The sequence below is a fragment of the Kribbella sp. NPDC043289 genome (assembly GCF_056436705.1).
The window spans coordinates 1935122-1989144 of the sequence record NZ_JBWKCB010000001.1 but is presented as its reverse complement, the minus strand read 5'-3'; the positions used below and the strand labels follow the sequence as shown (position 1 = coordinate 1989144).

Sequence of the window (54023 nt, the reverse complement as noted above, 5' to 3'; positions counted from 1 at the left end):
GCGGCTTCGCGATCAGGCCGTCCAGGCCGGCGCCCTCGAACTGCTCGAACCACTGCGCCGCGATGTCGGGGTCGGCGGTCGCGGGCGTGACGTGGATCGGCTCCTGGACGTCGGCGAGCGCGTCGAGCAACGCCGTACGGCGCTCACCGAACGGGCGCTCGGTGAAGTCGTCGTCCCCGAGCGCCAGCAGGTCGAACGCCACGAATCGCGCCGGCGTCTTCTCGGACAGCATGTTCACCCGGCTCGCCGCGGGGTGGATCCGCTGCTGCAGGACCTCGAAGTCGAGCCGGTCCCCGGACTCGCCGATCACGATGATCTCGCCGTCGACCGCGCAGCGCTCCGGCAGGTTCGCCTTCACCGCCTCGACCAGCTCGGGGAAGTACCGCGTCATCGGCTTCTCGTTCCGGCTGCCGATCTCCACCTCGTCGCCGTCGCGGAAGATGATCGACCGGAACCCGTCCCACTTCGGCTCGTAGCTCATCGCACCGCGCGGGATCTCCTTCACCGGCTTGGCGAGCATCGGCTTGACCGGCGGCATGACAGGCAGTTGCATCCCGTCATTCTGTCCCACGCCGGGGACACTCACCAGGATCGTCACCTGGCGTGCCCGCCCCGTGCTAGCACTGTCATAGACCGGTGGTGGACAGTGAACCGACCTCCCACGGACAATGTCGGGATGAGCACGGTGCCGGTGGGGACGCGTCCGTCGGACGCCGAGCGGGACCGCGCGCTCGCCGTGCTGCGGGATGGTGCCGGCTCGGGCCGGTTGTCGCACGACACGTTCATCCGGCGGATGAACTTCGTCCTCCGCGCCCAGAGCCGCGGCGAACTCGCCGACGCCATCCGCGACCTCCCACGCGCCGAATCCGGCGTCGTCAGGTGGGCGCGCTCGCGGCTGCGGAAAGTGCTGGACCGGGTGAGCGGAGCGCCGCGGACGCCCGCGCCGCCGACGCCGAGCCTCGGGTTGCCGGCGCCGGGTTCACCCACCGTGCGGGTCGGTCGCGGTCCTGGGGCGACGCTCCGGCTGCCCGACATCTCGGTCTCACGCTTCCACGCCGAACTCCGGCACGTCGGCGACGGCTGGATGCTCCGCGACCTGGGCTCGATGAACGGCACCTACGTCAACGAGCTCCGGATCACCACCACGGTCCGTGTCCGCCCGGGTGACCGCGTCAGCTTCGGCGCCGTCGACTTCAATCTCACCTGGCTGGACCAACCGGAGTAGTTGCATCCTGTACCTGGGTACAGGTTTACGGTCGACGTATGGACGAGATCTGGGCCTCGGAAGCCTGCACCCTACCGACTGCGGACCGCCCGTTCCGGGTGGCTGAATTCGACCAGTTGTTCGCTGACCACCTCCGCCACGCGAACCGGGTCGACGCGCAAACTCTCGACCTCACCCTCAGCCTTGAGTCGCGCGCCGCGGCCGCCGACCTGACGGCGCGTGAGAGCGAGTGCTGCTCCTTCTTCACGTTCACGTTCGCCCCGACGGCCGACGAGCTCCACCTGCGCATCGCGGTGCCTCCGACCCGCACCGCCGTACTCGATGGCTTGGCCGAACGGCTCCCGCGATGAGACCGAGCGAGCTGGCATCCGCCGCCGGGGTCAACCTGCAGACCCTGCGGTACTACGAACGTCGCGGACTGCTCGACGAGCCGGACCGCAGCCTCGGCGGTCACCGGATGTACCCGCCGGAGGCCGTCACCACCTTGCGGGTGATCAAGGCGGCGCAGCGGCTCGGGTTCACCCTCGCCGAGGTCTCCGAGCTGCTCGACACCGCCAGGCATCGGCACGGGCGCGGCGAGGGGGCTGGGTTGCAGGCGCGGGCCCGGGAGAAACTGGTGGATGTGGAAGCCAAGATCGCCGACCTGACGGTCATCGCCGAGACCCTGCGCGCCGGGATCGCCGCCGGCTGCGACGACCTGGAGACCTGCGCTGGCGACCCCGCCTGCCCGCTCCCGTTCCCCGAGATCGGCCGCCGCCGGTGACGGTGCTGCGGTCGGTGGGGTTGTTCGTGGTCGCTGCGCTGGCCGAGATCGGGGGTGCATGGCTGATCTGGCAGGGGTGGCGGGAACATCGGGGAGTGCTCTGGATCGCCGGCGGGATCGTTGCCCTCGGCGCCTACGGGTTCGTCGCCACCTTCCAGCCGGATCCCAACTTCGGGCGCATCCTGGCCGCGTACGGCGGGATCTTCGTGGCCGGCTCGCTCGCCTGGGGCATGCTCGTCGACCATTTCAGACCCGACCGCTACGACCTGCTCGGCGCCGCCATCTGCCTGATCGGCGTCGTCGTGATCATGTACGCACCCCGCAGTTCCTGACTCCCGTCAGCGCTCGGCGACGATCCGGCCGCCGGACAGGAACGGGTCGAACGAGCCGTGTGGCGACGTACCGTCCTTCGACGGGATGATCTCCCGCGAGTACTGCGCGAGGTACACGCGCCGGTTCCGGTCGGTGAGGTTCGGTCCACTGCGATGAATCACGACGCTGGAGAACACCACGATCGATCCCGCCGGGGCCGTCATCGGGACGCCGGGGTCGGAGCCGAAGTAGCAGACCCGGTCGTTCAGCTCGGGGTCGTGGATGTGCTTGATGTACGACCTGATCCCGGACCGCGAATACGGCAGCAGGTACACCGAACCGTTCTCCTCGGTGACGTCGTCCAGCGCGATCCAGCACGTCAGGTACGGCGCGTGGTCCTCGTGCACGTAGCCGGAGTCCTGGTGCCAGGCGAACGCCGTGTTCGGGTCCCCGGCCTTGATCACGTACTGCTCCCAGAACAGGTACGCGTCGTCGCCCAGCGTCGCGCGGCAGATCTCGGCCATCGTGTCGCTGAACAGGAACTGCCGCAGCTCGGGCCGGTCGTGGTAGATCATGCTGCTGAAGTACCGCTTGCCCCGGTGGTTGATGCCGATCGAGTCGGTCCCCGCCGCGTCCATCTGCGCGTCGAGTTTGTCGATCGAGTACTGCGCTCCGCCGCGGAGCAGCTCGAGTTGCTCGTCGGTGAGGGCCCGTTCCAGGACGAAGTACCCCTCCTCGTGGAACTGTTTCAGGTGTTCGTGGGTGACCAAGCCGCTCATCCTGCAGTCCTTCCGTCGGTTGCCCTCGACGGTAGGACGCGGCCCGGGGCGAGAGAATGTCTCGGTGCGACCTGGACATGAACGTTTTGGCGCCCTGCTGGGTACTGTGACCGACATGGGCGAGCGGACTGTCGTCACCGTCACCGACGGCCCGGTGACCCGGCTCGGCCAGATCGTGCTGGCCGGTGAGGTCCGCGACGACGAGCCGATCATGCCGTCCACCCTGCGGGTGCTGGACGCGTACGTGCTGTCCGTGCTGATCGATGGCGAGGGCAACTACCGTGACGCCGACGGGCGGGCCGAGCGGATCCGGCCGGGCGCGCACACGATCCTCCCGCCACCGGGAGATCGCACGCACTCTCGGCTTCGCCGACGAGTTCCACCTGTCGCGCCGGTTCCGGGCGCACTTCGGCGTCCCACCCCGCGATTACCGCCGCGGTTGAGGTCAGGTCAGGAGGACTACCTTGCCGGTGGTTGATCTGGTTTCCAGGGCTCGGTGTGCTGCGGCGGCGTCCTTGAGGGGGAAGGTTGTGGTTACGGCGTTCCAGCGGCCTTCGATCGTCTCTTCGAGGGCTGTTCTTTCGAGGGTGCGGAGTTGGCGGGTCAGTTTCGCGCCGAGGGCCCAGCCGGCGGTCAGGCCTCGGGTCATCAGGTCCTCGTGGGTGAACTGGATCGGGCCGCCGCCGGACCAGCCGAACATGAAGACCCGGCCGCCGGCGCCGAGCAGGTCGAAGGCCTGCTGGCCGTTGGTGCCGCCGACACCGTCGAGGAGGACGGTGATCTCACGGTCGTCCAGCTCTGCCTTCAGCTTGGCGGCCCACTCGGGGTCGCGGTAGTCGACGGCGTACTGCGCGCCCAGTGAGCGGACGAGCTCGACCTTCTCCGGACCGCCCGCCAGGCCGATGGCGATCGCGCCGACATTCCGGGCGGACTGGATCAGGTAACTGCCGATCCCGCCCGCGGCGGCTGTGACGAGTACGACGTCGTCCAGCGTGAGCCTGGCCTGCTGGAGGATCCCGGCGGTGGTGCGGCCGGTGCCGATCGCGGCGACCGCCTGAGCGGCGTCGACGTGGTCGGGGAGTTCGTAGAGCGAGTCGACCTTCGCCACCGCGCGTTCGGCGTACCCTCCTGGGACCATGCCGAGATGGACGACGACCCGCTTGCCGATCCACGACGGGTCTACGTCCGGGCCGGCCGCGGATACCCGGCCGGCGACCTCGCGGCCCGGGATGGTCGGCAGGTCGGGGACCGGGATCGGGCTGCCGCCGGTCGCGCCGGCCCGGATCATCGTGTCGACGAGGTGTACGCCGGCCGCCTCGACCTCGATCAGCACCGTTCCGGCGGTGGGGGAGGGCTCGGGGACGTCCTCGAGGACGAGGTTCTCCGCCGGGCCGAAGGCATGCAGTCTGATGGCTTTCACAGTCAGCAACGCTAGAACCTCAACAATGATTGAGGTCAACCACTGCCACTTCCTTACGTTGTGTACTAAAGTGCGCTCCGAGGGAGGGTGACGTGGTGAAGATTCTGAGAGGTGCGACCGCGCAGGAGACGCACAGCGCGATCCTGGACCTGATCCGCTCCAGCGGCACGGTCACCCGCGTCGACCTCGCCGACCGCTCCGGCCTGACCGGCGCGTCGATCTCCCGCGTGGTCAAGCGGCTGCTCGCCGACGGCCTGATCGTCGAGACCGGCTACGGCGACCCGACCGGCGGGAAACGCGCCACGTTGCTCCAGTTCAACCCACGCGCCCGGCACGCGGTCGGCATCGCGGTCGACACCCCGAGTACGACGTACGTCGTCACGGACATGAGCGGCCGGGTGATCGAGCAGTTGTCCTCGCGCGGGATCGGCAAGGACGCGCCGGCCACCGCCGTGCAGCGGATCACCGCCGAGCTCGAGGACCTGGTCGTGCGGGCCGAGATCGAGCCGTCCACGCTGGTCGGCGTCGGGGTCGCGCTGGCGGGCCGGCAGGGACGCGGTGGGACACGGCTGCTGCGGACGGATTCGCAGAAGTATGCGTGGGAGCCGTTCGCGGTGCGGGACACGCTGAAGGACGCGATCGACCACCCGGTCGTCGTGGAGAACGACTCGACCTGCGCTGCGATCGGGGAGTTCTGGGCCGGCCGGATCCCGTCGGCCAACGACTTCGCGACCGTCTACATGGCGGCCGGCTTCGGCCTCGGCCTGATGACGAACGGCGACGTGTACCGCGGATCGTCGTCGAACGTCGGCGAGATCGGCCACATGGTGCTCGACGTGAACGGGCCGATGTGCTGGTGCGGTGGTCAGGGCTGCCTTGAGAGCCTGGCGGCGCCCGCGGCGGTCGTCGCGCGCGCCGAGCAGGACGATTCGCTGGCCGACAAGCTCGGGCTCCGCGGCCGCCGTACGTCGGTCCGCTCGGACTTCGCGAAGATCGCCCGCCTCGCCGCCGCGGGTGACGCACGCTGCGTGGAGCTGATCGAGGAGTCGGCCACCTACCTGGCCAAGGCGCTGCTCTCGATCACCAACCTGCTCGACCTCGACCAGATCATCCTCGCCGGCCCGGGCTTCAGCGAGGCCGGCGACATCTACGTCCGCGTCGCGTCCCAGGAACTCAACCGGCTCTCGTTCGTCCGCGCCATGCACCCCACCCGCGTCGAACTCTCCAAGCTGGGCCCGAGCGCAGCAGCCCTGGGCGCCGCCTCGCTGGTCCTCCACACCCAACTAACCCCCCACCAAAACGCCCGAGCCTAACCCCGCCCCCGAACGCCTGCGCCTTCGCCAACTCCAGCGGCGGGCTGAGACCTCATGCGATGAGTGCGGACAGGGTGTGATGGGTGGAGACATGAAATACCAGATCCCCACCCATCACACCCTGTCCGAGCTCCGCTCACCCGCCCGCGCAGTCCGCCGCTCGGCGCGGGACCGCGCGCTTGGTGCGGCAGGAGTGCTGGGTGGGGCCACGTGTGGTGGGTGTGGACGCGTTGTGGTGGGTGTGGACCCGTTGTGGTGGGTGGGGACCTGAAATACCAGGTGCCCACCCACCACATCTTGTCTCAGGTCCCGACGGCGGCGCGAAGCGTTAGGCCAGGAAGTCCCTCAGCCAGTGGGCGCTCTTCTTCGGGATGCGCTGCTGCGTGGCGTAGTCGACGTACACGAGGCCGAAGCGGCGGCTGTAGCCCCAGGCCCATTCGTAGTTGTCGAGCAGGGACCAGGCGAAGTACCCCTTGAGCGGGAAGCCCTCGGCGACGAGGTCCTCGCAGACGGCGAGGTGCTGACGGAGGTAGTCGAGGCGCTCGTCGTCCTCGACCGTCCCGTCGGCGGTCAGCTCGTCGGGGTACGCCGATCCGTTCTCGGTCACGTACAGCGGCAGCTCGGGCGCCATCTTGTTGATGGTGACCAGGATGTCGCGCAGACCGCTCGCCTGGATCGGCCAGCCCATCTGGGTCCGGGGGAGTCCCGTGTCGACCGCAACGACGTTCTCGCTGCCCGGCTGGGTGGACGCGACCGGCGACGAGATCGGCCCGTCCGGCGCAGCGACCGTGGTCGGGCAGTAGTAGTTGACGCCGATGAAGTCCAGCGGCGCCGCGATCAGCGGGAGGTCGCGCTCCTGCGCCGCGAACCACTCGGTCGTCCCGGTGTCCTCCAGCACGTCCGCCGGGTAGCGCCCGGACAGCAGCGGGTCGAGGAACATCCGGTTCCGCAGCCCGTCGATCCGGCGCGCGGCGTCACGGTCGGCGGGGGAGTCGGATGCGGCGTGGATCGGCGCGGGGTTGAGCGCGATCCCGTACGTCCCGCCCTCGGAGCGGATCGCGTCGAGCGCGAGCCCGTGGCCGAGCAGGAGGTGGTGCACGGCCTTCAACGCGTCCGCGCCTTCGGTCCGCCCCGGCGCGTGCTCGCCGTTGCCGTACCCGAGGAACGCCGAGCACCACGGCTCGTTCAGCGTCATCCAGTGCTTGATCACGTCCGACAGACCGTCGTGCGTGACCGCCGCGTAGTCGCGGAACCGCTCGGCGGTGTCGCGCACGAGCCACCCGCCGGCGTCCTCGAGCGGCTGCGGCAGGTCCCAGTGATAGAGCGTCGCGTACGGCGTGACGCCGTTCGCCAGACAGGCCTCGGCCAACCGCCGGTAGAAGTCCAGGCCGGTCGGGTTGACCGCGCCCGAGCCGGCCGGAACAATCCGCGGCCACGCGATCGAGAACCGGTACGCCGTCAGACCGAGGTCGGCCAGCAGCCGGATGTCCTCGGCGAACCGGTAATAGTGGTCGTCGGCCACGTCACCGTTGGTGCCGTCCGCGATCCGGCCCGGCGTGTGCGCGAAGGTGTCCCAGATGCTCGGGCCGCGCCCGTCCGTGGAGACCGCGCCCTCGACCTGGTACGACGCGGTCGCCGCACCGAAGGTGAAACCGCGGGGGAAGCCGTTCGTCACGTCGTCTCCTTCTCGACCCAGTACTGCCGCTCGGGCACCAGGTTACCTAACCGGTTAAGCAGTGCCTCCGGGAGGTCGGCGTCCAGCGCCTTGGCCAACGCGTCGATCCGGGCGGGCTTGGTGAAACCGACGACCGTTCCGGCGATCCCGGGGTCGTCCACCGAGTGCCGCAGCGCGGCGGTCGCGAGATCGACGCCGTACTCCTGGCAGGCCTTGTCCATCTCCGCGACGGCCTCGAGCAGCGCCGCGGGTGCCTCGCGGTAGGCGTACTTCGTGGCGCCCGAAGGGTTCGCCAGGATCCCGCCGCCGTAGATCGCGGCGTTCACCACCGCGATGCCCTCGGCCCGGGCCCGCTGGAAGATGCGGCCGGCCGAGCGATCGACCAGGCTCCAGCGGTTGTGCACGAGCAGGACCTCGAAGCCACCGAGATCGAGGTACCGGGAAAGCTCCCGGGTGTCGCCGCCCGCGAGTCCGACGTGCCCGATCTCGCCGTCGGCGCGCAGCTGCATGAGCGTGTCGACCGCGTCCCGCATCGACTCGAACTCCCACGCCTCCGGGTCGTGCAGGTAGACCAGCGGCAGGTCGTCGAGCCCGAGCCGCTCCCTGCTCTCGGCGATGCTCGCGCGGACCCGGGCGCCGGAGTACTCCCCGTCCTTCGCGTCGACCTTCGTCGCGACCAGGAACCCTTCGGGCAGGCCGCCGTACTCGCGGATCGCCTGGCCGATCCGGCGCTCGCTCTCGCCGTCGCTGTACCCGTTGGACGTGTCGATCCACGACACCGGGCTGTCGAACAGGCGCAGTACCAAATCGACGGCCTGCTCGCGCGTCACGTCGTACCCGAAGACCGCGGGCATGCTGCCGAGGCCGCTGCCGCCGGCGCAGACGGGGGTGACGGACAGGCCGGTGTTTCCGAGAGTGCGCTTGATCATGCGCCGGAGCCTACGGCGTACGCGAAGCCGTCGGGGTCGACGTAGACCTTCGTCCCATCAGGTGAGGCGACGGCCGGGAGGTCCGGTGCGTCACCTGCAATCTCGGCGTACGCGAACCCGGCGACGTCGAGCTGTGGCTCGCGCGGCGCGGTGCCCACGTCGTAGGTGAACACCTCGAGGACGGTGTCGCCGCTCTTGAGGTAGCCGATGTGGAATCCGCGCTGGTCGTGCGGCTGCTCGATGGTGCCGATGAAGTCGAACCCGTGCCGGTCGTGGTAGTGCGCGCTGGTGGCGGCGCGGTCCGCGATCGTGATCGCGACGTGGTCGAACCGCGGCCGCTCCGGTACGCCGAGGGCCCGCTCGCGCGCGACCCCGTCCGGGTCCAGGATCTCGGCGTACTGCAGGTCGCCCTCGATCATCTCCAGCAGCGTGCCGTCGGGATCGTAGAAGAAACAGATCCGGACCTCGCCCTCGGCGTCGAGCGGGTCCAGTTTGAACTCAACCCCGGCCGCCTTCAGGACGCCGGCCCGCTCGTCGATCCGGTCCACCTTGAAGCCGACGTGCCGGAAACCGCGCTGCAGGTCGTCCGGCGACCAGGTGCTCTGCTCGCGGCCGTTGCCCACGGCCCGTAATTCGACTGTCGCGGTGACCGCGTCGAGGACGGCCCGCTCCGCGGTCGGCGTACCGATCACCTGGAGCTCGAGGAACTGCGTGTAGAACTCGACCGAGCGCTGCACATCGGTGCAGTTGACGACGACGTTCTTGATCGGCATAGACCCTCTTTCGCTTAGTTCTTGACGGCGCCTAGTTCTTGACGGCGCCTAGTTCTTGACGGCGCCGAGCATCATCCCGGCGACGAACTGCCGCTGCATCCGGACGTAGACGATCACGACCGGTACGACGGACAGCGTGAGGCCGGCGGTCAGCGCCGGCCAGTTCGTGGAGTACTGCCCCATCAGCGTGAACAACACCGGCTGCAGGGGAAGTGCGTCGGTACTGCGCAACACGGTGTTGGCGATCAGGAACTCGTTCCAGGTGGAGAGGAACTGGAAGATCACCACGGTCGCGATCCCCGGCCGGGTGAGCGGCAGGATCACGCGGCGGAAGATCGTCAGCTCGCTGCCGCCGTCCACCCGGGCCGCCTCGATCAGCTCGTCCGGCAGCGTCTGGAAGAACGCCCGCATCAGGAACATCGCGAACGGCGCCGACCCGGAGATGTACAGCACCAGCAGTCCGGCCTGACTGTCGAGCAGGCCGAGCGACTTGAGCTCGAGGTACAACGGGATGATCAGCGCCGTCGACGGCATCATCAGCGTCGTCAGGAGCAACACGAAAAGCGTGTTCCGGAACGGAAACTCCAGTTTCGCGAACGCGTAGCCGCTGAGCGTGGCGAACACCAGTACGCCGATCACCGTCACCGACGTGATCCACACGCTGTTCCAGAAATGCAGCGGAAAGTCGATCGACGTCCAGGCATCCTGGTACGCCGCTCCGGTGAACTTCCGCGGGATGATCGGCCCGTTGAAGATCGTGTTCTGTTCCCGTAACGAGGTGAACAGCATCCACACGAACGGAAACGCCATCAGGACACAGAACGGCAGCAGTACGAACGTCGCGAACGACTTTCCGAACAGCGTTTTCCTCATCGGTCCGCCCTCCGGGTCAGCCAGAGTTGCGCGATCACCGCGAGGGTGCAGAGCACCATCGTCACGACACTGAACGCGCTGGCGTACCCGAGCTGCGGGAGCGACCCGGACGTCGTACCGAAGGCCAATGAGTACAGATAGGTGCCGAGTACTTCGCTGGCGTGGTTGGGGCCGCCGCCGGTCATCACGAAGATCACGTCGAAAGCCTTGAACCCGTTGAGCAGCCCGAGGCTGACGATCAGTCCGGTGACGACGCGCAGACTCGGGATCGTGATGTGCCGGAACTGCTGGACGGTGTTCGCGCCGTCCATCGCGGCCGCCTCGTACAGGTTCGGGTCGATGCTCTGCAGGCCGGCGAAGTAGATCAGCATGGTGAACCCGAGGCCGCCCCAGACAGTCACCACGATGATCGCCGGCAGGACCGTCTTGTGGTCGGCCAGCCAGGGGTGCTGCAGGGTGTCCAGACCGATTGCCCCGAGCAACCGGTTGAGCGTTCCGATGTTCGGGTCGTAGATCAGCTTCCAGAGCACCGCCGACACGACGAACGAGACGATCCCGGGAATGAACAGGATCGTCCGGACGACGACACCGACCTTCGACCAGATCACGTTCACCAGGCCCGCCGTGACCAGACCGAGGAACGTCAGGATCGCGGTCGTCACGCCGGTCAGCACCAGCGTGACGATCAGCGCCCGGCGGGCGACCGGGTCGTGCAGCATCCGGCTGTAGTTGTCGAACTGCACGAACCGCGGCGCCCCGAACCCGCCCCACGACGTCAGGCTCAGGTACGCCGTGTAGAGGATCGGCCACAGCACGAAGGCCAGGAACAGTACGAAGGTCGGCGTGATGAACAGGTAGCCGGCCATCCGCTGCGACCGCCGCAGCGGAGACCCGAACCGGTACGCCGGGCGCGCGCCGGACCGCCGTACGACGTCCTCCCTCGACAGAGCTGTCGCCATCCGATCAGCCGCCCTTGGCGTTCTGGACCGCCTGCTGCATCGCCTTCGCGACCGCCGCCGGCTCGCCGCTGCCGTCGAAGATCTTCGCGAGCGGATCGCCGGCCGCCACCGACCCGGGACCGAACGGGATGTGCGGGCAGCCCTCGCCCTCGATCAGCCAGGACGTCATCTGCTTCATCATCGGCAGCTCGATCCGGTCCGCCGCGCTCTTGGTGGCCGGCATCGAGTTCGAGCCGTTCATCGTGGGGGAGTACTGCTCCGCGGAGTACATGAACTTCAGGAACTCCAGCGCCGCGTCCTTGTTCTTGCTGTTCTGCGAGATCGCCCAGCCGGCGCCGGCCTGGTTCGCGGTCCAGTGCTTCTTGCCGGGCGCGATCGCCGGCGTCTTCATCACCTTGTAGAGCTTGTTGAAGGCCGGTGACGCGTCCTTGGTCAGGCCCTGTGGCGTCCAGCTGCCGTTGAACAGCATCGTGGACTTCCCGGTGTAGAAGATCTGCGGCGCCTGGTCGCCGCTGGTGCCCGTCGTACCGGGTTGGAAGACGCCGGCCTTGACGATCTTCTGCTGCAGCTCGATCGCCTGGACCACCTTCGGGTCCTCGTACGTCGCGCCGTCCTTGAGCTGGTCGAGCTTCAGGTAGTACGTCGGGTCGTCGGCGACCTGCGTGATCAGCGGCAGGAAGAAGTCCAGCGAGCTGGTCGTCGGGTTGCAGCTCAGTGCCACCGGGTGCTTGCCGGTCTTGCGGATCTTCGCCGCCGCCGCGATCAGGTCGTCCCAGGTCTCGAGCTCGTCCTCGCCGACACCGGCCGCCTTCAGCAGGTCGGGGTTGTAGAACAGCCCGAACGTCTGCGCCATCCAGCCGACGGCGTACTGCTTGCCGTCCAGCGTGTACTCCTGGTTGGCCGAGTCGAAGAAGTCCTTCAGGAAGTCGTCGCCGAGCTCCTGCTTCAGGTCGGCGGAGATCCCGCCGGTGCCGTACGTCAGCGCCCGCGTGTGCGGCGCGAAGATCTCCGGTACGTCGCCACCCGCGACCGCGGCCTGCAGCGCGGGCAGGTACTGGTCCGGCGTACCGAAGATCCGGTTCTCGATTGTGATGTTGCTGTGCGCGGCCTCGAACGCGCTGATCAGCTTCGGGAACTGGTCCTCCTGGTCGTTGTACCAGGACCACATCCGGACCACGGCCTTCCCGCCGCTGGTGGTGCCGCCCCCGCTGTCACTGCCACCGCAGGCGGCGAGCGCGGACCCGAGGCCGAGCGCGCCCACTGCGCCTTTCAGAACTGTCCGCCGCCGCACGTGCTCTTCGCCCATCGGAGACTCCTCGTCGTTCGCCTCACGAACTCCTACTCAACTTCCCAACTGAAAGTAAGAAAGCGGTCAAGGTCACAGCAGGCTTGACTTTGGTGGGCCCTAGGGTTGGGCGCATGGTGGTGCGGTTGAGTGAGCGGCGGCCGGAGGTGAGTCCGGACCGGCTGTTGTCGGAGTGCGTTCCGCCGCCGCGGTTCGCCGAGGTCCGGTTCAGCACGTACCGCCCGGATCCGGACGAGCCGTCGCAGGCGGCGGCGCTGACGGCGTTGACGGCGCGCGCGGAGCTGCTCGCCAAGCCGCGGCCGACGACGTCGCTGTGGTCGCGGTTCCGGGGCCGCACCGAGCGGCCGGACAAGCCCGGCATCTATCTCGACGGTGGCTTCGGTGTCGGTAAGACGCACCTGCTCGCCTCGCTCTGGCACGAGGCGTCCGGACCGCGGATGTACTGCACGTTCGTCGAGCTCACGAACCTCGTCGGCGCGCTCGGGCTGCGCACTGCGGTCGACGCGCTGTCGTCGTACCGGGTGATCTGTATCGACGAGTTCGAGCTGGACGATCCGGCGACACGATGCTGATCTCGCGGTTGCTCGGGCAACTGGTCGCGGCCGGGGTCGAGCTAGCGGCGACGTCGAACACGCTCCCGGACAAACTCGGTGAGGGCCGGTTCCAGGCGTCCGACTTCCTCCGCGAGATCCAGGCCCTCGGCGCGAACTTCGACGTACGGCGGATCGACGGGCCCGACTACCGCCATCGCGGGCTGCCGGTGGCGCCGGAGCCGTGGACCGACGCGCGGGTCGAGGAGGAGTCCGCGACGCGGGCGAACGCGTCCTGCGACCACTTCGTCGACCTGCACCGCCACCTGGCCGAGCTGCACCCGAGCAAGTACGGCGCGCTGCTCGACGGTGTGGAAGCCGTTGGCATCACCGACATCCGGCCGCTCACCGACGAGAACGTCGCGCTGCGGGTGGTGGTGCTCGCCGACCGGATGTACGACCGCAGCCTGCCGCTGCTCGCGAGCGGCGTACCGCTGGACCAGCTGTTCTCGGCCGAGATGCTGAAGGGTGGCTACCGCAAGAAGTACCTGCGCGCCCTGTCCCGGTTGATCTCGCTCGCACGCGCTGCCTGACCCGCGCCCCCTCGCCGCGTGCTTCATTGGCGCCATGATCGCGACCGGGCTGCAGCCGCGCGAACGCGACCGGTCCGGCGGACGCTGGATGGTGCGCGTCGCGGCATACTACGACGCCACCGATTGCCCGAGCGGTACGGCGACTGCCTCTCGCTGCTCGGCCGCCTGCTGGGGAGCCTCGTGTCGCTCGTGGTGCGTGCCGCCGTGATCGCCGTGATCGAGATCGTCTTGTGGCGGCGTCGCCGTCGGAAAGACGGTGAAGTCGCGGACTGATGCGGCAGGATGTGGAGATGGCGAAGCAGAAGAAGGGCTCGAAGGCGGACGGCAAGGAAGCCGGTGGGGGACTGCGCGAGCAGTTGCGGGTGCCGGTCGGCGAAGTGGACCTGACGACGTACGACACGCGCGCCACGCCCGGGTTCGACGGATCCAAGGACGACGGCAAGCTCGCCCTGGACGGCCTCGGGGCCGAGATCTCGGACTGGCAGGAGCGGCTGTTCGCCGAGGGCCGCAGCGGCGGGGAACGCAGCGTCTTGCTGGTGCTGCAGGGCATGGACACCTCCGGCAAGGGCGGCGTGATCCGGCACGGCGCGGGGCTGATGGACCCGCAGGGCCTGAAGATCACCTCGTTCAAGGCGCCGACGCCGGCCGAGAAGCGCCGCGGGTTCCTCTGGCGGATCAAGCAGGCCCTGCCCGGCCAGGGCATGATCGGGATCTTCGACCGGTCGCACTACGAGGACGTCCTGATCGCCCGGGTCCGCGAACTCGTCACGCCGAACGTGTGGGACCGGCGGTACGGGCAGATCAACGACTTCGAGGCCGAGCTGACCGGCGCCGGCGTGACGATCGTGAAGTGCTACCTGCACATCTCGCCGGACGAGCAGCGCACCCGCCTCGAGGCGCGGCTCGACGACCCGACCAAGCACTGGAAGTACAACCCCGGCGACGTCGACGAGCGCAAGCTCTGGCCGGACTACATGGACGCGTACCACGCCGCGCTCCAGCGCTGTAACACGCCGGAGGCGCCCTGGTACGTGATCCCGAGCGACCGCAAGTGGTACCGGAACTGGGCGGTCACGACGATCCTGCTGGAGACGCTCAAGGAGCTGAACCCGGAGTGGCCGGTCGCCGACTACGACGTCGACAAGGAGAAGAAGCGCCTGGCCGCGACCTGAGGCTCAGCTGTCGGGGTCGATCCCGTGCCGGCGCAGCAGGTCGCGCAGCCGCGCCACCTGCTCGTGCAGGCGTTCGTTCTCGTCGAGGACCGCGTTCAGCTCGTGGATCAGGTGGTGCCGGCGCCCGTACGTCGTCCACGTCGGCCCGTCGGTCACCTCCTCGGCCACCACAGCTTCCGACCGCTGACGGCGGCTGAGACGCTCTTCGAGTTTGCGGCGGACCTGCTCGGTGTCGGTGGCGAGCTTGGTGATGATCTGGCCGCCGACGCCGTCCCCGTCGTGCAGTACGCCGAGCAGCAAATGCTCCGGCCCGACCTGCTCCGCTCCACGCGCCCGCGCCTCGCGCCAGGCGAACTCGAACGTGCTCTTCGCCCGCGGCGTGAACGGGATCGATCCGACCGCACCGCCCGCGCCGCGACCGATGATCTCCACGACGAGATCGCGGACCGCCGGAGCCGTGATCCCCAAGTCGGCCAGCACCCGGGCCGCGAGACCGCTGCCCTGCTTGATCAGACCGAGCAGCAGGTGCTCGGTCCCGATGTACACGTGGTCGAGGCTGCGCGCCTCCTCCTGCGCCAGCACGATCACCTGCCGGGCCGGATCGCTGAACTGTTCGTACATCTCGAGTCCCCTCCACCACTCCTGCTCGACGTCGAAGGTCAGTACGTCCTGCTCGAGGAGCAGGTCGATGCGCAGGTGCTCCTCCAGGTCCTCGGCGGACACCGGTCGGTGCTCGAGCCGGCTCCGGATGAAGGCGGCCGCCTCTTCGTGGCTCGCGTCCCCGGCCGCGATCCGGTCGAGCAGCTCGTCGACATCCGCCACCGGCTCCAGTTGCAGCTCGGCCCGGTTCATCGAGACGAACTGCAGAACGACGGCGACCGCGACGACCCGGTTCGCGCCGTCGAACGGTCGGGCCCGCACCAGACCGGCCAGCAACACCCCAGCCGCCTGGGCCAACCCATTGGTCATCCGTACGCCGTCCAGCACGCGATCGATCGCGTCGAGATTCGACCGGCGAACGACATCGTCGGACCCGCAGCGCAGGATGCGGGCGGCGACCGCGAGGACGTCGTACCGACCGAGGTAGCGCATCAGTCGTCTCCACGGAGCTGGCGCAGCGACTCCTCGTGCCGGACCAGGTTCTCCTCGAGCAGGCGGCTGAACTGGCTGTCCTGGCGACGCTGGTCGACGAGCGCCGCGATCGCCTCGCGCGCCACGTCGGACACCGAGCGGCCCTCCACCGAGGCCACGGTCTGCAGTCGCTCGGCCAGCTCGGGGTCGAGTCGCAGCAGGATGTTCTTGGTCGCGTCCTTCGCCATAGATAGCAAGATATCACGCTAGCTGTTGGTGGCGACCTTGGCGTCTGCGAGGGTTGGTGGATGCGGACGGATGTCGTGGTCGTCGGGTTGGGTGCGTTCGGGTCGGCGGCGCTGTGGCGCCTCGCGGCGCGCGGCGTGGACGTGGTGGGGATCGAGCGGCAGGCGATCGGGCATCCGCTGGGGTCGTCGCACGGGACGACCCGGTTGTTCCGGGTGGCGTGCATGGAGCATCCAGGGCTGACCGCGATCGCTCGGAAGTCGCTGGCGTTGTGGACCGAGCTGGGGGAGCGCACCGGGCAGACCTACGTTCGCCAGACCGGATCACTCAACGTCGGCGGGCCGGCCAGCCGTCCCGTGGCGGGTGCGCGGCAGGCGGCGACCGCGGCCGGAGCCGCCATCGCCGAACTGACCCATGAGGAGCTGTCTGCGCGCTTCCCGCAGTACGCGCTGGAGGACGGCGACGTCGCGATCTTGGACCCCGCGGCCGGGATCTGCCTCGCCGAGCCGACAGTACGGGCGCAGGTCGCGGAGGCGGAGCGGTTGGGCGCGACCGTCTACCCGCACACGATGGTGACCGGGATCGACCTGCGGGCCGATCGAGTGACGGTGCGGACGCCGACGATCGAGATCGAGGCGGAGCAGGTCGTGGTGTGCGCCGGCGCGTGGCTCGGGAACCTGGTTCCGGGGCTGCCGCTGTCGCCGCGGCGTACGCCGATGTTCTGGTTCCAGCCGGCGGATCCGGAGTCGGAGGCGTTCCGGCTGGAGAACTTCCCGGCGTTCATCTGGGAGTTCTCGGACGGGCGCGGGCTGTGGGGCCACGGGTCGGGCGAGGGGTTCGGCGTGAAGGTCGGGCTCGACGGTGGGCGGCACGTGAGCGGGTTCGACGCCGACGATCTCGATCGCTCGATCCGTCCGCTCGACGACATCGCCGAGTTGGCCGCGGCGGTCAGCCGGGCGTTCCCGGGGCTGGATCCGGCGCCGGTGCAGGCGATTCCGTGCATGGTGACCGAATCGCCAGACGGTCAGTTCCTGGTCGGGCGGCACGACGAGCGGCTGCTGATCGCCGGTGGCGACAGCGGACACGGGTTCAAGCACTGCGCCGGCATCGGCGAGCTACTGGCTCAAATGACGACGAAGGAGACGCCGTACACCGACGTCTCCTTCATCGCTCCGAACAGGTGGACCGCCAGCACTCACCAACACCGCTGACCGGCCAGGTCGCACGCTCACGATGCGCTCCGCGAGCCGCTCCGAGCGGGGTTGGTGAGTGGGGCAGATCCGGTCTTACGCGGTGCGGACCAGCTCCGGGCGGGCGATGACCGGGCGCGGCGCGGGCTCGAGCGTCAGCAGGTCGAGGCCGGCGACGCCGTAGCGGAGGAGGACCAGGCGGGCCACCTCGGCGCTGACGCCCAGCGGACGCGACACCGCGACTGCACCCGCACGGCGAGCGGTGGACTCGGCCCGGTCCGGGAGCACACCCGGGGCCAGGAACAGCGAGCCCACAGCCACGTGCCGACGGCCCTCGAGGCGCCACTGCAGGACGGCCTCGGCGGGTGACGGCGACGCGGCCGAGACGAACGCGGCGGTCACGGGGAGCTTGTGCCGCTGACCCCAGAGCCGCGCGAGCCGGGTGACGCTGGCGTTCGCGTGCGAGTCGCTGGAGCCGGCGCAAGCGAGCACGAGCGCGTCGAGTTCGCGCACCCGCCCGTCCTTCAGTTCGGCTCGCATCCGGCGATCGATCACGTCCAGCAGCGTGTCGTCGTACCCGAGGACCTCGGAGGCGATGATCCGCAGACCGGGGAACCGCGAGCGCGCCTCGTCCACCACCGCGGGCACGTCGACCCGCGCGTGGAACGCCTCGGACAGCAGCAGCGGCAGGACGACGACCTCTTCGACCCCTTCGGCGGCGAGCTTGCCGATCACCTGGTACGGCGTGGGCGGGCAGTGGTCGAGGAAGGAGGCTTCGATCCGCAGGTCGTCACGCATCTCGCGCAGGCACTTCACGAGCGAGTGGACGGTGGCGGCCGAGCGCGGGTCGCGGCTGCCGTGGGCGAGGATCACGAGCGCTGGAGCAGTCACAGCAGTTCCCCTTCTTCGTCGTCGATCATGCCGGCTGCGAGCGTCCACCCGTCGTGGGCGTCGATCAGCAGGAACGATCCGGTGATGGTGTTGCTGGAGTACGGGTCGGCGGCCAGCGGTGCGGCGACCTTGAGCTGCACCTTGCCGATGTCGTTCAGCCCGAGCTCGGTGGCGTCGATGACTCCGAGCGTGTCGAGGTCCAGCGCGCCGGTGATCTTGGTGACGATCGCCTGCGCGGTGGTGGTGGTGTGCTTGATCAGCACCCGGGCCCCGACGGTCAGTGGCCGGTCGGACAGCCAGCTGACGGTGCCGGCCAGTTCCCGGCGGGTGCCGGGGGAGGCCCCGGCCGCGACGATCACCGAGCCGCGGGCGACGTCGATGTCGTCGGCGAGCCGGACGGTGACCGCTTCGCCGGCGATCGCGGACGGCCGCTCGGCCACCGCGGTGGAGGTGGCGGTGACGACCGGCCGGTCGATGCCGGCGATCGAGGTACGGCGGCCCGCCGGGAGCACGATCACCGGGTCGCCGACCGTGACGGTGCCGGAGGCAACGGTTCCGGTGTAGCCGCGGTAGTCGCGGTACTCGTCGTCGGTCTGCGGCCGGATCACGTACTGCACCGGGAACCGCATCGGCTGCTGCGAGGTGTCGGTGCGGCCGTTCGCGTTCTCCAGCAGCTCGAGCAGCGTGGGCCCGTCGTACCACTCGGTCCGGGGGGAGCGCTCGACGACGTTGTCGCCGACGAGGGCGGAGACCGGGATGGCCTGGACGTCGGCGATGTCCAGGTGGTCCGCGACCTCGTTGACCTCTTTGGCGATCTTGGTGAACACGGCCTCGTCGTAGCCGACCAGGTCGATCTTGTTCACCGCGAGTACGACGTGCGGCACCCGCAGCAGGCCGGCCACGGCCAGGTGCCGCCGGGTCTGCTCCAGTACGCCGTGGCGCGCGTCGACCAGGATGATCACCACGTCCGCGGTCGAGGCGCCGGTCACCGTGTTGCGGGTGTACTGCACGTGTCCGGGGCAGTCGGCCAGGATGAACGAGCGCTTGTCGGTGGCGAAGTACCGGTAGGCGACGTCGATCGTGATGCCCTGCTCGCGTTCGGCGCGCAGGCCGTCGGTGAGCAGTGCGAAGTCGAAGTCACCGCCACGGGCCTCGGAGACCGTCTTCACGTGCGCGATCTGGTCGGCGAGGATCGCCTTGCAGTCGTGCAGCAGCCGGCCGACCAGGGTCGACTTGCCGTCGTCCACCGAGCCGGCGGTGGCCAGGCGCAGGAGGGTGTGTGTCGTGCTGCTCATCAGAAGTACCCCTCTCGCTTGCGGTCTTCCATCGCGGCCTCGCTGGCCCGGTCGTCGGCGCGGGTCGCGCCGCGTTCGGTGATCGTGCTGGCCGCGACCTCGACGACGACCTCGGCGGGCGTCGTCGCGACGGAGGCGACGGCGCCGGTGCAGGACATGTCGCCCACGGTCCGGTACCGGACCACCCGCGGCGCGACGGTCTCGCCGTCGCGCGGCTGCGAGTAGGGGCCGACGGCAAGCAACATGCCGTCGCGCTCGAACACGTCCCGCTCGTGGGCGTAGTAGATGCTCGGCAGCGGGATCTGCTCGCGTTCGATGTAGTTCCAGACGTCGAGCTCGGTCCAGTTGGACAGCGGGAACACCCGTACGTGCTCGCCGGGCCGGTGCTTGCCGTTGTACAGCGACCACAGCTCCGGACGCTGGTTGCGCGGGTCCCACTGCCCGAACTCGTCACGCAGGCTGAAGATCCGCTCCTTGGCCCGGGCCCGCTCCTCGTCGCGTCGCCCGCCGCCGAACACGGCGTCGAACCGGTGCGCGTTGATGGCGTCGAGCAACGGAATCGTCTGCAGCTGGTTCCGCGTTCCGTCGGAGCGCTCGCGCAGCCGGCCGTCGGCGATGTAGTCCTCGACGCCGGCGACCTCGAGCCGCAACCCGAGCTCCTGCACGACCCGGTCGCGATAGGCGAGTACCTCGGGGAAGTTGTGCCCGGTGTCGACGTGCAGCAAGGTGAACGGCACCCCGGCCGGCGCGAACGCCTTCCGCGCCAGGTGCAGCATCACGATCGAGTCCTTACCACCGGAGAACAGGATCACCGGCCGCTCGAACTCCGCCGCCACCTCACGAAACACGAAGACGGATTCGCTTTCCAGAGCATCGAGCTCTGTCACCGTCGCGCTCATGTGTGCAACCCGCATTCCACCTTGCCGGTGCCCGACCAGCGGCCGCTGCGCGGGTCCTGGCCGGGCTCGACGCGTTGCGTGCACGGCTCGCAGCCGATCGACGGGTAGCCGTCGTACTGCAGCAGGTTCACGAGTACGCCGTTGTCCTGGATGTAGGTGTCCAGGTCGTCCTGCGTCCACGGCGCGATCGGGTTCAGCTTCACCATGTCGCGCTTCTCGTCGTACTCGACGACCGGAGTGTTGGCGCGGGTCGGCGCCTCCTCGCGGCGGATGCCGGTGACCCAGGCCTTGTAGCCGGACAGGTACCGGTTCAGCGGCTCGACCTTGCGCAGCGCGCAGCACTTGTTCGGGTCGCGGTCGTGCAGCTTCTCGCCGTACTCCGCGTCCTGCTCCGCGACCGTCTGCTTCGGAAGCGCGTTGATCAGGTGGATCGGCAGCGTCGCCGCCACCGCGTCCCGGGTCCCGATGGTCTCGGCGAAGTGGTAGCCGGTGTCGAGGAACAGTACGTCGACCCCGGGCGCCGCCTGCGCCGCGAGATGGGGGAGGGCGCCGTCGGCCATCGAGGCGGTCACCACCAGCTCGTCACCGAACGTCTCCCGCGCCCACGCCAGTACCTCCACCGCCGACGCGTCCGCGAGCCGCTCGTTCGCCTCCTCGGCGATCGTCTTCAGATCAGTACTCATTCCACCGTCACCCGCAGTCCGATCATCTTCAGCTGGAACACCCGTGCACACGGCCGGCACTCCCACGCGCCATGGCCCTCCTCGGAAGGACGAAGGTCCTCGTCCCCGCAGTAGGGGCAGTAAAGAGGTGCTGCGCGCTCGCTCATTGGAGTGCCTCCTGATCCGCACGGGTGACCCACTGGGCGAAGCGCTCGCCCTCGTTGCGCTCCTTCAGGTAGTTCTGGGTGACGCGCTCGACGTAGTCGGTGAGGCCGTCGGCGGTGACCTTGTGGCCGCGGAGCTTCCGGCCGAAGCCGGCGTCCAGGCCGAGGCCGCCACCGAGGTGCACCTGGTAGCCCGGCACCTGCTTGCCGTCGGCATCCAGTACCAACTGGCCCTTCAGGCCGATGTCGGCGGTCTGGATCCGGGCGCAGGAGTTCGGGCAGCCGTTCAGGTTCACCGTGATCGGTACGTCGAGCTCGGGGATCCGCTCCTCGAGCTCCTCGATCAGCTGTGCGGCCTTCCCCTTGGTCTCGACGATCGCCAGCTTGCAGAACTCGATGCCGGTGCAGGCCATCGTGTTGCGTCGCCACGCCGACGGCTTCGCCCGGAACCCGAGCGCGTCCAGTTCGGCGATCAGCGAGTCGAGCTGGGCCTCTTCGACGTCCAGGACCAGCAGCTTCTGCTGCGCGGTCGTGCGGATCCGGTCCGACCCGTGCCGCGCCACCACGTCCGCGACCTTCGTGAGCGTCGTACCGGAGACCCGGCCGACGACCGGCGCGACGCCGACGTAGTACTTGCCGTCCTTCTGCTTGTGCACGCCGACGTGGTCACCCTGGATCGCGGGCACCTCGGGCGCCGGGCCGTCGATCAGCTTCCGCTTCAGGTACTTGTCCTCGAGCACCTCACGGAACTTCTCCACGCCCCAGTCGGCGACCAGGAACTTCAGCCGGGCCCGGGTCCGCAGCCGGCGGTAGCCGTAGTCGCGGAAGATGCTGGTGACTCCCCACCAGGCTTCGTGCACCTCGTCGAGCGGGATCCAGGTCCCCAGTCGCTGCGCGAGCATCGGGTTGGTCGACAGTCCGCCGCCGACCCACAGGTCGAAGCCCGGCCCGTGCTCGGGGTGCACGACCCCGACGAACGCGATGTCGTTGACCTCCGGTACGACGTCGTGCGACGGGTGACCGGTCAGCGCGGTCTTGAACTTCCGCGGCAGGTTGGAGAACTCGTCGCTGCCGATGTAGCGCTCGACGATCTCGTCGATGGCCGGTGACGGGTCGATGATCTCGTCCGCGGCGATCCCCGCGACCGGGCTGGCGATCACGACGCGCGGTACGTCACCGCAGGCCTCGGTGGTGTAGAGCCCGACGGCCTCCAGCTTCTGCCAGATCGCCGGCACGTCCTCGATCCGGATCCAGTGCAGCTGGATGTTCTGCCGGTCGGTGATGTCCGCGGTGTCGCGCGCGTACTCGATGGAGATCTCGGCGATCACCTTCAGCTGCTCGGTGCTGAGCTGCCCGCCCTCGACCCGGACCCGCATCATGAAGTAGCGGTCGTCCAGCTCCTCCGGCTCGAGCGTCGCGGTCTTGCCGCCGTCGATCCCGGGCTTGCGCTGGGTGTACAGCCCCCACCACCGGAACCGGCCGCGCAGGTCGGCGGGGTCGATCGAGTCGAAGCCGCGGTGCGCGTAGACGTTCTCGATCCGGGCCCGGACGTTCAGGCCGTCGTCGTTCTTCTTGTTCTCCTCGTTCTTGTTCAGCGGCTCGCGGTAGCCGAGCGCCCACTGACCTTCGCCCTTGCCCTTGCGGGGGCGGGCGGGCTTACGGGCAGCGGAGGTGACGCCAGCAGTCATCGGGGGCGTGTCCTTGTCCTTGTGACAGGTGCTCACCGAGGCCGGAAGGCTCGAAGCGTCGTCGGTTCGATGCGTTCCGCGCGGTGCGCACCCAGCGGTGATCGGGGGTGATCAGGGGGCCGTCGTTGGCCCGGGCAGGGTGGCTGTCAGAACATCGAAGGACAACAGATGGCGCTGCGCATCCGCCCGAGGTCGACATGAATGCGACCTACGAGGTGGGTGGATCGGGCAGCGAGCATGTCCACAAGCGTCAGCGTCAGCGCCTGACAAATCAACTCCCATTCCTACATTCTGAGACCAGATCTCACGATGTGGCTATCTCTAGCAGCCTGGTGGAGATTGATTCGAGCGCCGGGTTCGTCGTACAAGAGCTCTTGTGCAAGCTTTCTTGTGAAAGCTAGGGTGCCGTTCATGACACCTCCGAACAGACGGTCCGCAACGCCGTCCGTGCTCGCCGCGATGCACCACCCACTACGCCGCCGGCTGCTCGACCTGCTGCACGTCGACGGTCCCGCGACCGCGTCCCGGCTGGCCGAGGCGACCGGAGAACTTGTCGGTAATGTCAGCCATCACCTGAAGGTTCTCGCGTCCGCGGGCGTGATCGTCGAAGCGCCTGAACTGGCCAGGACCCGTCGCGAGCGCTGGTGGAAGCTCGGCGACACCTCGGAGTACTCGTGGTCGGTCGCCGACGCCCAAGGTGATCCGGCGGCCGAACTGGTCGCCACCAGTGCCGAGGGCGAGAATCTGGCCCATCACGTCGGCAAAGTGCGTCAGTGGTTCGACATCCGGTACGAGTTCGACGAGCCCTGGGTGCGGGCGGCGTACGCGACCGAGAGATGGCTCACATTGACGCCGGAACAGCTCGTCGAGCTGAGCGAGCGGGTCGAGGACCTCGTCCGCGAGTACTACGACAACCCCGCCGACGGCCCGGATGCGCACCGGGTCTTCTTCTTCGCACACGCGGTCCCGGCCCGGCCATGACGACGACGGCCTTCCCGCCGCTCCGGAGAGACCGTCGGGTGCACGGATGGATTATGTCGGCCGCGGTGTCGCAGGCCGGCGACATGGCCTGGTACGTCGGCCTCGCCTGGAGCGCCGCCCAGGTGACGACCCCGGCCGGCGCCGGTCTCGTGATGGGGATCGGAGCGCTCCCCAAGGCACTCGTCCTCCTGTACGGCGGCGCGCTCGCGGACCGCTTCGACGGCCGCCGGACGATGATCCTCGCCAACCTCGCCCGGATCGTCGTACTCGCGGTGGCGGCGGCGGTGGTGTCGATCTGGGGTCTGTCCCTCGCTGCGCTGCTCACGGTGGCGGTCGTGTTCGGTGCGGTCGACGCCTTGTACACGCCGGCCTCCGGGACGCTGCCGCGGCGGATGGTCCGATCGGAGGACCTGGTGAAGCTGTCGGCCGGGACACAGCTTGCCCAGCGGCTGGCGATCTTCGCGGGTGCGCCGCTCGGCGGTCTGCTGGTCGCGCACGGCGGCCTGGCCACGGTGATGATCGTCGACGCGGCATCGTTCGCGGTGATCGCGGTGGCGCTCGCGTTCCTGGTGAAGCCGCGGCTTCCGCAGCCGGTGTCCGGCGGCCGATCGATCCGCGCCGACCTGCGGGACGGCTTCGCCTACCTGAAGCGTGATGTCCGCGCGCGAACGCTGGTGATCGCCTTCTCCGGACTGAACCTCTGCGTCGGCCCGATCCTCGCGGTCGGTCTGGTGCAACGAACACACGCGGAGGGCTGGGGCTCGGGGTGGTTCGGGGCGTTCGAGGCCTGCTCCGGCGTTGCGGCGGCGGTCGGGGCCGTGGTGGCGATCCGCTGGAAGCCGGCCGACCTGGCGCGTTCCGGTCTGCTCGCGCTCGTGGTCCAGGCGGCCGGTTGCGCGATGATCGGCCTGGTGCCGAAGCTCGCGATCTTCGTCGCGATGGCGATGATCGGCTGTACGGCGGGGATCGCGTCGGCACAGTTGTCGGCGGCGTTCCAGCAGTCCGTGGACCCGACGTACCTGGGCCGGAGCTACAGCATCGTGAACCTGTCGGACGAGGCCCTGATGCCAGTCGCGATGGTCGGCTTCGGTGCGTTGATCAGCCTGTCCAGCATCCTGGTCGCCTGTGTGCTGGTCGGCATCCTGTTCGCGATCCTGGTGATCTGGGCCGCCACTCGAGTGCGGGCCTAGGAGCGGGCCCACACTCGGGTGGGTCTAGAGAGTGCTGCTCGTCCTGCTGAGGATGTCAGCGAGCAGTTCGTAGTCGACATCCTGGTTCTCGCTGATGTCGGCACTCTTCCGATCGCCGTTGCCCAGGGATCTCAGCACACCTTTGACGGGGTCGACCTGTGCGGCGTTGAACACCATGAAGGAGACCTTGTTCTTGGCAACGTGGATAACGGCGGCGTGCTGTTCGTTCTTGAGAAAATGCGGTTTGCCGTACTGCATTTTCTCCTCGACATCGGGAATGGTCTGACGCACGACCTCTCGCAGTTTCTCGCACACCGTTATCTGCCAGGGGAGCCCGTTGTCGATATAGCTGGTCACGTCGTTCTGCATGCTCTTCCTTCCGGTCACCGATCAGTGCTGGGCAACAGGGCTGTAGGTCAGGACCACCATGCCGGAATCGAAAGTGGTGGAATCGGTCAGTTTCAGTGTGGCGGCGCTCTCCGGCCGGAAGAGCCGCTCGCCGTCGCCCTTGATCACGGGGCAGAGCCAGATCCGGTACTCGTCGAGCAGCCCGGCCTCGGCGAGGGCGTCGGTCAGCCGGCCGGTACCCCAGATGAGGATGTCGCCGCCGTCCTGATCCTTGAGCTTGGTGATCTCGGTGACCAGATCGGAGCCCGGGATGACGACAGTGGGCTTCCATCTGGTGGTGTCGACGGGCTCGGAGGCGACCACGTACTTGGTGAGGGCGTTGACGTGATCGGCGTACGGGTTGCCGCCCATGTTCGGCCAGGCGGCGGCCATGCCGTCGTAGGTGACCCGGCCCAGCAGCAGGGCGTCCGCAGCGAGGGTGAGAGTGAAAGCGGCCTGCTGGGACTGCTCGTCGGAGTATTGCAACGACCATTCGTGCGGATTGTCGATGTAGCCGTCGAGGGTCGCGTAGGTCGAAACGATGATCTTGCGCATGGTGATTGTCTCCTTGGTCGGTTTCGATATAGTGCCGCCGGGTGTGATCACTTCACCCGGAAGATCTCCACGACATGTGGCGTATCGATGATGGTGTGCGGCGCAACGGCGTGATAGGCCCAGACGTGCGTCCAGGCGTTTCCGGTGCGCACGGTCAGCACCGTCTTCATCATTCCCGGGCCGAAATAGGTGAAGAACAAGAAGATGATCGACAACAGCCAGTTGACGGGCGAGGTCAGCACCGTCCACGCGTCCCACAGATGCAGGACGGTGTACGTGACGCCGCCGAGAATGACGGTCGCGGCGGTCGAACCGGTCAGCTTCAGGAACCGCGGCACCAGGATGCAGTAGACGAACACCATCGCCGGCAGGACGGCCCCCGGCCAGGTAGAGCACGAAGGTGAGGGGCAGCCCGACGACGTACTGCCCGGTGGTGAGTCGCCCGAAAGCCGTCGTCAAGGTGGCGAACTGAAGAGCCGACTCGATGAGCAGCACGACGACGATCACCCGGGCGTCGCCACGCCGGTCGCCGGACACGAGGTTCAACTGCTCCGCCGAGTACTTGCGGCGAAAGTACGCCAGCGGCAGTACTGCGTAGATCACGACGTTGTAGCTCGCCCAGCTGATCGCCTCGGCCGGCGTGACATGGTCGTGGGTGCCGAAGATCGAGCCGGCCAGGTGCAGCCCGAATGGATGCCAGCCGAACAACCGAGCGACGCCGTACCCGAGAACCAGAGCCGTTGCGCCGTACGCCAGCAACAGGACCGTCTCCCGGCGCGTGGTCGCCAGGTCCGGTGCCCTGGCGGCGAGGTCCGGCCGGACGCGGTGTCTGGTCAGCAGGCAGGTCACCGCCATCAAGCCGAAGATCGTCAGCATCCCGACGTTGGTGTTCAGCACGTGGTCGACCGTCGAACCCGGCACGTCCGGCCAGCCGAACGGCAGCGACTCGCCCGCGACGACCACAACGGCGAGATTGGCGGCAAGCCAGACCGCCGTAGTGATCCGGACGCTGCGCCGGCGGGCGAGGCCGCCAAGCGTTGACCACGGGCGCAAGGGGGCAGTCGCAACGGGCATGAGGCTCCTTGTTAGTACAGCTGTACTAGGCGGCCACAAGCTAGCACAGTTGTGCTATAAAAAGCCATGCCGAAGATCGTCGATGCCGTGGAACGACGTCAGTACCTCGCGGAGGCGGCCTGGCAGGTGATCCTTCGCGACGGACTCGAGCACGCGTCGGTCCGCAACGTTGCTCGCGAGGCCGGGCTGTCCAACGGCTCGTTACGCCACCTGTTCAGTACGCAGGCCGAACTGCTGGTCTTCGCGATGAATCAGGTGGTCGAGCGCATCGAGCGGCGCCTCGATGCGCTCGATCCGGGCGGTGATCCACGCGCGACCGCGGAGCGGTTCCTCGTCGAACTCCTGCCGCTCGACGAGGAACGCCAGAAGGAGAATGCCGTCTGGCTGGCGTTCACCGCGCGCGCACTGGTCGACCCGGAACTGCGCGAGTGTGCCCAGCGGAGCCACGACGCGCTGCGCGCCGGCTGCCGCCGCTGGGTGACCGCGATCGCCGGCGACCAGGTCGATGTCCAGTGGGAGGCGGACCGGCTTCACGCCGTGCTCGACGGCCTGGCCGTCCATGCCGCGACCCGGCCCGAGGTCGCAACCCCCGATCGACTTCGAGCGATCCTGGCGATGCATCTCGACACCCTCGTTCCCCACGAGTGAGAACCCGCTGGTCGCCTAAGCTCGGTCGGGTGGCCGGTTGGGAGAACGTCGGTGAATTCACTCTCGGAAACGTCGAACGGCCGGCGACCCGTACCCGCAACCGCATCGAGTGGGGCCCGAACGCGATCCGGATTCCCGAGGGCCCCCGGGACGACCGGGTCTTCAGGCCGTGCGCGTACGTCGGTAGGGACCGCTCGCTGTACCTCGACGCCGAGCTGAACGAACTGCTCTGCTCGGTGTCCCCGTCGGGCGAGAATCACTGGACGGTGGCGGACGCCCACGCAGAGACCGTCGGCACGATCGAGCGCCTGCCGTCGTCCCGCCCACTGCTCCGACCCAATTGGCGCATCGAGCAACCCGGCCATGCGGCGCTGGTCGGCCGGACCGATTGGCTCAGCGGTACGCCGGCCCGCCTCGCAGCGAAGGCAGTGAGTCGGCTCATTGTCGGCATAGTCGACGGGCTGACAGGTGTAGGCGACGAGGGCGGCGACCAACCGGCAAGGGTCCGCACGCTCGAGTGGCGCTCCGGAAAAGAGATCGCCATGTATTCCGAAGGCACGACCCTCATCACCATCAGGTCCGACTGGCTGGACCGCCGCCTCGCCTTCGCCTACACCCTCGTCGCGGGATGACAACGCCGATGCCCGGCAGCTCGACAGTACGTATACGTCCACTGCCGGAAGGTCTGGCGGGCCGTCAGGCGTGCGATGGCCCGCGATCGGCGTGTAGTACACGTATACGTCCTGTCGAGCTGCCGGGGAGGGCGGCTGGATGACGGCTCGGGGGACTGCGGGGCGGGTGCGGTCGGGGAGTGTGAGCGCCGTCGAGGTGGTGGAGGCGGCGTTGGATGCTGCTCGGCGGCTGGATCCGGTGCTGCATTTCCTGGACGAACTGGATGCTGACGGTGCCCGAGCGGCGGCGGAGCGGTTGGAGCCGACCGGGCCGTTGGCCGGGGTGCCGTTCCTGATCAAGTCACGGACGCCGCCAGACGCGCCGGTCCTGACTCGGTTGATCGCGGCCGGGGCGATTCCGATCGGCCGGTCGACGCGGGCCCGTCCTGGTGCGATCTCGCAGACGTTCGGGTGGAACGGGCGTGACTACACCCGCAACCCGTGGGACGTGACGCGCTCACCTGGTGGCTCGACGGCAGGCGGAGCGGCGGCCGTGGCGGCCGGCGTCGTACCGCTGGCGACGGGTGGGGACAGTGGCGGGTCGCTGCGGATCCCGGCGTCGTTCTGCGGGATCGTCGGGTTCAAGGGGACGTACGGCCGGATCCCGCGGCCGGGTGGACGCGGGCTCGGCGGCTTGACGACGGCGGGGCTGATCGGCGCGGATCTCGACGACGTCGTCCTCGCGACCAGCATTGCCAGCGGCCCGCACCGCCTCGACCCGACCGCTCTGGCGCACTGGCCGGTTCCGGCGCGATCAGCTGCGGTACTGCGCGTTGCGTATCACTCGACGCTCGGGTCGTGTCCGGCCGATCCCGGTGTCGACCGGGTGGTTCGGGATCGGTTGGCGCTGGCTGACGTCGAGTTGGTCGACGTACCGCTGGAGCTGGCGCCGACGGACGAGGCGTGGCCGGTGTTGTCGGGGTTGGACAATGGGCGCGGCGCGGAGGCTGCCGCGGCGCGTCGGGCCCGGGAAGTGCGCGATCACAACAACACGGCGCTGGCCGATCTGTTCGCGGAGGTCGACGCATTGGTCACACCGACCACGTTGACTGTTGCCCACGGCTACGACCAGCACGAGGCGAGCATCGTCACCGGTGATCCGTGCTGGGCATTCAACGTGACCGGTCATCCCGCGGTGAGTGTGCCGGCCGGTCTGTCGGACGGACTGCCGGTGGGTGCCCAGGTTGTTGCTCCGCATGGGGCGGACGAGGTTGCGCTGGAAGTTGCCCGTCGGCTTCAGGCAGAGCTGCTGCCGCCCGGCCGTTGACCGTGGGCGGGAGCGCCCTGGCGACGGTGTTCGCGACGTCGATGGCGGCCGCGCGGGTCAGGTTCGGTGTCGTCTCGCCGCGGGCGGTGGGGGAGCGGAGCGGCTCGGGCTTCACGAAGTCGGCGACGGCCGCCACGACCTCTGGCGTGTAGACGTCCTGCGCTGCCGCGATTGCGGATGGGCCGGTCTCCCGAGGCGGCCGGAACAGTTCCGTGAGCTCGATGCGAGCGAGTCTGACGAGCTCCTTGGCCCGCAGGATGCGGCTGCGCCGGAGGATCTGCCGCTCGCGGGTCAGCGTCGCGGTCTGCCGCCAGTTGACGTCGAACATGATCCGGCCCCGCTGAAAACCGGGGTTCGTCTCGCCGCCGGCGTACCCGCGTGCGTTGCCGTGGGTGAAGAACTCGCTGTAGAGCGCCCCGTCGTCCTCGAGTTTCAGCACGTTCCACGCCCGGTACGGATCGGTCGGTAGCTCGCCGCGTACCCAGGCCTCGTCCATCAGCGCGTGCGACGCCGTGTTCAGCGGCCGGTGGCCGACATAGTGGTACTGCGGTGGTTCGCCCCGCCGGCGCCGGTCGTACTCGGCGATGATCTGCGGCCACTCGTCGGCGGAGATCGCGCGCTAGCCGGGCCGCGAACGACGTCCGGGCGCGTAGCTCGGCCCGGGAGGTGATCGGGTGGTCGGTGCGCCCGGTCATCGTCTCGAGCTTGTCCATCACGAACGTGCCGTCGTGCGGAGCGACGCGCTCCCAGCGGGTGACCTTCAGCGACGGGCGGTTCGGGCCGCCGGTGACGGTGTTCAGTGCACGCAGCGCGGCGATGGCGGCGCGGTACAGCGGGACGCGGCGGCGCATGATGCGGGTCTCCCACGCCATGCGGTAGTCGCTGTTCAGCCACGCCGTACCGGCGAGTTGCTTCGCCGCGCGGCGATTCACCCCGGATGCTCCGCGCGCCAGTTCTTGATCATCAGGTCCATGTCGGTGTGGATGAAGGCGAAGAAGTCGGCGGCCTCGGTCAGCCGGACGCCGACGGCGGAGTCCGCGCCGAAGAGCGCGGCGCCCGAGCGGCTGGTCGACTCCCACTCGCTGAGCGCCTGGTTGCGGCGCTCCAGGATCGCGGCGAACACGTCCTCGCGGATCCGGTAGTGGTCCTTGCGGGACCCCGGCAGCCGCTCCCGCGAGATGAACGAGACCTGCAGCAGCTGGCGGACCGCACCCGAGACGGCGGGCTGGCTGATCTTCAGCCGGTCGGCGAGTTCCGCGGCGGTCATCGTGCCGTTCGGGCTGACCAGCATCGCGCCCATCACCCGCGCGGACATCGTCGGTACGCCGCTGTTCGCCAGCACCCCGGCGAACCGCTCGACGAACTGACTGATCTCTTCCGGACTCGGTGCGGACGCCATGGTTGAAGCTTACAGTAATTTGATTTATCGCAACTATCACAAACTTCTGATACTTTGCATCCCATGACCACGACCACCGACACCTCCACGCCGACGCTCACCGGCGCCCGCCGCTTCGGTGTCCTCATCGCACTCTGTCTCGCCGTCCTCGTCCTCGGCCTCGACACCACCGTGCTGAACGTCGCGCTGCCGACGCTCGCCCAGGACCTGGACGCCTCGACCAGCCAGCTGCAGTGGATGGCGAACAGCTACAACCTCGTGCTCGCCGCGCTGCTCCTGCCGGCCGGTCTGCTCGGCGACCGGTTCGGCCGCCGGAAGATCATTGCGATCGCGCTCAGCCTGTTCGGGCTCGCGTCGCTCGCCTGCGCGCTGTCCGACTCGGCCGGGGCGTTGATCGCCTCCCGGGCGTTCCTCGGGATCGGCGCCGCCATGATCGTCCCGGTCGCGCTGTCGCTGATTACCGTGCTGTTCCGCACCGAGGTGGACCGGAAGAAGGCGATCGGCTTCTTCGTCGTTGCCAACAGCATCGGTATGCCGCTCGGCCCGATCGTCGGCGGATTGCTCCTCGACCACGCCGGCTGGCAGTGGATCTTCGTGATCAACGTCCCGATCGCCTTCCTAGCCGCGCTCGCGGTGACGGTGCTCGTCCCGGAGAGCCGGAGCGCGAACCGGCCAGCGATCGACTGGCTCGGGATCCTGCTGTCCAGTGCCGGACTGGCCGCGCTCGTGTACGGCGTGACGAAGGCCGGTGAGACCTCGTGGACGAGTGGCGTGACGCTGCTGTTCCTCGCGCTGGCCGTCGTCCTGATCGCCGGGTTCCTGATCTGGCAGCGGCGGAACAGTGCGCCGTTGATCGAGCTGCGGTTGTTCCACGAGCGCGTGTTCACCGGGGGCGCCGTACTGCTGACAGTGTCGGTGTTCGCGATCTTCGGGTTGCTGTTCACGATGCCGCAGTACTTCCAGGGCATCAACGGGTCGGACGCGTTGCACACCGGGCTGAAGCTGCTGCCGTTCATCGGTGGCATGACGATCGGTGCGAAGCTCGCCGAGCCGGTGGAGGCGCGGGTCGGGACCCGGTTGGTCGTGATGGCCGGCTTCGTGGTGATGGCGGTCGGGTTCGTGCTCGGGGCCTTCACCGATCTCGGCACCGGGTACGGGTACACGGCGATCTGGTTCGTGGTGGTCGGGTTCGGCCTCGGCTGCTCGATGCCGCAGGCAATGAACGCGGCGCTCGGCGTCCTCGACCCGGAGCGGGCCGGCACCGGGTCAGGTCTGCTGCAGGCCTTCCGGCAGGTCGGTGGCACGGTCGGCGTCGCCGTCCTCGGGACCGTGCTGAACTCGGTCTACCGCACCAACGTCGACACCACAGGACTCCCGGCGCAGGCTGCTGATGCGGTGCAGAAGAGTCTCGGCGGTGGGCTTGCAGTCGCGACCAAGACTGGCTCCGCGGGGCTGCTGAACGACGTACGCGATGCCTTCATGACCAGCTTGAACACCACGATGTGGGTGTCCGGCGGGATCGCAGTCGTCGGCGCGATTCTCGCCGCCGTACTGATGCCGAAGAGAGCTGCCCGCCCTCAGCAGAGCGAGAGCGGGCAGGCAGTCATCAGTTGAGGGTCAGTTGAGCTCGAGGCCCGGGTACAGCGGGAACTTGTCGAGCATCTCGGCCGAGGCGGCCTTGGTCTTGTCGGCGACCCCGTCGGCCAGCACGTACTTCGCCTTCGACGGAGCACCGGCGGCCGTGGTGGTCGGCGTGGTCGCGGACAGCACGTCCACGATCAGCTCGGCCACCCGGTCGAACTCGTCGCCGCCGAACCCGCGGGTGGTGAGCGCCGGCGTACCGATCCGGACGCCGGAGGTGTACCAGGCGCCGTTCGGGTCCCGCGGTACGGCGTTCCGGTTGGTCACGATGCCCGCGTCGAGCAGCGCCGACTCGGCCTGCCGGCCGGTGATGCCGTACGACGAGACGTCCAGCAGCACCAGGTGGTTCTCGGTCCCGTCGGTCACCAGCTTCACGCCGCGCTTCATCAGCCCCTCGGCCAGCGTGACCGCGTTGTCGGCGACCGCCTGCGCGTACTGCTGGAACGCGGGCTGCCGCGCTTCGGCCAGCGCGACCGCCTTCGCGGCCATCGTCTGGCTGAGCGGACCACCGAGGACCATCGGGCAGCCGCGGTCGACGGACTCGGCGTACTCCGGCTGGCAGAGCACCATGCCGCCGCGCGGGCCGCGCAGCGACTTGTGCGTGGTCGTGGTGGTGACGTGCGCGTGCGGGATCGGGTCGAAGTCGTCGGTGAAGACCTTGCCCGCGACCAGACCGGCGAAGTGCGCCATGTCGACCATCAGCGTGGCGCCGACCTCGTCCGCGATCTCGCGCATCTTCGCGAAGTTCACCTTGCGCGGGTACGCCGAGTAGCCGGCGATCAGGATCAGCGGCTTGAACTCACGCGCCGCCGCGGCGACCGCGTCGTAGTCGAGCAGACCGGTCTCCGGGTCGGTGCCGTACGAGTGCTGGTTGAACATCTTGCCGGAGATGTTCGGCCGGAACCCGTGCGTGAGGTGACCGCCGGCGTCCAGCGACATACCGAGCATCTTCTGGTCGCCGAGCGCCTTGCGGAGCTTGGTCCAGTCCTCGTCGGTCAGGTCGTTGACGTGCTTCGCGCCCGCCTCGGCCAGCGCCGGGGACTCGATCCGCTGCGCCAGGATCGCCCAGAAGGCGACCAGGTTCGCGTCGATGCCGGAGTGCGGCTGGACGTACGCGTGCGGTGCGCCGAACAGCGCCGTCGCGTGATCCGCGGCGGTCTGCTCGACGGTGTCGACGTTCTGGCAGCCCGCGTAGAAGCGGTGCCCGATGGTGCCCTCGGCGTACTTGTCCGACAGCCAGTTGCCCATCGTCAGCAAGGTGGCGGGGGAGGCGTAGTTCTCGCTCGCGATCAGCTTCAGCGAGGAGCGCTGGTCGGCCAGCTCGGACCGGATCGCGCCGGCGATGGTCGGCTCGACCGCGGCGATCACCTGCAGCGCGTTGTTGTACGCTGCCGACGCGGCGGCGGCGTCGAAGGACGCGGTGTTGTCGGTGGGTTGAGGCATCGTTGTCTCTCCTGCTTGCAGTGGGTCGAAGGCACCCAGGCGCACGGTGCCGACGGGTTTCGCTCCCCGGTGGTTCTCCACCTTCAGCGCGCCAGTCGCGACGCGTTCACCCTATCGCGCGCGTGACGATCTGCTCGAACGGCGTCGTCCGCGGCAACGTGCCGAACACACCACCCCAGTCGTTGGCCAGCCGCGCCGCGACGAACGCGTCCGCGACCGCGGGTGTCGAGTGCCGGATCAGCAGCGAAGCCTGCAGGCACAGCGCCATCTGGGCGGCCAGCCGACGTGCACCGGCTTCGGCGTTCTCGAGGTCGGCAAGCGCTTGCAGCACGTCGTTCACCGCCGCGTCCAGCCGCGCGTCGGCTCCTTGCGCGGCGCCGACCTCGAGCAGCCAGGCGTCGAACGACTCGGGCCGGCGGAGCGCCCGCAGTACGTCGAGCGCGTTGACGTTGCCCGAACCCTCCCAGATGGAGTTGAGCGGCGACTCCCGATAGAGCAGCGGGAGGCCCGACTCCTCGACGTACCCGTTGCCGCCGAGGCACTCGAGCGCCTCGGCCACCATGAACGGCGTCCGCTTGCACACCCAGAACTTCGCCAACGGCAACGCGATCCGCCGGAAGGCGCGCTCCTGCTCGTCGCCGCCGAGAGAAGCATCGACTGCCGCGGCGAGACGCATGCCGAGCGCTGTGGCTGCTTCGCTCTCGATCGCCAGGTCCGCGAGCACGTTCTGCATCGCGGGTTTGTCGGCGAGCAACCCACCGAACGCACTCCGGTGCTGCGTGTGCCAAATCGCCTCGACGAGCGCCCGCCGCTGGAGCGCGGACGAGCCGAGTACGCAGTCCAGCCGGGTCGCCGCGACCATCTCGATGATCGTCCGGACACCGGCACCCTCGTCACCCAGGCGGTACCCGACGGTGCCGTGAAGCTCGACCTCGCTGGACGCGTTCGACCGGTTGCCGAGCTTGTCCTTGAGCCGCTGCAGCGCGAACGGGTTCCGGTTGCCGTCGGCAAGAACCCGCGGTACGACGAAGCAGCTCAGCCCCTCAGGCGCCTGGGCGAGCACCAGGAAGACGTCCACCTGCGGCGCCGAGCAGAACCACTTGTGCCCGTTGAGCTGATACTCGCCGTCGGCACCGGTCGGCGTCGCGGTCGTCAGGTTCGCCCGGACGTCCGAGCCGCCCTGCTTCTCGGTCATCCCCATCCCGGCGAGTACGCCGTTCTTCTCCGCCGCGGGCAGGCGCCGTACGTCGTACTCGGTCGAGGCGAGCTGCGGGATCCACTCCTTCGCGAGCCGCTCGTCGGCCTTGAGCGCGGGCACCGCGGCGTACGTCATCGAGATCGGGCAGCCGTGGCCCGGCTCGACCTGGGACCACAGGTAGAACCCGGCGGCCCGGGTCAGGTGCGGGGACGGGCGCTCGCTGGTCCACGCCGCGGCCTGCAGGCCGAAACCGACGGCCCGCTCCATCAGCCAGTGCCACGCGGGGTGGAAATCGACCTCGTCGACGCGGTGGCCGTAGCGGTCGTGGGTGCGCAGGACCGGCGGGTTCTGATTTGCCGGGAGGGCGAGCGCGAGGGCCTCCTCGGAGCCTGCGAGCTCGCCGATTCGGTGCAGACCGGGGTCAGCGGCGAGGTCCGCCGCGGGACCGGCGTACGGACGCAGAGCGTCACCAAGTGCCGTGTCGCGGGTGAAGAAGTTCACGCCCCGCAGTGGGGGAGCCTGGTTCGTTACCGCGAATGGGTCCGCCATGTCAGTACGGTAAGCGGTATGGCACGTTCTGGGGCAGGACCCGCGAGAGGGAGCTTCCTCTCCTTGACATGGGTTCGCAGGATCCCCGCGACGACCTGGAAGCTGCTCACCCAGACCATCGGAGTCTGTCTGCGCTACCGGGTCACCGGTCTCGCGGCCGAGGGGGCGTTCTTCGCGATCCTCTCGCTGCCGCCACTGATCTTCGGGCTCGCCGGATCGCTCGGTTACATCGCGAGCAAGTGGTTCGAGGTCGAGACGATCAACGACATCAAGCAGCAGATCGTCGATCTGGCCGCCCGGGCGCTGACCGACGACTCGATCAAGAACGTGATCGCGCCGACGCTCGACCAGGTGCTGAACGGCGGCCGGCCGGACGTGATCTCGATCGGTTTCGTGCTGGCGCTGTGGTCCGGCAGCCGCGCGCTGAACGTCTTCGTCGACACCATCACGATCATGTACGGGATGGGCGGCAAGCGCGGCATCGTCCGCACCCGCGCGCTGTCCTTCAGCCTGTACTGCGCCGCGCTGATCATCGGCGTGATCGTCCTGCCGCTGGTGCTGGCCGGACCGAACGCGGTCGATGCCTTGTTGCCGCACCGGCTGGACTTCCTGAACCAGCTGTACTGGCCGGTGGTCACGATCCTGTCCGCGGGCTTCCTGAACACGCTGTACCACCTGTCGGTGCCGATCCGGACGCCGTGGGTGTCCGACCTGCCCGGGTCCTTCCTGGCGCTGTCGATCTGGATCCTCGGCAGCTTCGTGCTCCGCTGGATCCTGCAGAGCACGGTCGGCGGTACGTCGATCTACGGGCCGCTGGCCGCGCCGATCGCCGTACTGATGTGGCTGTACATGACCGCGATCGCTGTGCTGATCGGTGCTGCCTTGAACGCGGTCGTGGACCGGCTGTGGCCGCACAAGGCGCATGTCGCTGAGGTGAAGGCTGCAGCTGGGGCGGAGGAGGACGCCGAGGTCGAGCCGGTGATGAGGGCCGAGCCGGAGCGGCACCACGAGCACTCGCACTCGCTGACGCCGGTCGAGTCCGACGAGCGGCCGGAGGCGGAGGCGGCTCGCAAGATCGAGAAGCTCTCGGAGCCGAGACCGCAGCCCGCGCCGAAGTCTGCGCCGAAGCCTGAAGCGGAGCCTGCGCGGAAGCCTGAGGTTGAGCCCGCACCGAAGCCCGCTCCTAAGCCTGCTCCTAAGCCTGCTGCGGAGGCCAAGGCGCCTGCGGTGGAGCCGGAGCCCAATGGAGAGCGGAAGCGGGCGTCGGTCGGAAAATCCGGTGCGCAGAGTGAGACCGACGACCTAGGCTGACGGCATCGCGAAACACGGTCCTGGCTGGACCGCAAGGACTGGAAGGGAGGCAACCCGCCATGAGCTATGAACTGGCCCGACGGGCCGTTGTCTCCCACCTCGTCCGTCCGCTGAGCTGATCTCGCGGCCGGACCCTCCGAAAGGTTCGCCGCATGTCAGCCACACTCCAGGCCCTGGGACTCGACAGCTCCACGGCCGAACTTCTGCAGTCTGTCCCGGACGAACTGGTCCCGGGACGGGTCGCCCGGGTCGACAAAGGCCTGGCGACCGTTTTCACCGCGGACGGGCCGGTCCGCGCCGGCTGGTCCGGTGCACTGCTCGCCGCGATCGCAGCCGACCCTCAGGCCGGCCCGTGCACCGGGGACTGGGTAGTACTGCGGTTCTGGCCCGACGACCGCATCACGGTCGAGTCGGTGCTGCCACGCCGTACGTCGATCATCCGGGCCGAGGTCGGCGGGTCGTCGCGTGGACAGGTGCTCGCGGCAAACGTCGACGTGATCGCCATCGTCGTCGGACTGGTCCCGGAGCCGAACATCGTCCGCATCGAGCGCTTCATGGCGCTGGCGTGGGAGAGCGGCGCGCGCCCGGTCGTCGTACTCACGAAATCCGACCTGGTCACCGACGCCGAGCTCGTAGCCGAGGACGTGGCGGGTGCCGCGCCCGGTGCCGACGTACTGGTGTGCAGTGCGACCACTGGCGCCGGCCTGGACGACGTACGCGCGTTGCTGGACGGGGACGCGACGCTGGCGTTGCTGGGGTCCAGTGGGGCGGGCAAGTCGTCACTGGTGAACGCACTGGCCGGCGTCGAGCTGCTGGACGTGCAGGACATCCGGGAGGACGGCAAGGGCCGTCATACGTCGGTACGGCGCGAGCTGATCGTGCTGCCGAGTGGTGGGGTCGTCGTCGACACGCCTGGGCTGCGGGGGATCGGTCTGCAGGAGTCCGGGGAGGGGCTGGCCGCGGCGTTCCCGGACATCACGGAGCTGGCCGAGCAGTGCAAGTTCAAGGACTGCTCCCACGTGATGGAGCCGGACTGCGCGGTACGGGCGGCTCTCGACGACGGCTCGTTGCCGTACCGGCGCTATGACAGCTGGGTGAAGCTGCAGCGCGAGGCGGCGTACATGGCTCGTCGTGCGGACGCGCGGGTGCGTGCGCAGGCGAAGAAGGACTGGGTGCGGGCCAGCAAGTCGTACCGCAGGGACATCAAGCCGCGGCCGTAGTGAAAGGATCGGGGCATGGATCGTGCAGTCCTGATCACAGGCGCTTCCAGAGGAATCGGTGCGGCGACCGCTCACGCGTTTGCCGCCGCCGGAGACCGGGTGGCCGTCCACTACAGCTCGTCGCCGGACGCCGCGGCCCAGGTGGTGAAAGAGCTGCCGGGGGAGGGACACGTCGCCGTACAGGCCGATCTGGCTGATCCGGACGCGATCGAGTCGATGGTGTCTGACGCCGCAGCGGCGCTGGGTGGCATCGACGTACTGGTGAACAACGCGGGGGTGTATCACCCGCACCGCATCCGCGAGACGACGTACGCCGAGTGGCAGCAGGCGTGGGCGGACACGCTCGCGGTGAACCTCGTCGGCCCGTCCAACGTCACGTGGTGCGCGGTCCGGCACATGGGCCGCGGCGGCCGGATCGTCAACGTGTCGTCCCGCGGCGCCTTCCGCGGCGAGCCGAACCAGCCGGCGTACGGCGCGTCGAAGGCCGCGATCGTCTCGTTCACCCAGTCCCTGGCCCGCGCGCTGGGCCCGGAAGGTATCGCGGTCACCGCGATCGCGCCGGGCTGGACCGTCACCGATATGGCCGCGGTGAACCTCGCAGGCGAAGGCTACGACCGACGCCGCCTGGAGAGCCCGCTGGAACGAGTGGCCGATCCGTCGGAGGTCGGGGCGGCAATCCTGTACCTGGCCTCGGCCGAGGCCGAGTTCGCCACCGGCACAGTCCTCGACTTCAACGGCGGCTCGTACCTACGCATGTAACGCGGTCACCTACCCGCCGGGGGCCTGGTCGCAGCTGCCCGGCGCCTCTCACGCCACCGGTTGGCTCGGGCGTCGCAAGCCGAGCCACTGCTCGGCGCCCCACGCCTGAAACCGCTCCACCTCAACGAACCCCAGCTTCGCGGCGAGCCGCATCGAGGCGACGTTAGCGGTCTGGGTGAAGAGCACCACCGGCTCGTCAGGAAGCACGTCGTCGAACCAGTCGAGCACCGCCGCGCAGGCCTCAGCGGCGTACCCGAATCCCCAGGCCCGCGGCAGAAACAAATACCCGAGATCGACCTTCCCGACAGCCGCCGGCCGCCGCTGCCCAGTCGCCCTCTTGAGCAGAACCTGGCCGATCATCTCCCCGTCGAGCTCAACCACAAAGCTCCCCGGCCACTCCTCAGGCACCGCAGGCAGTTCCCGCTCGAGCTCATCCCGCCCCCGAGGCCCGCCGAGATACTCATGCACCTCCGCCGACCCCAACAACTCAACAAACCCCGCCCGATCCCGCCCCTCAGCCCCCCGAACCACCAACCGCTCAGTCCGAACCACCCCAGGCGGCCAAGCCACCCCACCAACCCCATCCATCCCCCCACCCAACCACACCCCACCGAGCAGTCACCCGCGCCGTTCCCTCCCCGCCCCGACGCGTTTGGGGAGGATTACCCTCCCGAATCGGCCAGTCATCCTCCCCAACCCGGCGCGACCAGCGGGGTGACGGACGGCGGGATCTCACAGCTACCCGAACGCCGACCAGTTCCCGAATCCCCAGGCCATCACAATCCGTCTCCCGAGCCCCCGTCAACGCTCAGGCCGGCCGACCACGGCCGATTATGATGGCCTGCAGATCCACTCCACAGGCAACCCGACCCGAGCAGTCCCACAGGCCGCGGCGAGCAACCCCAACCAGGTAATCGACCGCGACGAGAAACCCACGCCGGTCAGCCAACGGCGGCGAGGAACCCCAAGCGGTCAGACGACTGCGGCGGCCGACCACGGAGCCGAGCGAAGCGAAGGCGCCAGGGGGTGCGGGTGGCGGAGCCCCCGCTTGCGGCGAGCGGAGCGCTGCCGCACAAATGACGAAGGCGAGGTGGCCTGCGCGTTTCGCAGGCACACCTCGCCTCTCGGCTTCGTGGACGATACTGGGATCGAACCAGTGACCTCTTCCGTGTCAGGGAAGCGCGCTACCGCTGCGCCAATCGTCCAAGAAAACCATCCGTCCGGGAAACTCCCGAACCGACCGTGGTTCTCGAGGTGGAGACGGGATTCGAACCCGTGTACACGGCTTTGCAGGCCGTTGCCTCGCCTCTCGGCCACTCCACCACTGAGGCTGTTCGACATCTGAGGACGGTGGCCTGCCGAACCCTCTCCGAGCGGACGACCGGGTTCGAACCGGCGACCTCAACCTTGGCAAGGTTGCGCTCTACCAACTGAGCTACGTCCGCGCTTCGCTTCGAGCGTTTCCACTCGGTGCGAGAGCAGAACAGTAGCGCACTTTCCGCCCGGACAAAAACCGGATTCCGCAGCGTCGCGGCCCGGGTGCGGCGAGCGTGAACGGCACCCCATTCGTCACACCAGCCCCACGGATCCTGTCCACTCGCCACGCCGTCCGGTCATCCCTTCAAGGTCACCAGATCAACACTTTCGAGGTACTCCGGATCACCCCGGAGATCGAGCGCGGCGACACGCCCGTCGACGACCGTGAAAGAGAACACAACGAGTGGTTCGCCGCGCCGCATCCACACCAGGCCAGGCATTCCGTCGACGAGTACGAGTTTCGCCGCGGCCGCCCGTCCGGAGAATTCCTGCGCCACCGCTGCCGCCCCCGCGAGCGTCGATTCCGTCCCGTAGGCCGCCGCCCCCGCGTCCGCGCGCACGACCACCTCGGGATCCAGTACTTCGAGCAACGCCGTGAAGTCCGCCCCGCGCGCCGCGGCGAGGAACGCGGTCACGACTTCTTTCTGCCGGAGTACGTCGACGTCGGTCGGTTCCGGCGTACCCCGGACCCTTCGTCGTGCCCGGCTGGCGATCTGCCGCGCGGCCGCCGGTGACTTCCCGATGATCGGAGCGATGTCCTCGAACGGTACGGCGAACAGGTCGTGCAGCACGAAGGCGAGCCGCTCGGCCGGCGACAGCGTCTCGAGGACGACGAGCAGCGCGAGACCGACCGAGTCGGCCTGCACCGCTTCGAGTTCGGGATCCGGTACGTCGTCGTCCGCAAGCGCCGGCGAGTGTTCGCCGACGGGCAGTTCGGGCCGGCCGCGGCGGGTTCGCAGCATGTCGAGGCAGATCCGCCCGACGACGGTGGTGAGCCAGCCGCCGAGGTTGTCGATCGTCGCGGAGTCGCTGCGGCTGAGCCGGATCCAACTCTCCTGGACCGCGTCCTCGGCCTCCAGTTCGGAGCCCAGGATCCGGTACGCGACGGCCCGCAGGCGGTCCCGGTTCTCCTCGAACCGTGTTGCGAGCCAGTCGTCCCCGGCCATTCGAACCACATCCTTCACCTGTCACACTGACCGGCCCAGTGCCGTCATGCGCATGACGGAGTACGTGAAGAAGATGTGACAGCAGATCCCGAGGAGCATGTGATGACGGCACCAGCCCGGTCGTTGCCGGACCGCAAGCAGGACACTCTGAACCGCCTGGAGCACGACGTGGACGCCTGGGTGTCCACAGCGTCACTGGACGGTACGCCGTACCTCATGCCGCTCTCGTTCCTCTGGAGCGACGGGACTTTCCTGCTGTCGACGGCCCGGACCAATCCGACCGGTCGTAACCTGCACGCCAACCCGGTGGTGCAGTTGACGCTGGGCGAGGTTCGCGACGTGATTCATGTGACCGGCACGGTCGAGGTCGTCGACCCGAGTGACGCCGAGGGGGAGGCGTTCGCAGCGAAGTCGGGCTTCGACCCGCGTCCGTTGGAGAACTACCTGTTCTTCCGTGTCACGCCGACCCGGATCCAGGCGTGGCGTGAGGTCAACGAGCTGAAGGACCGCGTGCTGATGGAAAACGGCGCCTGGCTGATCTGAGGCTTCCCTTGACTTCGAGTGCGGTCTAGAAGGCAGGGTGGGGTGCATGTTGTCTCGAACGATCGGAAACTGCCGGACCGTCAGCGCGCTCTGCCTGGGCGCCATGAACTTCGGATCGTCGACGCCACCCGACACCGCGTTCGCGATCCTCGACCGGTTCGTCGAGGCGGGTGGGACGTTCATCGACACCTCGAACAACTACAACCAGTGGCTCGGGCATGGTGGTGAGAGCGAGGAACTGCTCGGACGCTGGATGCAGTCCCCCGGCAACCGCGACGACCTGGTGATCGCGACGAAGTGCGGTGCGCGGACGACGGTGCCTGGTGATCCCAGCGATGCCCAGTGGGAAGGGCTGAGCGCCTCCGCTGTCGGTGAGGCAGTCAAGGGCAGTCTGGGTCGGCTCGGTGTTGACCGGATCGACTTGTACTACGCGCACATCGACGACCGCAGTACTCCGTTGGAGGAGACAGTCGCCGCATTCGGTCAGCTGGCGGCGGAGGGGGTCGTTGACGTTATCGGGTGCAGTAATACCGCGGCGTGGCGTCTCGACCGGGCTCGACAGACCGCAGCTGCTCAGGGCGTCGCGCAGTACTCCGTCATTCAGCAGCACTCGACATACCTGTGGCCGAACCCGCCGTCGTTGCAGGGGGTTCGTCGTCTGGGCACACCGCATCTTCAGCATGCGGGGATCGAGCACTTCGACTATCTGGAAGAGCATCCCGACGTGACGCTCGTTGCCTACCAGTCACTGCTGGCCGGCTCGTACAGTCGGCCTGACCGGCCTTTCTGGGCTGAGCGTGGTTATGCGCATCCGACGGCGTACGTCCGGTTCGAGGCACTGCGGCAGGCTGCGCGTGAGCTTGGTGCGACGACGAACCAGGTAGTACTCGCGTGGCAGCTGCAGCATGGCGTCGTACCGCTTGTTGGTGCGTCCTCCGTTGCGCAGCTCGACGAGGCGCTGGGTGCTGTCGAGCTGGAGCTCGATGCGCAACTGGTCGCTCAGTTGGATAACGCCTGAGTGCGTGCCTTGGTGCGGTAGCGCAATGGTGACTCGCCGACTTCGCGTTTGAACGCCGTACTGAATGCGCTCTCGGAGGCGTAGCCCAGCTCGGAGGCGAGGGAGCCGACGCTGACGTCGCCGTCGCGGAGGGCGCGTTGGGCGAGCATCATCCGCCACCGGTTCAGGTACGCACGCGGCGGCATGCCGGCGACCTCGCGGAAGCGTTCCGCGAAGGCTGTGCGGGACATCGCGGTGGCGCGGGCGAGTTCGTTGAGTCCCCAGAGCCGGTCGGGTTGTGAGTGCATCAGGGTGAGGGCCGGGCGCAGTCGCTCGTCGGTGAGTACGTGCAGCCAGCCCGAGGGGAGCGCGGCTTGATCGACATACGCGCGGAGTACCTCGAGGGCGAGTAGTTGGGCGTGCTGCCGGATCGCGAAGGCCGAGCCCATCCGGTGACCGGCCACCTCGTCGAAGAGCCGGTGGATGCTGCCGCGGAGGTTGGCGCCGGTGGTGCTGGAGGCCCGCACGTGCGCTACCGGGGGCAAGGCCTCGGCCAGCAGGGCCCGGCCGGCTTCGTTGAGGTCGATCCGGCCGCCGAGGACGATGTCGTGCGTCGTCCAGTCGGCGCCGGTCAGCGTGGCGTCACTCTCGATCGGCACGACTTCCTGGACGGGTCCGTCGCCGGTGCCGCCGGAGAGCTCCACCCGCGAGCGGTTGTTCAGGATCGCGACGTCGCCCGGAAGAAGTTCGATCGGGGCGTCGACACCGTCGGTGACCAGGCAGGCGCGGCCACTGACCACCGCCAAGAACTTGAACGTCTCCGCGAGCTCGGCTCGCGCCACCCACGGTCCGCGGACGGCGAACCCGCCCGACACCAGCCCGCGGACCTCCACGAGCTCGAACACCTCGGATAGCTGATCGTCACCCATGACTCTGTACTCTCGCGAAGAAAATATGGACGGATACTTATTCAGAGTACGCCGCTCGCGCAGCAGAGTGGAGGCATGACCCAGAACAAACAAACCCCCATCGGTACTGGCTTCAGCGCGGCGTCGACCACCGACGACGTACTCGCAGACATCGATCTGACCGGCAAGAACACGATCGTGACCGGCGGCCACCGCGGCCTCGGCCTGGAGACGACCCGCGCCCTCAGCAAGGCCGGCGCCACCGTCACTGTCGCGGTCCGCAACCCAGACGGCGCAGCCGCGGCGCTTGAGGGCATCGACGGCGTCGAGACCAGCCAGCTCGATCTGCTCGACCCCAAGTCCATCGACGACTTCGCCGACCGCTATCTCGCGACCGGACGCCCGCTGCACATCCTGATCAACAACGCCGGCATCATGGCCGGCCCGCTGCACCGCGACGCCCGTGGGTACGAGTCGCAGTTCGCCACGAACCACCTGGGTCACTTCCAGCTCACCCTGGGGCTGCTCCCGGCCCTGCAGGCGGCACACGGCGCCCGCGTCGTCAACGTGACCTCCGGCGGTCACCGGCTCTCCGACATCCGCTGGGAAGACCCGCACTTCACCCACGATTACGACCCGCTACTCGCCTACGGCCAGTCGAAAACCGCCAACGTCCTGTTCGCGGTGGAGATCGAACGGCGCTGGTCGCAGTACGACATCCACGCCTTCGCCGCACACCCCGGCATCGTCATCACCACCAACCTCGGCCCCCACCTGCCCGAAGGCGAAACCCGAACCCCCTGGCTGTCCACAGAGTCCCTCCACGCCATGGGCCTAACCGATGACCAAGGCAACCAAATCCTCGACCCCACCCACGAACGCAAAACCGCCCGGCAAGGCGCCAGTACGTCCGTCTTCGGAGCCACCAACCCCCAACTAGACGCCCACGGCGGCACCTACCTGAAAGACAACGAGATCTCCCCGCTCGACCCCACCACAGAAACGAACTTCCACGACCAGAACGTCCGCTCCGACGTAGTACCCCATGCAGTAGACGCGAACTCCGCAGAACGCCTCTGGACCCTGAGCGAACAACTCATCAAGCACTGACGCTCGCTAAGGTCACGAGGTACTCGACCCCAACCTCCCGGAGACGCTCGGTCATGACTGATGCACCGCCATACTTCCAATTGGCCGCGGCCCGCCTCTACCAACCAGACGCCGTACTGGCTGAACGTCTCCCCGGAGGCACGGGGGAGCTGGCCGCCTACATCAAGACCCTGGTGTGGGTAGGCACCGAGTATTTCAGCCACTACGCCGGCGCCTTCGGCTCCCTGGGCCTCCTAGTAGCCGTAGGCATCAAGCCCTCCGGCCATACCCGAATCTGGTGCGACCCAATAGCCGGCACCCTCCCCACGGACGTCGCCTCCACCTTCGCAGATCTCCTCACCGGCGCCGGCGCCAACGGCCGCCCCCAGGTAACCGCCCCTGTCGCCCTAGCCCTGGAAACCCACCTGGGCAACGGCCCGAGTTCCCCGTTCCCCGAAATCCCCGCCACCTGGCAGTCCGCCGCCCAGTCCGCCCCGAGCCCCCTAACCATCCCCGACGACCTCTTCAAACTCATCTGGCCCAACTAGCCGACCCACGACGAGCAACCCCCGCGGGTCAGCCAACTGTGGCGCTCAACCACGAAGCGAAGACACACTCGACCACGACGAGCAATCCGTGCGGGTCAGCCGGCCGCGGCGCTCAGCCAGGGAGCCGAGCGAAGCGACGGCCCACCTGACCGTGGCGAGCAACGCCAACTGTTCAGCCGACCGCGGCGCTCAGCCAGGGAGCCGAGCGAAGCGAAGGCCCCGCACCCGACCGCGGCGAGCAACCGGGGAGCCGAGCGAAGCGAAGGCGCGAGGGGGTGCGGGTGGCGGAGCCCCCGCTGGCGGCGAGCGAAGCGCTGCCGCACGAAATGACGAAGGCGACCCGGTCCGCGCTTTCCGCGGACACGAGTCGCCTGTCGACTGCGTGGGCGATACTGGGTTCGAACCAGTGACCTCTTCGGTGTGAACGAAGCGCGCTACCACTGCGCCAATCGCCCGGGGTGTTGCTGGTGTTGCGGGTGAAACCATAGCGCATGATTCAGCCCCGATCTAATCGAGCCGGGCTACTCTTGCTGCAGGACGGAGATCCCGTCGCGTTGGAGACGTGATTGTGACTTTCTCGCACGACACCGAGCAGGCGCTCGGGACGCTGGTCCGGCTCGTGAACACGATGCCCGGGCCGAACAGCCAGGTCGACTCACTGGAGGCGATGGAGGAGCTGGAGAAGTTCGTCCAAGAACGCGAGTTCAGCGCGGTCGGCACGCTGACCGACAAGGATCTGACCGAGGTCCGGGATCTGCGGCCGGTGTTCGCGCCTGTCTTCACCACGGATTCTGATGCGTCGGCGGCGACGATGATCAACGCGATCATCGCCCGGGGTACGTCGACTCCGCGGCTGACGAATCATGACGGGCACCCGTGGCACATCCACTATTCGCGGGCGGGTGCGTCGATTGCGTGCCGGATCACGGTGGAGTGTGGGATTGCGCTGGCCCAGGTGATCTCGGCCGGCGAGCGGGAACGTCTGCGGCGCTGCGAGGCCCCGGATTGTGACGACGCCTTGATCGACCTGTCCCGGAACCGTTCGAAGCGGTACTGCGACGCGCGCACCTGCGGCAATCGGCTGCACGTCGCGGCGTACCGCGAACGGCGTAAGGCGTCGGGCGAGTAGTTCCGCGGACCTGCGCCACTCACCAAACGCACCGCAATCGCCCGGTCGCCGTGTGGCGGCCGGGCGATCGGCCTGTGGCCGGCGGGTTGGTGAGTGGCTGGTGTCCGGCGGTCAGGGGTTGAGGTCCTGCGCGGAGCGTTCCGCGAAGATCTTCGCGACCTGCGCCGTGATCGTGCCGGGGGCGGGGAGCTCCCGGTCGTCGACACGCTGAATGGCCTGCACATCACGCGTTGTTGATGTGAGGAAGATCTCTTCCGCCAGGAACAGCTGCTCCAGCGGTACGTCGCGCTCGACGCCGCCGAACCATTCGAGGACGAGCGCCCGCGTGATCCCGGCCAGCGCGCCGGACGCGAGGGTCGGTGTGACGAGCTCACCGTCGTACACGCAGAAGATGTTCGCGCCGGTGCCTTCGCTGAGGTTGCCGACGGTGTTGGCGAAGATCGCTTCGCTGCCGCCGCGTTCCTTCGCGTAGGCGAGGGCGCGGACGTTCTCGGCGTACGACGTGGTCTTCAGGCCGGCGACCGCGCTGCGCTCGTTGCGGACCCACGGGACGGTGACGATCGCTGACGTGGGGGACGGGCGGGTGATCTCCTGCGTCGCGATCAGGACCGTCGGGCCCGACGTACCGCGATCGGACGACAGCGGCGAGACACCGCCGGTGTACGTGATCCGCAGCCGGCCGAACGGGATCCCGGGATCGGCCGCGACCACGGCCTCGATCCCGCCCTCGATCGCCGCGGTGTCCGGGGTGGGGAGACCGAGCCCGACCGCCGAACGGACCAGCCGCTCGAGGTGCCGGTGGACGGCGAACGGCCGGCCGTTCTCGATCTTGATCGTCTCGAAGACGCCGTCGCCCGTAGTCAGTCCGTGGTCCAGCGGCGAGACCGTCGCCGCGTCGTCCAGCACGGCGCCGTTGAGCCAGATACGCATGTCGTGCTCCTTCCTCACAACACCTTAGTGCGCAGGCGATCCGGGTCCGCGAGGCAGTCCGGAGGTGACCAGTTGATGACCGTACGTCGACCTCCCGGGGACCCCCGTTTTTGAACTCGGCGCGGGATGGGCTAATGTTCTTCTCGCGCCGGGGGTTGCAAAAACTCGGTCGCAACGCGGACGTAGCTCAGTTGGTAGAGCGCAACCTTGCCAAGGTTGAGGTCGCCGGTTCGAACCCGGTCGTCCGCTCGGAGAGGGTTCGGCAGGCCACCGTCCTCAGATGTCGAACAGCCTCAGTGGTGGAGTGGCCGAGAGGCGAGGCAACGGCCTGCAAAGCCGTGTACACGGGTTCGAATCCCGTCTCCACCTCGAGAACCACTTAGGCTTGTTGAGTGGGTCTTTCTGGACGATTGGCGCAGCGGTAGCGCGCTTCCCTGACACGGAAGAGGTCACTGGTTCGATCCCAGTATCGTCCACGCAGTCGATAGGCGACTCGTGTCCGCGGAAAGCGCGGACCGGGTCGCCTTCGTCATTTCGTGCGGCGGCGCTTCGCTTGCCGCGAGCGGGGGCTCCGCCACCCGCACCCCCTTTGCGCCTTCGCTTCGCTCGGCTCCGTGGCTGGGCGCCGCGGTCGTCTGAGCGGTGCGGGTTGCCCGCCGCGGTCGGCTGACGGGCTCGGGTTGCCCATCGCAGTCGCCTGACCGGCGTGCAGTCCCCGCCGCAGCCCCGTGCTCGCTACTGCAGTCCCCTCGCCCGGTGCGGGTTGCTCGCCGTGATCGTCTGACCGGCTGCGCTGGTCGCGATGCGGTTGTCTGTGGGTTGCTCGCAGTGGTTGGGATCTGCAGGCCATCACAATCGGCCGTGGTCGGACGGCCTGAGCGGGGACGGTGGCTCGGGAGAAGGATTGTGATGGGCTGGGGGTTCGGATCGCAGTGAGGTCTCGCTGTCCGAACCCCCGCTGGTCGCGTCGGGTTGGGGAGGATTACTGGCCGATTTGGGTCGGAAATCCTCCCCAATCGCGTCAGTGCGAGAGGGAACGGCTCGGGTGACTGGCCGGCGGTGGGGTGAGATCGGGCGGGTGCGGGTGGGGCGGTCGTCTGCCGGCTAGGGCTTTGGCGTGGTTGGGATCTGCAGGCCATCACAATCGGCCCTGGTCGGACGGCCCGAGCGGGGACGGCGGCTCGGGAGACGGATTGTGATGGGCTGGCGGTCCGGGTGGGTGCTTGGGGCGGTTGGTGGTGGGGTGTGGATTTGGTGGGGTGGGAGGGGTTGGGGTTAGGGGGTTTGGAAGCGGCGGGTGTTTTTGGGGGGATTTGGGAGTTCTTTGAGGCCGACGGTGAGCATTACGTGGGCTGAGGCTTTGTTGGGGGCGTGGCATTCGCCCCAGAAGGTGGCTACTGATCGCTCGTCGTGGCAGTAGGTGAGGGCGGCTTTGAGGGCTTCGGTGGCGTAGCCGTTGGAGCGGTGGGTTGGGTGGATGGCGTAGCCGAAGCTCCAGTCGGCTGTGGGGTCGTTGCTCTGGCCCAGGCCTAGCCAGCCGAGGAACTCGGCGTCGGTGCGGCGGGTGATGATCAGTTGTAGATGGGTGCCGTTGTCGCTGGCGGCGTTCGCGTGGGTGTTCAGCCAGGCGCGTACGCCGGGGACGTCCCGCGGGCCCCAGTCGTCCATGAAGCGTGCGACTCGGGGGTCGGTCCAGAGCGTGCACAGTGCGGTGAAGTCGGATTCGACGGGCCAGCGGAGCGCGAGGCGGTCGGTCAGGACGGGCAGGCTCATACGGCACCTCCTGGATCAGCGTCGCCGTCAGCATCGGCATCAGCTTCAGCGCGAGCGCCGCCGTCAGTCTGAGCGTCGCCGTCAGTCTCGGCGTCAGCGTCCGGTCGGCATCGGCGTTGGCGGCCGGTGGTTTGGGTGAACCTACAGCGGGCTTTTGGCTGCGGCGAGTGGTTATTTGTTGGGTGTACGATCTGGATCAAACAAGTGTGCGACGTTGATCGAACAGGGGGTGGTGTCGTGCGGGCGTTGGAGCAGCCGTCGTTGGAGGGGCCGGGGGTGATGCGGCTGGTGGATGTGCCGGTGCCGGCGGTGGGTGCGGGGGAGGTGCTGGTCAAGGTTGGTGCCGCGGGGGTGAACTTTGCGGACGTGATGCAGACGCGTGGTACGTACGACGGTGGTCCGCGGCCGCCGTATCTCGCGGGCTTTGAAGCTGCCGGTGTAGTCGTCGCGGTCGGCAAGGCCGTGGCGGATGGGGCCGTGAGTGGCGGGGCCGTGTGTGGTGTGGCTGTGGGGGATCGGGTGCTTGGCGTTGGGTACGGCGCGTTCGCGGAGTATGTCGTGATGCCGGCCGACGGCGTCGTGTCGGTGCCGGCTGGATGGAGTGACGAGGAGGCGCTCGGCCTCGTGCTCAACTGGGCGACTGCGCTCGCGTCGCTTCGGCCGCTTGGTCGGCTGGCTGAAGGTGACACGGTGCTGATCCACGCGGCCGCGGGTGGTGTCGGCCAGGCAGCGGTGCGGATCGCGAAGCACTACGGGGCTACAGTCATCGCCACCGCGTCCGCTTCCAAACACGACGTCGTACGGCGGCTCGGTGCGGATCACGTCATCGATTACAAGACCGCGGACCTGGTCACCGAGGTACGGCGGCTGACGGGCGACCGTGGTGTCGACATCGTGCTCGAATCGGTCGGGGGCGCGACGTTTCGCCAGAGTGTCGAGGTGGCGCGGCGGGTGACCGGCAAGGTCGTCGTGATTGGTGCGGCTGGGGGTGAGGCGACGATCAGCAACTGGGAGTTGAACTTCAAGCACCCGATTCACGTGATCGGTCAGCACCTGACGACGTTGATCCAGCAGGCGCCTGAGCTGTTCGCCGATGTGATGACCGAGCTGGATCAGCTGATCGAAGCCGGCGTCTACCCGCCAGGTCGCCCGACGGTGTACGACCTCGCGGACGGCCCGAAAGCCCTGGCGGAACTGGAGTCCCGTGCCACCGTCGGAAAGATCGCGCTCAAGCCGTCACACTGACCGCGCGACGGCCGTCAGAGTGATTGCGCGACGCGGAATCCGAGGTCCTCGATCGCGAAGGTGGGATGTGACCGGCGGCGGACGGTGGAGCCGACGGAGCGTTCTTCGTCGTCGAAGCCACCGCCTCGGAAGATCCGGTACGCGCCGTACGTCTCGGCGTCGTACAGGTCCCAGCACCACTCCCAGGTGTTGCCGAGCATGTCGTGCAGTCCCCACGCGTTCGGCGTTTTGAGCCCGACCGGATGGGTGTGGCCGTCCGAGTTCCCGGCGTACCACGCGATGTCGTCGATCGGGCCGTAGCGGTACGCGGGCGTGCCGGCGGTGCAGGCGTACTGCCACTCGGCCTCGGTCGGGAGGCGGTAGCCGGGGGAGGACCAGTCGCAGTCGACCTCGGTGCCGTCGATGGAGTACGCCGGTGGCAGTCCGGACTCGGCCGAGAGCTGGTTGCACAATGCAACGGCGTCGTACCAGCTCACGCTAGTCAGCGGGAAGTCGCCGGCGACCATCGGGAAGCGGGCGAGACGGAACGCGGGCAGGTTGACGTGCCAGCGCTTCCCGAGGCGGTCGTCGCGGAGGAACAGGAGGCCGGCCGGCAGGTCAATGAGGTCGAGCACCGTCCAACCGTAGGGGGATCAGTAGAACTGGCGGATCTTCGGCCACAAGGTGGACCAGGGTTCGGCGGGCTGTTCGCAAAGGACCAGGGCGGTGCCGTCCTCGTCGTTGGAGACGATGCTGTCGACGGTGCCGACTTGTTCGCAGTTGCGGAAGTGGGATTCGAAGATCGGCGTGCGTTCGAGCTCGACGAGGAGAACCGGGCCGGTGTTGCTGTCCGGCGGCTGGGCCCAGTCCGCGAAGCTCATGTGTGGTGAGTACGGCATCGGTAAGCCGTGCGAGTCGCCATAGCGGACGAGCGCGCCGGCCTCCCCGTAGTTGCCGGTCAGCAGCGTCGCGGTCGACCGCTCCGCCGACGGCACCTGGGCCCAGGCGGTGGCGACGTTCGCGACGAACGCGGGCCACCCGATCTGCTCGCCCTGCTCCTTGTTGACCGGGATGACGATGTCGCCCGCCGACGCCAGCAGGATCGGCAACGTGAAGACGGACGAAGTGACAGCAGCGAGAACGAGTGCGGCGACAGCCTGGCGCCGATGACGGTCGATCCAGTGCAACGCCGGCTCGCAACCGGCCGCCACGAGGACGAGCAGCAGCGGCAGGGCGTAGTACGACTTGCCGCCGGACACCAGGACGACGACGCAGAGCACGGGGTAGGCGAGCGCGACGGACCGCGCCCACGGCAGTGTCCGCCAGATCCGGAGGAAGCCCGCGATCCAGATCGGTACCAGCAACGGTGACAGTTGCAGGATCTGCAGCGGGATGAACATGATCCGGTTCTCGGTGCCATCGTCGTCGCTGATGCCGCCCGCGACCTTGAGCTGCGGCCAGTCGTGCTGGAACTGCCAAATGACGTTCGGCAGTGCGATCAGGCCGGCGATCGCGATACCGGCGAGGAGCCACCAGGAGCGCAGTACGCGACGTGGGCCGACGATCAGCAGCGACACCAGGAGCGCGGCGACCGGCAGCACCACCAGGTACTTGTTCTCCAGGGCGATGCCGATCGTCAGGCCGAGCGCGAGCCACCAGCGGCCGTCGCCGGTCCGCAGCAGCTTGACCGCGAACAGCCCGATCAGCATCCAGGCGAGCAGGTCGTACGTCGCGGTCGACACCATGTGGCCGACGCCGAGCACGAAGCCGGACACCGCGGCGCAGATCGCGGCGAGCAGTTGCCCTCGCCGGTCGCTGCCGAACTCGCGGGCGATCAGGGCGATCACGATGACCGTCGCGACACAGCTCAGCGTCGACAGCACGCGCAGGCCCATCACGGTGTCGCCGAAGACGGTGGTCGAGATGCGGGTGATCAGTGGCGTCAGCGGTGGCTGGTCGACGTACCCCCAGTTGAGGTGGTGGCCGGCGACCAGGAAGTACAGCTCGTCGCGGTGGTATCCGTACCGTCCGGACAGCGCCGTCAGTACGGCGCCGACGATCAGCGCGACTGTGACGACGGGCCGGGCCGCGAATGCAGGCACCGTTGGGCGGGTCATGCCGGAATGGTGACAGGCCAACGGGCTACTTGAGGAGACGTGGGGTGACCACATTGTCTGCACGCTCCCACCCGGCACCGACGGTTCGCAGGATGATTGGATATGTCAACCGGTCAACTCGGAGGGGGCACGTGCTGTGGCACTGCTGTACGAGCGCATCTGCGCCCATGTGCTGGAGCAGCTCCGGCGGGGCGCGCTCCGCCCTGGGGACCGGGTGCCGTCCGAGATGGAGCTGGCGACACAGTTCGCGGTCAGCCGGATCACCTCCAAGCGTGCCTTGGAGGTACTGCGGGAAGCGGGTCTGGTCGAGCGCATCCGCGGGAAAGGCACCTTCGTCGTACGGCGGCTGCCCGACCTCACCGATCTCAGCGTGCCGCTCCGGCCGGCCACGCGGCGTGAGGCGCGGTCGATCGCGCTGATCGTGCCGGACATGTCCGAGGCGTTCGGTCTGGACCTGCTCAACTCGATCGAGGAGCGCTGCGCGGAGTACGGCGCCCACCTGGTAATACGGCGTACGCACGGGCGGCAGACCGATGAGGAGAAGGCCGTCGACTCGCTGGTGGCCAGCGTGGACGGGCTGATCGTGTTCCCGGTGCACGGCGACTTCTACAACGCCAGTCTGCTGCGGCAGGTGCTGGACGGGTTCCCTGTGGTTGTTGTGGACCGCCATCTGTCCGGCATCCCGGTGGCGGCAGTTCACACCGACAACGTGGCCGCGGCCCGGGCGCTGACCGTCCGCCTCCTCGAACAGGGTCATGAGCACATCGCGTTCGTCTCGCCACCACCGGTGAACACGTCGTCGATCGAGGACCGCCTGGAAGGGTTCCGGGCCGCCTTTGGCGATCACGGCCAGCCGCACGAGCTGACCGACCTGCGCAGCACGCTGCCTGGTTCGACCACGACGGAGAGCGTGCGGGCCGACATGGACGTCATCCGCGCGTTCCGGGACCGCATGCCCGAGGTGACGGCGTATTTCGCCTGTGAGTACAACCTGGCCCGGATGGTCGACCGGGTGCTCGGTGGTGACCGCGTGATCGCCTGTTTCGACTCGCCGGGGGACTCGATCGGCGGACCGCCGTACCTGCATGTTCGGCAGAACCAGACGGAGATGGGGCGCCGTGCGGTCGATCTGCTGATCGCACAGCTGCGGGGCGAGCCGGTGCCGAACCTGTCGTACGTTCCGTTCGAACTGATCGACGCCGAGAGCAGGGACGTGTGACCGGACTGCCTGCGTCGACCGCTGCGCTGACGCCGGTCGACG

Annotated in this window: 56 protein-coding genes, 7 tRNA genes, 1 pseudogene and 1 riboswitch (2 of these 65 running past the window's edge); of the genes and pseudogenes, 32 read left to right on the top strand and 32 right to left on the bottom strand. The window is 68.4% G+C overall.

From position 1 onward, the window contains the following. Positions 1 to 553: the 5' portion of an ATP-dependent DNA ligase gene (locus AC0662_RS09440; protein ID WP_478299619.1), read on the bottom strand. Its footprint begins 524 nt before the window's first position; the window shows 553 of its 1077 coding nt (coding positions 1-553); its start codon is at positions 551 to 553; its stop codon lies beyond the left edge, outside the window. 123 nt (positions 554 to 676) lie between these two features. Here AC0662_RS09440 and AC0662_RS09435 point away from each other — a divergent pair, with 123 nt between their 5' ends. From AC0662_RS09435 to AC0662_RS09420, 4 genes are read left to right on the top strand one after another with little or no spacing between them, the layout of a single operon-like run. Continuing rightward, entirely contained in the window at positions 677 to 1225 is a 549-nt protein-coding gene (locus AC0662_RS09435) for an FHA domain-containing protein (protein ID WP_452203613.1), read from the top strand. A 38-nt stretch (positions 1226 to 1263) separates the two neighbouring features. Further along, positions 1264 to 1575 carry a hypothetical protein gene (locus tag AC0662_RS09430; protein ID WP_478299618.1) on the top strand — a complete coding sequence of 104 codons (312 nt, stop codon included), beginning with the start codon at positions 1264 to 1266 and terminating at the stop codon, positions 1573 to 1575. Next, positions 1572 to 1988, top strand: a complete 417-nt coding sequence (locus tag AC0662_RS09425; protein WP_452203615.1) for a MerR family transcriptional regulator — start codon at positions 1572 to 1574, stop codon at positions 1986 to 1988. The genes AC0662_RS09430 and AC0662_RS09425 overlap by 4 nt, the downstream gene beginning before the upstream one ends. After that, a complete protein-coding gene (locus AC0662_RS09420; RefSeq protein ID WP_452203616.1) occupies positions 1985 to 2320 on the top strand; it encodes a YnfA family protein in 336 nt (111 codons plus the stop codon). The genes AC0662_RS09425 and AC0662_RS09420 overlap by 4 nt, the downstream gene beginning before the upstream one ends. A gap of 6 nt (positions 2321 to 2326) precedes the next feature. Here the strand turns inward: AC0662_RS09420 and AC0662_RS09415 are convergent, their stop codons facing one another. Further along, a complete protein-coding gene (locus tag AC0662_RS09415) occupies positions 2327 to 3079 on the bottom strand; it encodes a phytanoyl-CoA dioxygenase family protein (protein ID WP_452203617.1) in 753 nt (250 codons plus the stop codon). Positions 3080 to 3194: 115 nt separating this feature from the next. Here AC0662_RS09415 and AC0662_RS09410 point away from each other — a divergent pair, with 115 nt between their 5' ends. Next, positions 3195 to 3557 carry a hypothetical protein gene (locus AC0662_RS09410; RefSeq protein WP_452203618.1) on the top strand — a complete coding sequence of 121 codons (363 nt, stop codon included), beginning with the start codon at positions 3195 to 3197 and terminating at the stop codon, positions 3555 to 3557. On the opposite strand, the gene AC0662_RS09405 is transcribed toward AC0662_RS09410, so the two are convergent. Next, entirely contained in the window at positions 3525 to 4499 is a 975-nt protein-coding gene (locus tag AC0662_RS09405) for a zinc-binding dehydrogenase (protein WP_452203619.1), read from the bottom strand. The two genes, AC0662_RS09410 and AC0662_RS09405, sit on opposite strands and share 33 nt — an antisense overlap. Positions 4500 to 4594: 95 nt before the next feature. On the opposite strand from AC0662_RS09405, the gene AC0662_RS09400 reads away from it, so the two are divergent. Further along, positions 4595 to 5812: an ROK family protein gene (locus tag AC0662_RS09400; protein ID WP_478299614.1), complete on the top strand. Its 1218-nt coding sequence runs from the start codon at positions 4595 to 4597 to the stop codon at positions 5810 to 5812. Between the two features lie 328 nt (positions 5813 to 6140). Here AC0662_RS09400 and AC0662_RS09395 read toward each other — a convergent pair whose 3' ends face one another. Genes AC0662_RS09395 through AC0662_RS09370 form a run of 6 tightly spaced genes read right to left on the bottom strand, consistent with a single transcriptional unit; the run spans position 6141 to position 12327 of the window. Beyond that, positions 6141 to 7487 carry a GH1 family beta-glucosidase gene (locus tag AC0662_RS09395; RefSeq protein WP_478299612.1) on the bottom strand — a complete coding sequence of 449 codons (1347 nt, stop codon included), beginning with the start codon at positions 7485 to 7487 and terminating at the stop codon, positions 6141 to 6143. Next, positions 7484 to 8416: an aldo/keto reductase gene (locus AC0662_RS09390; RefSeq protein ID WP_478299610.1), complete on the bottom strand. Its 933-nt coding sequence runs from the start codon at positions 8414 to 8416 to the stop codon at positions 7484 to 7486. Before AC0662_RS09390 ends, AC0662_RS09395 begins: the two co-directional genes overlap by 4 nt. Further along, positions 8413 to 9189: a VOC family protein gene (locus AC0662_RS09385; protein ID WP_478299608.1), complete on the bottom strand. Its 777-nt coding sequence runs from the start codon at positions 9187 to 9189 to the stop codon at positions 8413 to 8415. The genes AC0662_RS09390 and AC0662_RS09385 overlap by 4 nt, the downstream gene beginning before the upstream one ends. A 48-nt stretch (positions 9190 to 9237) precedes the next feature. Continuing rightward, entirely contained in the window at positions 9238 to 10062 is an 825-nt protein-coding gene (locus AC0662_RS09380; RefSeq protein WP_452203624.1) for a carbohydrate ABC transporter permease, read from the bottom strand. After that, positions 10059 to 11021, bottom strand: a complete 963-nt coding sequence (locus AC0662_RS09375; protein WP_478299606.1) for a carbohydrate ABC transporter permease — start codon at positions 11019 to 11021, stop codon at positions 10059 to 10061. The genes AC0662_RS09380 and AC0662_RS09375 overlap by 4 nt, the downstream gene beginning before the upstream one ends. Positions 11022 to 11025: 4 nt before the next feature. Then, a complete protein-coding gene (locus AC0662_RS09370) occupies positions 11026 to 12327 on the bottom strand; it encodes an ABC transporter substrate-binding protein (protein WP_478299604.1) in 1302 nt (433 codons plus the stop codon). A 113-nt stretch (positions 12328 to 12440) separates the two neighbouring features. On the opposite strand from AC0662_RS09370, the pseudogene zapE reads away from it, so the two are divergent. The 3 genes and pseudogenes from zapE (at position 12441) to AC0662_RS09355 (ending at position 14622) form a co-directional block, all read left to right on the top strand. Then, positions 12441 to 13450, top strand: a pseudogene (gene zapE / locus AC0662_RS09365) (cell division protein ZapE). Positions 13451 to 13573: 123 nt separating this feature from the next. Beyond that, positions 13574 to 13723: a hypothetical protein gene (locus AC0662_RS09360; RefSeq protein ID WP_478299602.1), complete on the top strand. Its 150-nt coding sequence runs from the start codon at positions 13574 to 13576 to the stop codon at positions 13721 to 13723. 17 nt (positions 13724 to 13740) lie between these two features. Further along, entirely contained in the window at positions 13741 to 14622 is an 882-nt protein-coding gene (locus AC0662_RS09355; protein ID WP_452203629.1) for a polyphosphate kinase 2 family protein, read from the top strand. 3 nt (positions 14623 to 14625) lie between these two features. Here AC0662_RS09355 and AC0662_RS09350 read toward each other — a convergent pair whose 3' ends face one another. Both AC0662_RS09350 and AC0662_RS09345 read right to left on the bottom strand, forming a co-directional pair. Beyond that, entirely contained in the window at positions 14626 to 15714 is a 1089-nt protein-coding gene (locus AC0662_RS09350; protein WP_478299600.1) for a Clp protease N-terminal domain-containing protein, read from the bottom strand. Then, complete coding sequence (locus AC0662_RS09345) at positions 15714 to 15941, bottom strand: ribbon-helix-helix protein, CopG family (RefSeq protein WP_452203631.1); 228 nt, start codon at positions 15939 to 15941, stop codon at positions 15714 to 15716. Before AC0662_RS09345 ends, AC0662_RS09350 begins: the two co-directional genes overlap by 1 nt. Before the next feature lie 60 nt (positions 15942 to 16001). On the opposite strand from AC0662_RS09345, the gene solA reads away from it, so the two are divergent. Continuing rightward, on the top strand, positions 16002 to 17150 hold the full coding sequence (gene solA / locus AC0662_RS09340; RefSeq protein ID WP_478299598.1) for an N-methyl-L-tryptophan oxidase: 1149 nt from the start codon (positions 16002 to 16004) through the stop codon (positions 17148 to 17150). Positions 17151 to 17225: 75 nt separating this feature from the next. Here the strand turns inward: solA and AC0662_RS09335 are convergent, their stop codons facing one another. From AC0662_RS09335 to AC0662_RS09315, 5 genes are all read right to left on the bottom strand, one after another. Next, positions 17226 to 18020 carry a sirohydrochlorin chelatase gene (locus AC0662_RS09335; RefSeq protein ID WP_452203633.1) on the bottom strand — a complete coding sequence of 265 codons (795 nt, stop codon included), beginning with the start codon at positions 18018 to 18020 and terminating at the stop codon, positions 17226 to 17228. After that, positions 18017 to 19315 (bottom strand): sulfate adenylyltransferase subunit 1, encoded by a 1299-nt coding sequence (locus tag AC0662_RS09330; protein WP_452203634.1) that lies wholly within the window; start codon positions 19313 to 19315, stop codon positions 18017 to 18019. The genes AC0662_RS09335 and AC0662_RS09330 overlap by 4 nt, the downstream gene beginning before the upstream one ends. Continuing rightward, positions 19315 to 20214, bottom strand: coding sequence for a sulfate adenylyltransferase subunit CysD (gene cysD, locus AC0662_RS09325; protein ID WP_478299595.1), 900 nt, complete (start codon positions 20212 to 20214; stop codon positions 19315 to 19317). The genes AC0662_RS09330 and cysD overlap by 1 nt, the downstream gene beginning before the upstream one ends. Beyond that, positions 20211 to 20897, bottom strand: coding sequence for a phosphoadenylyl-sulfate reductase (locus AC0662_RS09320; protein ID WP_452203636.1), 687 nt, complete (start codon positions 20895 to 20897; stop codon positions 20211 to 20213). The genes cysD and AC0662_RS09320 overlap by 4 nt, the downstream gene beginning before the upstream one ends. A gap of 142 nt (positions 20898 to 21039) precedes the next feature. Then, a complete protein-coding gene (locus AC0662_RS09315) occupies positions 21040 to 22728 on the bottom strand; it encodes a nitrite/sulfite reductase (RefSeq protein WP_478299593.1) in 1689 nt (562 codons plus the stop codon). A gap of 411 nt (positions 22729 to 23139) precedes the next feature. Here AC0662_RS09315 and AC0662_RS09310 point away from each other — a divergent pair, with 411 nt between their 5' ends. Together AC0662_RS09310 and AC0662_RS09305 are read left to right on the top strand one after the other, a co-directional pair. Beyond that, complete coding sequence (locus AC0662_RS09310) at positions 23140 to 23709, top strand: winged helix-turn-helix domain-containing protein (RefSeq protein ID WP_452203638.1); 570 nt, start codon at positions 23140 to 23142, stop codon at positions 23707 to 23709. Then, complete coding sequence (locus AC0662_RS09305) at positions 23706 to 24899, top strand: MFS transporter (RefSeq protein ID WP_478299591.1); 1194 nt, start codon at positions 23706 to 23708, stop codon at positions 24897 to 24899. The genes AC0662_RS09310 and AC0662_RS09305 overlap by 4 nt, the downstream gene beginning before the upstream one ends. Before the next feature lie 24 nt (positions 24900 to 24923). Here AC0662_RS09305 and AC0662_RS09300 read toward each other — a convergent pair whose 3' ends face one another. Beyond that, positions 24924 to 25268 carry a DUF1801 domain-containing protein gene (locus AC0662_RS09300; RefSeq protein ID WP_452203640.1) on the bottom strand — a complete coding sequence of 115 codons (345 nt, stop codon included), beginning with the start codon at positions 25266 to 25268 and terminating at the stop codon, positions 24924 to 24926. A gap of 21 nt (positions 25269 to 25289) precedes the next feature. Further along, the gene (locus tag AC0662_RS09295) at positions 25290 to 26738 is read right to left on the bottom strand and encodes a dihydrofolate reductase family protein (protein WP_478299589.1); all 1449 of its coding nucleotides are present in this window, start codon (positions 26736 to 26738) and stop codon (positions 25290 to 25292) included. A 243-nt stretch (positions 26739 to 26981) separates the two neighbouring features. Here AC0662_RS09295 and AC0662_RS09290 point away from each other — a divergent pair, with 243 nt between their 5' ends. The 5 genes from AC0662_RS09290 to AC0662_RS09270 all read left to right on the top strand — a co-directional run bounded on the left by AC0662_RS09290 (position 26982) and on the right by AC0662_RS09270 (position 30380). Continuing rightward, the gene (locus tag AC0662_RS09290) at positions 26982 to 27563 is read left to right on the top strand and encodes a TetR/AcrR family transcriptional regulator (RefSeq protein WP_478299587.1); all 582 of its coding nucleotides are present in this window, start codon (positions 26982 to 26984) and stop codon (positions 27561 to 27563) included. A 29-nt stretch (positions 27564 to 27592) separates the two neighbouring features. Beyond that, positions 27593 to 28195, top strand: a complete 603-nt coding sequence (locus AC0662_RS09285) for a hypothetical protein (protein WP_478299585.1) — start codon at positions 27593 to 27595, stop codon at positions 28193 to 28195. Between the two features lie 139 nt (positions 28196 to 28334). Next, positions 28335 to 29501, top strand: coding sequence for an amidase (locus tag AC0662_RS09280; RefSeq protein ID WP_478299583.1), 1167 nt, complete (start codon positions 28335 to 28337; stop codon positions 29499 to 29501). 2 nt (positions 29502 to 29503) lie between these two features. Continuing rightward, a complete protein-coding gene (locus AC0662_RS09275; protein ID WP_478299581.1) occupies positions 29504 to 29653 on the top strand; it encodes a hypothetical protein in 150 nt (49 codons plus the stop codon). A gap of 553 nt (positions 29654 to 30206) precedes the next feature. Further along, a complete protein-coding gene (locus AC0662_RS09270; RefSeq protein ID WP_478299579.1) occupies positions 30207 to 30380 on the top strand; it encodes a hypothetical protein in 174 nt (57 codons plus the stop codon). Between the two features lie 49 nt (positions 30381 to 30429). On the opposite strand, the gene AC0662_RS09265 is transcribed toward AC0662_RS09270, so the two are convergent. After that, the gene (locus AC0662_RS09265) at positions 30430 to 30900 is read right to left on the bottom strand and encodes a GbsR/MarR family transcriptional regulator (RefSeq protein ID WP_452203646.1); all 471 of its coding nucleotides are present in this window, start codon (positions 30898 to 30900) and stop codon (positions 30430 to 30432) included. Between the two features lie 63 nt (positions 30901 to 30963). Between AC0662_RS09265 and AC0662_RS09260 the strand changes: the two genes are divergently transcribed. Beyond that, positions 30964 to 32514: a DHA2 family efflux MFS transporter permease subunit gene (locus AC0662_RS09260; protein ID WP_478299577.1), complete on the top strand. Its 1551-nt coding sequence runs from the start codon at positions 30964 to 30966 to the stop codon at positions 32512 to 32514. A 3-nt stretch (positions 32515 to 32517) separates the two neighbouring features. On the opposite strand, the gene AC0662_RS09255 is transcribed toward AC0662_RS09260, so the two are convergent. Next, positions 32518 to 33984, bottom strand: a complete 1467-nt coding sequence (locus tag AC0662_RS09255; protein WP_478299575.1) for a glycine hydroxymethyltransferase — start codon at positions 33982 to 33984, stop codon at positions 32518 to 32520. Positions 33985 to 34010: 26 nt separating this feature from the next. Then, positions 34011 to 34093: riboswitch (ZMP/ZTP riboswitch) on the bottom strand. Beyond that, a complete protein-coding gene (locus AC0662_RS09250) occupies positions 34091 to 35731 on the bottom strand; it encodes an acyl-CoA dehydrogenase family protein (RefSeq protein WP_478299573.1) in 1641 nt (546 codons plus the stop codon). It overlaps the preceding riboswitch by 3 nt. Positions 35732 to 35794: 63 nt before the next feature. Between AC0662_RS09250 and AC0662_RS09245 the strand changes: the two genes are divergently transcribed. The 3 genes from AC0662_RS09245 (at position 35795) to AC0662_RS09235 (ending at position 39021) form a co-directional block, all read left to right on the top strand. Then, complete coding sequence (locus tag AC0662_RS09245) at positions 35795 to 37042, top strand: YihY/virulence factor BrkB family protein (protein ID WP_478299571.1); 1248 nt, start codon at positions 35795 to 35797, stop codon at positions 37040 to 37042. 152 nt (positions 37043 to 37194) lie between these two features. Further along, a complete protein-coding gene (gene rsgA, locus AC0662_RS09240; protein WP_452203651.1) occupies positions 37195 to 38262 on the top strand; it encodes a ribosome small subunit-dependent GTPase A in 1068 nt (355 codons plus the stop codon). A gap of 15 nt (positions 38263 to 38277) precedes the next feature. Then, positions 38278 to 39021: an SDR family NAD(P)-dependent oxidoreductase gene (locus AC0662_RS09235; RefSeq protein WP_452203652.1), complete on the top strand. Its 744-nt coding sequence runs from the start codon at positions 38278 to 38280 to the stop codon at positions 39019 to 39021. A gap of 48 nt (positions 39022 to 39069) precedes the next feature. Here AC0662_RS09235 and AC0662_RS09230 read toward each other — a convergent pair whose 3' ends face one another. From AC0662_RS09230 to AC0662_RS09210, 5 genes are all read right to left on the bottom strand, one after another. Continuing rightward, positions 39070 to 39609 carry a GNAT family N-acetyltransferase gene (locus AC0662_RS09230; protein ID WP_452203653.1) on the bottom strand — a complete coding sequence of 180 codons (540 nt, stop codon included), beginning with the start codon at positions 39607 to 39609 and terminating at the stop codon, positions 39070 to 39072. A 545-nt stretch (positions 39610 to 40154) separates the two neighbouring features. Further along, positions 40155 to 40226, bottom strand: a tRNA-Val gene (locus AC0662_RS09225). A 47-nt stretch (positions 40227 to 40273) separates the two neighbouring features. After that, a tRNA-Cys gene (locus AC0662_RS09220) sits at positions 40274 to 40344 on the bottom strand. A 49-nt stretch (positions 40345 to 40393) separates the two neighbouring features. Next, positions 40394 to 40466, bottom strand: a tRNA-Gly gene (locus AC0662_RS09215). 168 nt (positions 40467 to 40634) lie between these two features. Then, positions 40635 to 41504, bottom strand: a complete 870-nt coding sequence (locus AC0662_RS09210; protein ID WP_452204925.1) for a sigma-70 family RNA polymerase sigma factor — start codon at positions 41502 to 41504, stop codon at positions 40635 to 40637. A gap of 102 nt (positions 41505 to 41606) precedes the next feature. On the opposite strand from AC0662_RS09210, the gene AC0662_RS09205 reads away from it, so the two are divergent. Both AC0662_RS09205 and AC0662_RS09200 read left to right on the top strand, forming a co-directional pair. Next, the gene (locus AC0662_RS09205) at positions 41607 to 42047 is read left to right on the top strand and encodes a pyridoxamine 5'-phosphate oxidase family protein (RefSeq protein ID WP_452204927.1); all 441 of its coding nucleotides are present in this window, start codon (positions 41607 to 41609) and stop codon (positions 42045 to 42047) included. 46 nt (positions 42048 to 42093) lie between these two features. After that, entirely contained in the window at positions 42094 to 43065 is a 972-nt protein-coding gene (locus tag AC0662_RS09200; RefSeq protein ID WP_478299568.1) for an aldo/keto reductase, read from the top strand. On the opposite strand, the gene AC0662_RS09195 is transcribed toward AC0662_RS09200, so the two are convergent. Continuing rightward, the gene (locus tag AC0662_RS09195) at positions 43047 to 43973 is read right to left on the bottom strand and encodes an AraC family transcriptional regulator (RefSeq protein ID WP_478299566.1); all 927 of its coding nucleotides are present in this window, start codon (positions 43971 to 43973) and stop codon (positions 43047 to 43049) included. The genes AC0662_RS09200 and AC0662_RS09195 overlap by 19 nt on opposite strands. Positions 43974 to 44048: 75 nt before the next feature. Here AC0662_RS09195 and AC0662_RS09190 point away from each other — a divergent pair, with 75 nt between their 5' ends. Both AC0662_RS09190 and AC0662_RS09185 read left to right on the top strand, forming a co-directional pair. Next, the gene (locus AC0662_RS09190; RefSeq protein WP_478299563.1) at positions 44049 to 45062 is read left to right on the top strand and encodes an SDR family NAD(P)-dependent oxidoreductase; all 1014 of its coding nucleotides are present in this window, start codon (positions 44049 to 44051) and stop codon (positions 45060 to 45062) included. 53 nt (positions 45063 to 45115) lie between these two features. Beyond that, the gene (locus AC0662_RS09185; protein ID WP_478299561.1) at positions 45116 to 45589 is read left to right on the top strand and encodes a hypothetical protein; all 474 of its coding nucleotides are present in this window, start codon (positions 45116 to 45118) and stop codon (positions 45587 to 45589) included. A 383-nt stretch (positions 45590 to 45972) separates the two neighbouring features. Here the strand turns inward: AC0662_RS09185 and AC0662_RS09180 are convergent. Further along, a tRNA-Val gene (locus AC0662_RS09180) sits at positions 45973 to 46044 on the bottom strand. 107 nt (positions 46045 to 46151) lie between these two features. On the opposite strand from AC0662_RS09180, the gene AC0662_RS09175 reads away from it, so the two are divergent. Then, positions 46152 to 46718, top strand: a complete 567-nt coding sequence (locus tag AC0662_RS09175; RefSeq protein WP_452204936.1) for a CGNR zinc finger domain-containing protein — start codon at positions 46152 to 46154, stop codon at positions 46716 to 46718. 111 nt (positions 46719 to 46829) lie between these two features. On the opposite strand, the gene AC0662_RS09170 is transcribed toward AC0662_RS09175, so the two are convergent. Beyond that, complete coding sequence (locus tag AC0662_RS09170; protein WP_478299560.1) at positions 46830 to 47648, bottom strand: aminotransferase class IV; 819 nt, start codon at positions 47646 to 47648, stop codon at positions 46830 to 46832. A 176-nt stretch (positions 47649 to 47824) separates the two neighbouring features. Between AC0662_RS09170 and AC0662_RS09165 the strand changes: the two genes are divergently transcribed. From AC0662_RS09165 to AC0662_RS09155, 3 genes are all read left to right on the top strand, one after another. Next, a tRNA-Gly gene (locus AC0662_RS09165) sits at positions 47825 to 47897 on the top strand. A gap of 49 nt (positions 47898 to 47946) precedes the next feature. Further along, positions 47947 to 48017 (top strand) — tRNA-Cys (locus AC0662_RS09160). Between the two features lie 35 nt (positions 48018 to 48052). Continuing rightward, positions 48053 to 48124, top strand: a tRNA-Val gene (locus tag AC0662_RS09155). Positions 48125 to 48923: 799 nt separating this feature from the next. On the opposite strand, the gene AC0662_RS09150 is transcribed toward AC0662_RS09155, so the two are convergent. Further along, the gene (locus AC0662_RS09150; RefSeq protein ID WP_478299559.1) at positions 48924 to 49421 is read right to left on the bottom strand and encodes a GNAT family N-acetyltransferase; all 498 of its coding nucleotides are present in this window, start codon (positions 49419 to 49421) and stop codon (positions 48924 to 48926) included. Positions 49422 to 49658: 237 nt separating this feature from the next. Here AC0662_RS09150 and AC0662_RS09145 point away from each other — a divergent pair, with 237 nt between their 5' ends. After that, positions 49659 to 50666 carry a zinc-binding dehydrogenase gene (locus tag AC0662_RS09145; RefSeq protein ID WP_478299557.1) on the top strand — a complete coding sequence of 336 codons (1008 nt, stop codon included), beginning with the start codon at positions 49659 to 49661 and terminating at the stop codon, positions 50664 to 50666. Positions 50667 to 50680: 14 nt separating this feature from the next. Here the strand turns inward: AC0662_RS09145 and AC0662_RS09140 are convergent, their stop codons facing one another. Together AC0662_RS09140 and AC0662_RS09135 are read right to left on the bottom strand one after the other, a co-directional pair. Then, on the bottom strand, positions 50681 to 51280 hold the full coding sequence (locus AC0662_RS09140) for a formylglycine-generating enzyme family protein (RefSeq protein ID WP_478299555.1): 600 nt from the start codon (positions 51278 to 51280) through the stop codon (positions 50681 to 50683). Between the two features lie 18 nt (positions 51281 to 51298). Continuing rightward, the gene (locus AC0662_RS09135) at positions 51299 to 52762 is read right to left on the bottom strand and encodes an ArnT family glycosyltransferase (protein ID WP_478299553.1); all 1464 of its coding nucleotides are present in this window, start codon (positions 52760 to 52762) and stop codon (positions 51299 to 51301) included. A 136-nt stretch (positions 52763 to 52898) separates the two neighbouring features. Between AC0662_RS09135 and AC0662_RS09130 the strand changes: the two genes are divergently transcribed. Both AC0662_RS09130 and AC0662_RS09125 read left to right on the top strand, forming a co-directional pair. Further along, the gene (locus AC0662_RS09130) at positions 52899 to 53981 is read left to right on the top strand and encodes a GntR family transcriptional regulator (protein ID WP_478299551.1); all 1083 of its coding nucleotides are present in this window, start codon (positions 52899 to 52901) and stop codon (positions 53979 to 53981) included. Continuing rightward, on the top strand, positions 53978 to 54023 hold the beginning of the coding sequence (locus tag AC0662_RS09125; protein WP_478299549.1) for a glucosidase family protein. The gene runs 1739 nt beyond the window's last position; the window shows 46 of its 1785 coding nt (coding positions 1-46); it begins with the start codon at positions 53978 to 53980; the stop codon falls past the right edge of the window. Before AC0662_RS09130 ends, AC0662_RS09125 begins: the two co-directional genes overlap by 4 nt.

What these genes read in the sequence shown, in the direction of transcription:
- AC0662_RS09435 (WP_452203613.1), top strand. Translation starts at nt 677, where the DNA reads ATGAGCACGGTGCCGGTGGGGACGCGTCCGTCGGACGCCGAGCGGGAC.
- AC0662_RS09430 (WP_478299618.1), top strand. Translation starts at nt 1,264, where the DNA reads ATGGACGAGATCTGGGCCTCGGAAGCCTGCACCCTACCGACTGCGGAC.
- AC0662_RS09425 (WP_452203615.1), top strand. Translation starts at nt 1,572, where the DNA reads ATGAGACCGAGCGAGCTGGCATCCGCCGCCGGGGTCAACCTGCAGACC.
- AC0662_RS09415 (WP_452203617.1), bottom strand. Translation starts at nt 3,079, where the DNA reads ATGAGCGGCTTGGTCACCCACGAACACCTGAAACAGTTCCACGAGGAG.
- AC0662_RS09410 (WP_452203618.1), top strand. Translation starts at nt 3,195, where the DNA reads ATGGGCGAGCGGACTGTCGTCACCGTCACCGACGGCCCGGTGACCCGG.
- AC0662_RS09390 (WP_478299610.1), bottom strand. Translation starts at nt 8,416, where the DNA reads ATGATCAAGCGCACTCTCGGAAACACCGGCCTGTCCGTCACCCCCGTC.
- AC0662_RS09385 (WP_478299608.1), bottom strand. Translation starts at nt 9,189, where the DNA reads ATGCCGATCAAGAACGTCGTCGTCAACTGCACCGATGTGCAGCGCTCG.
- AC0662_RS09380 (WP_452203624.1), bottom strand. Translation starts at nt 10,062, where the DNA reads ATGAGGAAAACGCTGTTCGGAAAGTCGTTCGCGACGTTCGTACTGCTG.
- AC0662_RS09375 (WP_478299606.1), bottom strand. Translation starts at nt 11,021, where the DNA reads ATGGCGACAGCTCTGTCGAGGGAGGACGTCGTACGGCGGTCCGGCGCG.
- AC0662_RS09370 (WP_478299604.1), bottom strand. Translation starts at nt 12,327, where the DNA reads ATGGGCGAAGAGCACGTGCGGCGGCGGACAGTTCTGAAAGGCGCAGTG.
- AC0662_RS09355 (WP_452203629.1), top strand. Translation starts at nt 13,741, where the DNA reads ATGGCGAAGCAGAAGAAGGGCTCGAAGGCGGACGGCAAGGAAGCCGGT.
- AC0662_RS09350 (WP_478299600.1), bottom strand. Translation starts at nt 15,714, where the DNA reads ATGCGCTACCTCGGTCGGTACGACGTCCTCGCGGTCGCCGCCCGCATC.
- AC0662_RS09345 (WP_452203631.1), bottom strand. Translation starts at nt 15,941, where the DNA reads ATGGCGAAGGACGCGACCAAGAACATCCTGCTGCGACTCGACCCCGAG.
- solA (WP_478299598.1), top strand. Translation starts at nt 16,002, where the DNA reads ATGCGGACGGATGTCGTGGTCGTCGGGTTGGGTGCGTTCGGGTCGGCG.
- AC0662_RS09330 (WP_452203634.1), bottom strand. Translation starts at nt 19,315, where the DNA reads ATGAGCAGCACGACACACACCCTCCTGCGCCTGGCCACCGCCGGCTCG.
- cysD (WP_478299595.1), bottom strand. Translation starts at nt 20,214, where the DNA reads ATGAGCGCGACGGTGACAGAGCTCGATGCTCTGGAAAGCGAATCCGTC.
- AC0662_RS09320 (WP_452203636.1), bottom strand. Translation starts at nt 20,897, where the DNA reads ATGAGTACTGATCTGAAGACGATCGCCGAGGAGGCGAACGAGCGGCTC.
- AC0662_RS09315 (WP_478299593.1), bottom strand. Translation starts at nt 22,728, where the DNA reads ATGACTGCTGGCGTCACCTCCGCTGCCCGTAAGCCCGCCCGCCCCCGC.
- AC0662_RS09310 (WP_452203638.1), top strand. Translation starts at nt 23,140, where the DNA reads ATGACACCTCCGAACAGACGGTCCGCAACGCCGTCCGTGCTCGCCGCG.
- AC0662_RS09305 (WP_478299591.1), top strand. Translation starts at nt 23,706, where the DNA reads ATGACGACGACGGCCTTCCCGCCGCTCCGGAGAGACCGTCGGGTGCAC.
- AC0662_RS09300 (WP_452203640.1), bottom strand. Translation starts at nt 25,268, where the DNA reads ATGCAGAACGACGTGACCAGCTATATCGACAACGGGCTCCCCTGGCAG.
- AC0662_RS09290 (WP_478299587.1), top strand. Translation starts at nt 26,982, where the DNA reads ATGCCGAAGATCGTCGATGCCGTGGAACGACGTCAGTACCTCGCGGAG.
- AC0662_RS09280 (WP_478299583.1), top strand. Translation starts at nt 28,335, where the DNA reads ATGACGGCTCGGGGGACTGCGGGGCGGGTGCGGTCGGGGAGTGTGAGC.
- AC0662_RS09265 (WP_452203646.1), bottom strand. Translation starts at nt 30,900, where the DNA reads ATGGCGTCCGCACCGAGTCCGGAAGAGATCAGTCAGTTCGTCGAGCGG.
- AC0662_RS09260 (WP_478299577.1), top strand. Translation starts at nt 30,964, where the DNA reads ATGACCACGACCACCGACACCTCCACGCCGACGCTCACCGGCGCCCGC.
- AC0662_RS09255 (WP_478299575.1), bottom strand. Translation starts at nt 33,984, where the DNA reads ATGCCTCAACCCACCGACAACACCGCGTCCTTCGACGCCGCCGCCGCG.
- AC0662_RS09250 (WP_478299573.1), bottom strand. Translation starts at nt 35,731, where the DNA reads ATGGCGGACCCATTCGCGGTAACGAACCAGGCTCCCCCACTGCGGGGC.
- rsgA (WP_452203651.1), top strand. Translation starts at nt 37,195, where the DNA reads ATGTCAGCCACACTCCAGGCCCTGGGACTCGACAGCTCCACGGCCGAA.
- AC0662_RS09235 (WP_452203652.1), top strand. Translation starts at nt 38,278, where the DNA reads ATGGATCGTGCAGTCCTGATCACAGGCGCTTCCAGAGGAATCGGTGCG.
- AC0662_RS09230 (WP_452203653.1), bottom strand. Translation starts at nt 39,609, where the DNA reads ATGGATGGGGTTGGTGGGGTGGCTTGGCCGCCTGGGGTGGTTCGGACT.
- AC0662_RS09210 (WP_452204925.1), bottom strand. Translation starts at nt 41,504, where the DNA reads ATGGCCGGGGACGACTGGCTCGCAACACGGTTCGAGGAGAACCGGGAC.
- AC0662_RS09205 (WP_452204927.1), top strand. Translation starts at nt 41,607, where the DNA reads ATGACGGCACCAGCCCGGTCGTTGCCGGACCGCAAGCAGGACACTCTG.
- AC0662_RS09200 (WP_478299568.1), top strand. Translation starts at nt 42,094, where the DNA reads ATGTTGTCTCGAACGATCGGAAACTGCCGGACCGTCAGCGCGCTCTGC.
- AC0662_RS09195 (WP_478299566.1), bottom strand. Translation starts at nt 43,973, where the DNA reads ATGGGTGACGATCAGCTATCCGAGGTGTTCGAGCTCGTGGAGGTCCGC.
- AC0662_RS09190 (WP_478299563.1), top strand. Translation starts at nt 44,049, where the DNA reads ATGACCCAGAACAAACAAACCCCCATCGGTACTGGCTTCAGCGCGGCG.
- AC0662_RS09185 (WP_478299561.1), top strand. Translation starts at nt 45,116, where the DNA reads ATGACTGATGCACCGCCATACTTCCAATTGGCCGCGGCCCGCCTCTAC.
- AC0662_RS09170 (WP_478299560.1), bottom strand. Translation starts at nt 47,648, where the DNA reads ATGCGTATCTGGCTCAACGGCGCCGTGCTGGACGACGCGGCGACGGTC.
- AC0662_RS09150 (WP_478299559.1), bottom strand. Translation starts at nt 49,421, where the DNA reads ATGAGCCTGCCCGTCCTGACCGACCGCCTCGCGCTCCGCTGGCCCGTC.
- AC0662_RS09135 (WP_478299553.1), bottom strand. Translation starts at nt 52,762, where the DNA reads ATGACCCGCCCAACGGTGCCTGCATTCGCGGCCCGGCCCGTCGTCACA.